Raw genomic sequence first — 55,627 nt, forward strand, 5'->3', positions numbered from 1 at the left:
GTTATTGCCGGCAAGTCCGCGCTCGACGTCGAGCAGGCCGATTGGGATACCATCAAGGATCATCCCGTTGTGGTCGCTTGGATCAAAGCCGAACATCTCATCGTCACCGGTGAGGACGAAGATCCGAAGGTGTCGGAGCGCGACGACCTGAAGAAGCAAGCGGCCGAACTCGGGCTGGAATATCCGAAGAACATCAGCACCGAGAAGCTGAAAGAGCTGATCGACGCGAAGCTCGGTTCCTGACGACAACAGGCCCGGCGGGCAACTGCCGGGCCTTCCACTTCATCGGAGAATGACATGGCTGGATATGGTACCACTGCGGAGTTCACGACCTATGCGGCCGCAGCCGGCTATGAGTTCCCCGAAGGCACTACCGATCCCCAGAAGGACGCAGCGCGTCAACGCGGCTCTCTGGTGATCGATCGGTATGAGCGGTTTTTCTCCGGCAACCGAACCGGCGGTTATTCGCAGGAGAGGGCATGGGGCAGGACAGGGGCGTCCACCTACTATGGCGAGGCTATCCCGAACGGGGAAATCCCGGTCGCCATCGTCAACGCCAGCTATGAGGCGGCATTCCTCGAATTGACCAATCCCGGCAGCCTGTCACCGGTGGTCACAGGATCCGCAACAGTGAAGCGGGAGAAAATCGGGCAGCTTGAGGTCGAGTATGCGGCCTCGTCGACTACGAGCGTCGCCGATATGGTAGCGATGGCCACTCCGGTTGTGACGACGATCGAAGGGTTGCTGTGGCCGTTCCTCATCCCGATCCTGCCGGGCATTCTAGTAGTCTAGTCCCGCGGCAAGGGTAACTCATATACGAACCCGATCGCGAAGGCGATTAGCACTATCATCAAGACAACTCGTGCAAGCAAACCGGGCTTAGCTTTGAGGAGATCCGACCAAATCCACCCTCCAACCAAGATGCCCACAAACGCTACAAGAACGATGGGAATTAATTGGCCCAGGACGTCTGGTCTGCTTTCCACTGCGGCAACATAGCTCGCTGCAACAAGTAGGGCGGACGACGTGAACCACAACGTATCAATGGTAACCGTTGCCACCGTCCTCGCGAGATTGCTAACGAATTCGAACGGCAGCGCGAGGCTGATCGCCAATATGAGGCACAAGGCTGCGGCTAGCAAATACAACTGGGCGGTATCCGAAAGCGCGAGCATTCGGGGTATCATCAAGATGCCCGTGGACCGTTGTACGAGGAACGCGCAACCATAAAGCAACGCACATATGACCACGAGTACAGGAACGCTGCTTATGCGCGTCAGGCGAATAACTTCTCTCATTRCAATCCCCATGTTGGCGCTGTTCCTTACTGAGGGGATCGTTAAATAAAGGTGCGTTCGCATGGTGAATATTTACAACCGTCTGCAGGCGACTGCGGCCCACCTGATATCGAAATTCGGCCAGACGGGCACCGTGACGCGCCATTTGCCACCCGATCCGGTAAACGGCGGCGATCCGGTGGAAACCGCGTATCCGGCCACGCTGGTACCGATGGCATACGATGCCCGGAATATCGACGGGACCGTGATCAAGACCGGCGACGTGCAGATTTACATTTCAGCCGTTGGGCTTTCCATCGTGCCCCAGGTTGACGACATCGCGACGGTCGGCGGCAAGGGCTACCAATTCGTGAACATCGATCCATACATTTTCGACGGCGTTACCAGTGTGGTTTTCGTCTGCCAAGGACGGATTGCGGGTTAGTCCGCTGTCCATTCCAGCTTGAAAAGCATCTTCTGATCCCCCGATGGGAAGCTGCACACAGCATCGACCGTTGGCCCACCAGAACTGCCGGGTCTGATCATATAGGTGCCGCCATGGCCTTTGAGGCATTCGGACAGCCGTTCGAGGCTACGATAGGGCACGTCTCGGATAATCAATGGTCGCAACCGCGTCATTTGAGTTCCTGAAACGGAATTGATACAACAATTGAAGGGTTTAACTCCAATGAAGATCACCTTCATGAAGGCCTATAAAAAATACGAGGTCGGCGCGTCCGACACGTTCCCAACGACTGAGGCCAAGTCGCTGATCGCCATCGGTCTGGCTGTCGAGGTCAAGGAAGAAGCCCCGGCGCCGAAGAAGGGCAAAGAGCAGGTGACGGAATGAACCGGCGCGGTTTTCTCCGGGCTCTGGTCGCGGCTCCAATCGCGGCAGCTGTAGCGCCTATTGCTTTGGCGCGGCCTGTGCTTGCGACTGGTGGCTATCCAAAACCCAAGCGTTACCTCGTCGGTGAAATCGGCCCGGAACTGATCATCCCGACAGTGATGACGGCCGATAAAGTCCGTCGGTGGGGACTTATGCAGCTGATTGCCGATCGTGAGTGCGGACGGCGCGCGCGGCGCGCCTATCGTCACCAGTGGCACACAGTCTGGTGTCCATACCGCCATGTCTGTCCCGGCCGGCACCACGAAGTACTTCTACGGGATCGTCATGACCGCGCAGGAGAACGGCGGCGGCGCCAACACGGCACGACTGCTTTCCGGCAACATCGAAATCAATAGCCCGGTCATCACCGTGGCCCCGACAGGTGCATAATGGCCAATCAGAAAACGGAACACGACTTCATCGACCTGACGCTGCTGGACGAGAACCTCCAGCTTCAGGAAGAGGGCTTGGAGGTCCACATCGTAGGGCCGGACAACAAGCCTCTCGGCCTCATCATCACCGTCTACGGACCTGACAGCGCCGCAGCAGAGCGGGCCTTGAAGGAAATGCAGAAGGAAGAAGAAGCCGAGGCCGCCAAAGACGGTAGCCTCGAAGAGGACACGGCAACCGGCCAGCGCCGCCGGTCGATCGTGTACCTGTCCAAGCTCACCAAGGGCTGGAATAAGCCACCGCGCGTCGATGGTGAGGAGCTGAAGTTCTCGGAAGAGAACGCAAAGCGCCTTTACACCAAATACCCCATCATCAAGGGCCAAGTGGAGTTCAAGGCTGAACGCCGGAGTTCTTTTATCAAAAGCTGATCAACAAGCTCGACAGGGCTTTGCGTGATCGGCTTACCGGCAAGAAACCGCGCGTCCCGGTAGCGGGGCGGCACGTATGGGACTGGTTTTGGCGGCTGGACCGGACCCGAGAGGGCACCGGTTACGGCATCAACCCTTTACAGCCATCGCAAATCGAATCGTGGATGAGGCAGCGGAAAATCCACCCGCTGCCTTGGCACCTCGACGCGATCGATCGGCTCGATACCACTCGTATGCGCTTGTACTTCGAAAAGAAGGGCGACGAGGACCAGCCAGAACAGGCTGAAGTTTCATCCCGCCCTTTGAGTGCAAACCTCTTCGACGCACTTTTCCCCGCCAAAAGGAAGTAACCTATGACCGTTGCATCGCTTGGCTTTGCCATCGACAGCTCACCGGCCAGCAAGGCCGCTTCTGATCTTGGCACGCTGGTTTCTGCTGCCCAGCGGACAGAAAAGGCCGTCGATAGCATGGGTGAGAGCGCCAACCGCGCGATTACCAAGATCAGCGGCGCGGGCGCTCAGATCAATCAGAAGCTACGCCAGGTCGCCAATGATACTGAAAACCTTGCGGCTCGGATCAATCGCGCCCTGAACATCGGCGCGGGATACGGTTGCCGCATGGGGGCCGGCAGCGCAAGCGCACGGACAGGGACGATAGTTCGACGTTCTTGCCGAAACGGCGACCGATCTCTCTGCGATCCAGCTGCATTTGGTGCCCACACGCCTGGCAACGCGCAATCAAGACGTACCATTCCGGCAAGGCACTTAGCGTTTCGTAGTCGAAGTGAGTGCTGCTGCTCGGCGCCAGCTCTATGCTCCTGTCGTGTCGCATGGCGGTCAGTCCCGGTCATAGCTCGGCGTCCAGCCACGGGTGAAGCCGATACTCATCCCGATCTGGGTAATGGCAAGCTGTTCTCGCAGGTGCCTGATGTCTGCCAGCAGCGTTCCGATGGTGGCGCGAACGTCGCCGCCGTGAAAGGCGAGGGCGGCGGTAATCTCATCAACCGGGCCGGAATATTGAATGTCATACGCGGCGGCGCTGATCGTAGACATGGTTTCTCCTTTCCATTGCGGCCCAGCAATGGATCAAACGTGCATAGATTTTCAGATTGGCGTCCGCATTCGCCGTGAACGTTCTTATTATGTTCCGAATGAGGCGAGAGTCAAGACAGCGTCGTGAAGCCTGGACACCTTTGAAAAAAACATAATGATCGCTGAARATCCGGAACCGTCCAGAAATCGTTCGAGGTATTGAGAAGATTGAAGCGACGCGGACTGGCGGCGCTATTTCCGCCTTTCCGGTGCTAGGCGGAGGCCAGATCACCCCCATAAATTTCGAAACTTGCGAGTTTCAACTTTAAATGAGATATTGCTAATTTAAGCTTAGTTGACGCGGGGGGCTCCAATGTCGACCATAAGTAGCAATGTCAATCTTGTTTTTAACGGTACGACTCCATTTGTCATCGGAGGCGACCAGTATAACTGGGCAAACAATGGCTTCCTGCTGGCGGTCGATATTTATGCAGATCCGGCCGCTGCCGTTCGCACCGCCACCATAAAATTCGAAGGCAGTTCGTGGGGGATAGGAACCTTAAGATTCGTTGGCAACGCGAAAGCGGTGATCACCGACACAGCAACAGGGATCGACCGGTACATTCAGCACCTCTTTTTAGGGTCGCCCTCAGGCCATGTCGTAACGTTGTTAAACACCAATGTCGGCGCGATAGAGGGCGGCAGTGGTATTGAGAAGCTCACGTTGTCTTCGGACTATTTTGGCACCATTAGCCTCTATGGTGGCAACGACAACGTGACGGTGAATGGCAGCAGCATCGACTATTTGAACGTTGGTGATGGTACAAATACAGTCTCGATCTCAACCGGATATGTTGGCGCAATTGTCGGAACCAGCGGTGCCGACACTGTCGTTAGCTCGGGCGGCGAGATTGAGACGGTCAATCTTGGCGGCGGCAACAATCACCTGACAACCGGGGCGGGATATGTAAACAGCTTTGTTGCCTACTCCGGGAACGATACGGTTTCGATCGGCAGTGGCGGTGCGGAATCGATCGGCGCGGGTTCCGGAAACAACATCATCACCACGTCCTCGGGTGAGGTGGTATCGATCTTTGTTTATGGCGGATCCGACACCGTGAACCTGGGAAGCGGTGGCGCCATAAACGTATTTACCGGTAGTGGGAATGATGTCGTCAATCTGACGCCTTTGGCGAACATTGACTATCTCGCCATTGTTGATGGAGCCGCCGGTGTTGATACCGTCAGTTTTGCAAAATTCACCGAAAATCTCAGAGTTTCCCTCGATTCGCRTGATCTCACGGATATGAGCAAGGGCTATTTTTTGCTCACAGGCTTTGAAAAATTGACCGGCGGGTCCGGTGCAGATGTCCTTGTCGGATCCGGCAATAATCAAACGTATCTGCCCAACAACGTTTTGAACGGTGGTGCGGGCAACGACAAGCTCACCGGCCTTGCAGGCGCCGATAGCCTTTATGGCGGCGCGGGCGCGGATATCTTCATCTTTAACGCGACCAAGGATTCAACCGTCGCTGTTGGTGGGCGCGACACGATATTCGACTTTACCGCAAGCGATGATATCGATCTGCGGTCGATCGATGCCAAGACGACCGTGGCCGGCAACCAGGCGTTCAGCTTTATCGGGACAGCTGCGTTTCACGGAGTTGCCGGTGAACTGCGCTACACCAAAGATGTCTCCGACACCTACATCTATGGAGACGTCAACGGCGACAAGACGGCGGATTTTGCCATCCGTCTGGACGATGCAGTAACACTGCTGCCAGGCTATTTCCTGCTGTAGTAGCTACCGAGCGAACTGGAGGTGCTAGATAACTGTGACGACGGTTACAACTATCAGCGACATCACCATGGACGCCTCAATGAAGAAAAGTGTGACAGTATGGGCGGTTGGCAGGGCGGGTCTAAACATGTCCAGCTCCATCCTCGATTGAAGATGTGACTAGTTGAGTTTGTAAGGCCGCATCCGTCGCATCCGGGTCGCCGCACCATTTGTATACGGCAATTCCCGCACGGCGGAAGCCAAAAGAGCGCTGTTCGTTCTTGGATGGATCATCGCTACCTTCCCAGTCGCCAACAACGATATTTTCAACCCTGATGCCAGGTCGAAAGCGATTGGATAGGAAGACCGCCAGATCGGAACAGTGGTCAATATCTGGCTCCGTAGAAGGGTGTAGCACGTCCGGACTTGGAAGGGCGCGGTGAATTGTTCTCAGCTTCTGGGATTTTACGAATTTTTGCTGGATGGAAGACATGACGTCCTCCTTTGTTGAGGCTAGGGCACGATAACCCTCAAGCGGCAGCGCCTGCATAATAGGCTGCCGAAGGCGCGACCTTGCGCCTGACTGTGACCATTAGCAAGGAAATAAAAACTCAACCGCAACCCATGGTTTTGGCTGGCAAACAAGAATTGGGACATGCTGGTGACGGGACTGGGCGGTCAACCGATCAAACCGAGAATCGGCCCGATGAACGCCATCAGCGCCAGGCCGACGGCGAGGAAAATGATCGCGAGAACGATGCGGCCAAGATCGGGCGAACGGAGGTACCGTTTCCCAGTTTTGCCGCTAAAATATGCATTGCTTCCGAACTCTCGAAAACGGGCACGTACCTCACGCACACGGTCACATTTTCATCTTGTGCCCCTGCTACTTTAGGCTAAGGATGCATGTGCGGGAGGTCGCGAGGAGGCGGCTTCTCACAAAAAAAAGATGTCAATCCTTGGGAGGAAAATGATGCATATATCCGATATCGCAATACCCCCAAAAGACCTCGATTTGCTCCAGACGGTTCTTGACGCTTGGTGTACTCAGCATCGCATTCTTCGCAAGGACGCGACTGCAGAAGCAAAGATTTTGATCAACGAATATAAGCGCGGCAATCGCTCGCAGATCAAACTCATCGACGCACTCATCAACAGCACCACGCACTAGCGGGATGTAGTCCCGGTTACGTCGAGAACCCGGCCTCACCAGCCGGGTTTTTTAGTGCCTGAAGCTGCCGCGATACCCATAGCAGCGCCAGATGATAGCGAAGCTTTCAGCCGAGACTTGCCAACCCGGAGCCGTCCACACATGGCTCCGAGAGCTAATGTCTGCCCGGAAGTAGGCTGGCGACCGCTTTTGGCCCGAACCGCGAACAGACACGCAGTTCGCAGGTATTTCCGCCGGCGCGAAATACGTCCCAACGAAACGTCTGGGTGCAAAGTGGGAAGATGACATGACGACATTGTTCGTAAGGCACGAGGTTTCGGACTACGCGACTTGGCGCAGGGTCTACGACGCGTTTGCGCCAGTGCAAAAGGCAAATGGCGTTACGGCGGAGTATTAAGTCGCCGACAATCCCAATGACGTTATCGTCACTCATGAGTTTGCCACTTGAAGCAGCTCAAGCCTTCGGCAAGTTGGAAGAGCTGAAGTCGGCGATGCGCACAGGAAGACTGAACGCAAGCTCGGCTCGCTGCTTCTGGCCGTAAGCGGTTGTCCACAATACCGCTGGAAGGGTGGTACCGATCGGCCTATTTGTTCCGTTCCAGGAGAAGTGCGGTCAGCAAATCGATTTGTTGCTGCTGTTTTTCAACGAGAGACTTCAGTTCAGTGGTGCGCATTTGATCCAGCTTGTCGTGTAGCGCCATGATCTCAATCTCCGCCTTTAGATTGACCTCATTTGACTCATCATGATCACGGGTGCCTGAACGGCTGCGAGCATCGAAAGGATAAGATTGAGAAAAATGAAGGGATAAGGGTCGAACGCATGCGCTGTTGCAAATTGGTTCGATGCCACCCAGAGCGCCAGCAGCAGCGCAAAAAACATGATGAAGGCCCACGAGCCGCCGAACTCGGCGACCTTGTCCGCCAGACGTTGACCGAAAGTCAACGTCTCTTCGAAAGTGCGGTTCGAGTCCCGCGTTATCGCACGCCGGGCAACGTGGCGGCGAAGCACTGCGCGTTCCCGATCTGTTAACAGCTCAACAGGTCTTCCAAGATAGCGGCTCGCACCATCGGCAATTTCCCCCGCGGCGTCGCTGTTGTTTTCTATTTCTTTGGGCATTGGCTCCTCCATCCCATTGCGTGGGCGTTAGATTCTAAACGCGTTGTGAGGAGTTTGTTAGATCGCTATTAGGGCGGGCGCTGACGTGCGGGCAAGGAAAAAGAGAGGCGACCTACAAGGTGTTCGATTTGACTCGCAACACCGCGTGTAGCCTTCATACCGGCTTGCCAGTTTTTAGTCGTCTCCCTGGGTCGATGCGTCCCATTTGAGGGAAGAAAAAGCCACCTACAGCGCTGAGGTCAAATGACCGCAATTGGCGCAAAGCTGCCCCAGCCTCTTTCAGTTTGCAGTCACACAGTCAGCTTTTCCATGCGTTCTCGTACAGCTGAGTGCGCTGCCATTAGTATTCGGCCCGGTAGTCGGTACCAGGCAGAGATAGCGGCTGGAACATTTTCGAAAAGCATAATGATTACCGACGATGTGGATATGTCCAGAAAGTCGCCGAGGTGCCGGAAAGGTTCACTTTCTGCAGTCCGGCACGGGGCACCTTGAATTGCGTACAATCTTACGAAGATCAACCGAAAAGGGTATATGTCGGCATCGACTGCGAGATCGATTCGGGATGTTTGAGCCAGTCACATTCCATCACGGGGAGAGCGCAATGAAACTCGTAAAAGCCCAAATACTTGGCTTTCGATCCTTCTCCGACTCTGGCGAGATAGAGTTTTCTGATGGCATTAATCTGATTGTTGGCCAAAACAATGCCGGAAAGAGCGCGTTGCTCCGGGCTCTGCTACAACCACTAACGAATGATCGTCATCGCACGCCTGAAAGGTGGGAAGATTTTAGGTTGCCCTCTCCGGAAGTGAGGCTGTCAGTTGAAGTTAGCGGCCAGGAAATGTCGGTAGCGATGCTTCAACGAGATGTTTCATACATCCCGGCCCCTCCGAACACAGATACTGTCCAGTTTGGTCGTCGATTTCTTGAAATTCCTCAGCTCATCATAGCCGCAACCAATGGACCCCACAGTTCGATTTTTACCACATTATATCCCGGCCATGGACTGTTCCAACTCCCTCCCAACAATCACGTCTGCGTGAGTTTCACTCCCCTGGAGGGCGAGTTAGCCGAGCATCAACAGTTCCGGGGTGACGACAGCATAGGTGCATTGCTGACCGATGTCTGGAAGGCTAGGATGTTTTACTTTACGGCTGAAAGGATGACCATCGGAGAGTGCAGCCATGGTCACGCTCCTCGCCTTTCGCCTAATGCCAACAATCTCCCATCAGTGCTTCACACTCTCATCGGAGATAGAGGTGACAGATTCCGAAAGCTCATTGAACACGTCCGGGAAATATTCTCCACTGTTGGCAACTTAAGTGTGCGCCCCAAGCCAGACAATGCGAACCTCATAGAGGTTAGAGTTTGGCCAACGGAAGCGATGGAGCGAGTTGAACTAAGTTTCCCTTTKGATCATAGCGGAACAGGTGTATCTCAAGTTCTGGCTCTTCTGACAGCGATCATGACTGTGGAAAACGCCGTTGTAGTTGTTGATGAAATCAACAGCTTTCTGCATCCCTCGGCCGTCAAAGCACTGCTAAGGATTCTGCAAACGGATTACCCGCAGCATCAATATATAATTTCGACACATGCGCCGGAAGTGATTGGCTTTAGCAATCCTCAAACTTTGCACCTAGTGCGGCGGTCCGGATATGAATCTACGGTAAGCCGGTTGAACCTGCAAGAGGTTGAACAATTCCGTGAGGTTGCTGAGCATTTGGGTGTGGCGATGGCCGACGTGTTCGCTGYGGATCGTATAATTTGGGTTGAGGGGYCAACTGAAGAGTTGTGTTTCCCCCTCCTTTACCAACACGTAGTCGGGCACGCCCTACCTAAGGGTACTGTGATCACATCGGTGGCTTCCACCGGTGATTTCGCGGCAAAACGACGAGATCGAACCCTAGTCTACGAAATCTATAGGCGCTTAAGTACAGCGGCGACGCCGCTAGTCGTATCTGTTGCCTTTAGTTTTGACAGTGAACAGCTGACGCAAGGTGAAAAAGAACAAATGCATAGGGAATCCCAAGAGCAAATGTACTTTTTGCCGCGACGACACTTCGAATGCTATCTAATCGATCCTGCCGCCATCGCTGCCTTCATCTGCGAAAAGGACCCCGCTTCTGAAAACGTAGTGACGGAACGTGTCGTCGAAGAAAAATTGATTGAGCTTGCTGGGCAGCGAGAGTTACTTGTTCGGGAATGGCAACGTGACATATCCGATGAAGCCTGGCAGGCCCGCGTTGATGCTGCCCGTCTCATTTCTCAAGTTTGTGTCGATTTGTCCGAGGCCCGCGTGACATTTAACAAAAAGAATGAATCACTTTATCTACTTCAACATGTTCTAAGGCACCGGCCGGAGACGATCCGACCACTCTGCGACTATGTATGCAATCTGGTAGACTCAGTCCAAAACTAATCCCTTGCGCTTGCATTCGTAGCACCAGGAACGCTACTCATCAGCAAAGTCGCAACCCGCGCCCACCAACTAAGGGGTTGATGGTTGAAGTTTTGGCATCCTAGCCCATCCTGCATATTTATCGCCATCACGGTGCTTCAAATGGGCATATCGCTTGAGCGAGCTCCATGACCGATGGCCCGACACAGTGGCGACGTGAGGGATCGACCAGCCAAGCTCAAAAAGGCGCGATATGCYTTCATGGCGAAGATCGTGAAAATGGAGATCCTCGATCCCCAGAAGCGGGCAGGCACGTGTGAAGGAAGCGCTGACGGACTTCGCCTCATAGGGAAAGATGCGGTCGTCGCTGCGGGGAAGGGTCTGCAGCACCGCCAAGGCTTCCGGGACAAGGTCGCACCACACATGGTTGCCTTCCTTCTCTCCGGGGTTCTTCATATCGCGCACGAGAACGCGTTTGTTTGCTTCGTCGAGGTCTGACCAGGTAATCCGGCAAATTTCATCTTGGCGTCGCGTCGAGAACAAGGCGAACAGGATGATGGCCGACATCGGGATGACGTCGGGTACGCGGATCTGGCGGTCCTCGTAGTGACCAATGATCGTGTCCATCTCGTCGATTGTTGGGCGCCGATCGCGCTCTTTCGATCGTCCGGCCGTGCCGAGGCGCTTCAGCACTTTCTGCGCGTCCAACATGGCGGTGTAGTTAAGTTCGATAGCCCATGCCGGTCGCGCGATAGCGAACACGCTCGACAGGTGCGAAAGGTAGTTGGCCACGGTTTGGGGCTGACGACCGACACTCAATTGCTGCGCGAATTCGACGATATCAGCGCTCCCGATATCGCGGCACTTCATGGACGCAATCTGGAAATCCTTGATAGATTTCAGAACCTGTTTTTTCGTCTTCCCGTAGGACTTTTGGCTTTCGCGCTCATATCGATCAATCACGTCCGCCAGTGTAATGTTCGGGTTTTTACCGCTCGACAATGCACCTGGTGCACTGAGTTCCGTTTCGCGCTTCTTCAGCCATGCGTTTGCCGCCGGCCGGCGCTCAAAAGTCTGCGCCTCGGAATGCAGGATCTTGCCGTCTCGCTTTATCCTGATTTGCGCAGTATAAGCTTTCGACCCATTTGCGCGCTTTCGCTCCGTTATCGTTCCCATGGCCAGTGCTACAAGCCTCCCCTCAGTGCTACGGCGTAGCAATAGCACGCAGGAAACGACATCAAAAGAGCGCAGACGATAGAAAACGAGACGTGAACGAATTGAAAACGAATAGCGAAAACTCAGTAAAACAGGGGTACTTCCGCCCCCCTGTTTTTGCCGTTGCCCCGATGATCGACTGGACGGATCGGCACTACCGTTTTCTTGCCCGGCAGCTTTCCAGACATGCGCTGCTCTACACCGAGATGATCGTCAGCGAAGCAATCCTGCGCGGTGACCGGGACAGGTTGCTGGGGTTGGATGCGGTTGAGCAGCCGGTCGCGTTGCAGCTTGGCGGCAATGACCCGGGCAAGATGGCGCAAGCGGCGCGGATCGGCGAAGAGTTCGGCTATGCCGAGATCAACATGAATGTCGGCTGTCCTTCCGACCGGGTGCAGTCGGGCACATTCGGAGCCTGCCTGATGCGCGAGCCCGCGGTTGTCGCCGACTGCGTGGCGGCGATGAAGGCTGCAGTCTCCATTCCTGTGACGGTCAAGTGCCGGATCGGCGTCGACGACCAGGACCCTGAGGTGGCGCTGCGCGATCTGGTGTCGCGGGTGGCGCTGGCCGGCACCGATGCCGTCTGGGTGCATGCGCGAAAGGCCTGGCTGCAGGGGTTGTCGCCGAAGGAGAACCGGGATATTCCGCCGCTGGACTACGGGCTGGTTCATCGCCTCAAGGCGGAAAACCCCAATCTTTTCATTGGCATCAACGGCGGTCTTGGCAGTTTGAATCAGGCCGTTGAAGAGCTGAATCAGGAGGCTGCGCTTGATGGTGCCATGCTCGGGCGTGCCGCCTATCATGATAGCGCCATGCTGACCGCCGTGGACGGATATTTTTCACATCCGGTGACGGGGGCGGCTGCCGTCGATTTTGCCGGCGAGGCTTTTACCGCCAATGGGCACCGGCAGTCGCTGGAGTTCTGGGCCGGGGTGCGCGAGGCGATGATGGCCTATGCGGCCGGTCATATTGCTTCGGGCGGACGCCTCATCCATGTCACCCGCCATATGGTCGGGCTGTTCCAGGGCTGGCCGGGTGCGCGGCGGTTCCGGCAGATCCTGTCGGCCGATGCGACGCGGGCAGGGGCCGGGCCGCAGGTGATCGCGGCGGCCTTTGACGCGATCTTTGCCGCAGCCGAGGCGAAGCAGGCGGCGGAGTAGGAATTGGCAGTAGGGAATAGGGAGTAGGGATTATGGATTGATTCTATTGGCTATTTTGCCAATTTCTACTGCCCCCCCCCAGAAAAAAAACGGCGCCCCGAGGGACGCCGTTCGATTCAAGTCGTCGCAAGCTGTCAAATCGAGGCTTAGTCAGCCTGGATGTTGACGGCCTTCGGGCCCTTGCCCATGCGATCCGGCTCGGTGTCGAAGGTGACCTGCTGGCCGTCCTTCAGCGTCTGGAGACCAGCGGCCTGCAGCGCGGAGATGTGAACGAACACGTCCTTTGCGCCGCCTTCCGGCGTGATGAAACCAAAACCCTTGTCCTGGTTGAAGAATTTTACGGTGCCCTTGGTGGCCATGGGAGAAGTCCTTTTTCCCTTAATGATGTGTCCTCACCCCTGCCAGGGTGGAGACGTTTTTCTTTCCGGTTTTTGTCTTCATACCGGAAAGCCAGTCGGAGAAGTCGATAACGGGGAAAGAACGTCTACAGTGCCTCTCGGGCACGCCCGGATTACTCCGAGACCATACAGCCAGTCCAGTCTCCGGGATGCAAACGCCCGAACGCCGAAATATTTGCAGCAAAAAAAGAAAATAGCAAGCGTTTAATCCTTTTTACTCAACCGCATGTCGGTATCGGTGGCGGATTGCACCACAACGGTCCATTGCCCGTATGGCGGGTTTTTGCCCGGCTGCCGTTGCGGCCTGAAAGAAACCCGCCGGGGAAAACCGGCTGCCGCCCGGATCTCGCCCCAATTTGGTCCCGGCGGTGGCCGAAGAAGGGGCCGCCGGCCGGTTGCCGCCTCGGGCCTGATTGCGGGGTTGATGCGAGTTGGACGGCGGGTTAGGTCAGGAGCGGAATGACGAATGCTGGACTGCGAGGTGGCTTGGTGATCGACCCCTATGAAACGCTTGGAATTGACCGCGGCGCCGACGAGCAGGCGATCAAGGCGGCCTGGCGCCGGACCGCAAAGACCGCCCATCCCGACAGCGGCGGCGATACCGAGGCTTTTGGGCGGCTGCAGGCCTGCTACGACCTGTTGAAGGATCCGGTGCGCCGCAAGGTCTACGACAATACCGGCTACGACCCGCAGCTGGCCGACCCGCGCGACCTGCAGGGCATCCTGAAGCTGGAAACGCTGGTCAACGACTTCATCCTCGACGAACGCGAGCCCGGCAGTTTCGACCCGGTCGCCGCCATGCGCCGCAAACTGTCCGACGACATCGTCAAGAGCCGGTTCCACATCCTCGAACTGGAGCGCCATCGCACCCGGGTGCGCCAGCACATCGACCGGCTCGGCCGCCGCCCCGCCGCCGACATCCTCGGCTCGATGCTGCGCACCCGCTCGCAATCGATCGCCGACGCCATCCGCAGCGCCGAGGCGCAGATCGAGGCGATCGAGCAGGCCTACACGATGCTGGAGGGGTATTCCTACGAGTGGGAGCTGCTGCCGGAGGTGAAGGCGGCGGAGTAGGGCGGGCTGAAGGCTGCGCGTCATGCGGCCGCTCGTTGTTTCTCTGTCGGAACGCCAGCTTCCGTCATGCCTGTTCTCGGGCTTGACCCGAGGGATGTCACAGGAATCCGGTGCGCCGTGTCCACGGCGCGTAGGACTCGTTGAGCGACCCGGCAGGCTCACGGGGCGGACGCGCCGTGGCTGGATCCCCGCCACAAGGGCTGACATGACGGAGGGTGGGGAGGCATCGACCATGCTGCCAGTGCACGCCGCTAGTACCGCCGGGCGGGGGCTTGCGCCGCCGCCCGCAGCGAGACCGGCGCGCGCCCGGGTTTGCCGGTGGTCATCCTGTACCAGGTGGGCAGGGCCGCATGCAGCCAGTGGCCACGCGGCTGGGTGCGGCGGACGATCTCGCCGACCATCATCAGGAAGGGATCATCGGCCGCGCGGATATAATGCGTCAGGAAATGGATCTTGTCGTTGTCGGCCCATTGGCAATGGTCCAGCAAGCGCGCGTAGAATGTCCGGCCGCTGAGATCGAGATGGTGCAGGCAGTCCGGCCCTTGCGGTGCGGAACTGCGGCAGCGCCCCTGCCGCCGGCAGGCCGGATCGGCGCAGCGATCGCCCGGCAGGCCGAACATCTCGATGGTGCGCTGCCGCAGCGCTGTCTGGTGCCGCTCGGACGGGGTCATGGCTTCTCTCCGGCTGGTGATTGAGGGGCGCGCCATCGCCTTCACGCGACCGGCTGGCCCGCGGTTTGCCGCATAATCATGTCCGCCGCCTTTCCGGCTTTGGACGGGACGCTCGCAAGAGCCTCGTTGGGTGGTGGGAAAGTGGCTCTTGCCAGCGCCCCGTTCGGCGGTTTTTGCCCGCGCACGCATTCCGCTACGGCCTTTCGGCCCTCTGTGCATCGCACGCCCGCAGCAGCATCAGCCTGCGGAGGGGAATTTTCGCACGAGCCCCGGGATTGAGAACTTCCGTCCTTTCCTCAAACCCGGCACCGGCCCCGCCTCGCTGCCACGGCTGGCAGTGTATCCGTGGCGGAACGGGAGAAGTATGGCATGGGTTTTGGGGGCGGGGATTTTGGGGGAAACTGGGGAGGGGGGCGGCGACGAGATTGAGCACGTAGCCTTTGGTTAAGATGTTGATTTTATGTCATCTACCGCAAGGGGAGAGGTTGGGTTTACGCACCCCTCGCGGCAGGTTGTCATCCCCGCCGCGGTTCATGACGTGGCGCAGTCCTCTCCTCCGTCTTCCTCGGCCTCGTGCCGGGGATCTGGCCACCGGGCGTCCACGCGGTGATAGAGCTCTTCKGGGGAAAAAGAGTTCTGCGCGCGGTGGACACGGCGCACTGGATTCCTGTGACGGGCACAGGAATGGCGAAGGAATGTGGGTATCCGGGACTCCACCAACGGGTCTTGTGGGGGCGCGAGGGGACCTCTTACCCTACCCGTAGGCAGTATTGTCTCCGTCTAGCGACGTGCGATTGGAAAAAACTCCCGTTTGTGGCGCGGTGCTGCCTTTGCACAGATTGGCGTTCGCTTTGGGTCTAGAACGACGTCCGTGATTTCATTGTGTCAACGAAGTATGGACATTGTCTCGTCGCCATAGTCATCCATTTGCAATATCGGGTTGGGATTGCCGTTTATTCGGGCGCTATAAGTCAGCCAGCCATTTCCGAGAAGGTTGACGAAAGTACGCAAGCTTTCATTGACCTCTTCATCTCGGTAAAGCGGATACCAACCAGCAAACTCCATTCCGTCTGCCACCACTTTCGTCGGAGTGTTTGGATTTAGATAGACAAATCCATCTGGGTGCGTATCGGCGTAGTTTTCGCTCATCAATTTTGCGAGATGAAACAGCATGTTGCCATGCCCTAACAACGGCGTCTGATCCATGGCAAATAGGATGAGGGTAAATGTTTCGGCGTTGCCGAACATATCCTTAGATCGTTTAAGCTGTTTGCGAGCGGCTTTGACCCGATCTTCTAGTCTTCGACGTATCCGAGTTCGAACGACCGACTGTACGCTGTCCGGGATCGGCTTGCCTCGGAACACCACATCCATCATTTCCTTACCAGTATGGCCGGTATCAGAGAAAGCTTGAAATAGGGACGCAGTTGCATCGCTTCCAGCAAAAACCCCCTCAAGGGTTTTCAGTTCAGCGATGACATTATGATCCGCAAAAATGTAATCCGCGTTTAGCGGCATCTGATCTTTTTTCTCGATGCGATCAGAGATTTTCTCTCCGCCAAACTCTTTGACAAAAGCGTCGAAAGACTCCTCTACCGGGAGTGGCTCGGGGCGTTCAATGGGTTCTTCCGTTCGATATAGTTTCTCATATTCTGCGATCCTGCTGTTTCCTTTGTATCCATTTCGCATAGCCCGCAGCCAAGCTAGAAATCCCACAATGCTCTCCATCACATCAGGCTGATAACATGTTACCCAAACACGTAGTTCGAACGCGCTTTCGCAACAAATACATTGTTGGGCAAACTAAATGCCGATTTCCCCAAGACGCCGAATAGTTGGGTTTGCGGCTGTTAGGCTTTGCGAAGGCCGGCCTGTATTCACACCGAGGTAATCGGGCAAACAAAAAACAGTGGCTGCTCGTGAATGTTCAATCAAAACTGACAAAACTCCAAAATCGTATCGTTGGCTGCTGCCTTCAGTCTCATCACGCTATTCTACCTACCGCGCCCCATCAAACAGCCCACTCAAGCTCCACGGGTACTCCCCCTGCTGGTTGGCGATGTCGTCGACGTTCCAGCCGCCGTGTTCCTTGACCAGCGTGTAGTAGAGCGTCACCGGCTCGGAATTGGTGAAGGTCACTTCCAGCTCGGCGGTATCCTCGGTGACGATCGGCTGGCCGACGTCGACATCGGTGGCCTCGCCGTCATTGCCTGATATGACCGGGTCGAAATCGATGGTGCCGGCGTCGCCCGGTTCGGTGTTGTCGAGATCGGCCTGGAAGCGGGCGTTCAGCTGGTCGGAGAAGAACGGGGAATAAAGCGAGGGGGCATCCGCGCCGGTCTCGGTGGTGTCGTAGCTGTAGAGGGCTTCGAGCAGCGCCYGCGGCGTCTTGAAGGTTTCGGCGGCGGCGGGCAGGGCGAAGAGGGCGGACAGCAAGAGGGCGGACAGGGCGGGCAGGCGCATGGCGGGTCCTTTGGCAGCGGGGTTAGCGAGGACTAACCGATAGGCGGCGGTCTGGCCATGGTGCATTTTTGGGGATGTGGCGTGTTTGCGGTKCTCGGATGCGATGAAGTTCTTCGCTGGCTTGCCCCTCACCCTAGCCCTCTCCCCGCACACGGGGAGAGGGGATGACGGAGGGTGCCGCTTCTCCATCGTTTTCAGGCTGAGGGAACAAGAGTTTGCCGCTGGTTCCTTCTCCCCGTTTGGACGGGGAGAAGGTGCCCGATAGGGCGGATGAGGGGCGTTCTGGCTGCGCGGGGACTATTGGCCCGGCCGCCCGGTCTTGCCCTTGGTTTTCTTCTGGCGCTTGAGGTCGCCTGCGTCCTCGTAGGAGCCGGCGCCGGGCTTGGCGCGGATGAGGGGTTTGGCGTCGTCAGAGCTGGATCCCCGGGTCAGGCCCGGGGACGAGGATGACGGAGAGACCTCGCGTTTCTCCGGCTGGCCCTGCAGCAGCGGTTTTTCCGGCAGCTTGCCGCTGGTGTTGAGCGGCTTTTCGGTGCGGCCGACGGTCATTTCGTCGAGGTCGTTCTTGCGGAACAGCGAACGGGCGGGCGTTGTGACGTCGCGGCCCATCTCGTCGAGATCGGGTTTGGCGAAGAGAGAACGGCCGGGTTGATCTCCCCCCTTGTGGGGGAGATGGCCCCCCCGGGATTTGCCTTCGGCAAACCCGAGGACAGGCTGCGCGTCAGAGGGGGCGGCGGATTCGGAGTTTGAGGTGGGCTTACCCCCCTCTGTCAGCTTTGCTGACATCTCCCCCACAAGGGGGGAGATTGGGACCGCGTTTGCCGTCCCCTTTTTCTTCGCGCTATTACCTTCCATTGCCCGCGCCTCTTGCCGGGCCATCGGGTCGTCCATGACGGCGAGTTCGGCGGCTTTGAGGCGTTTGATTTCGTCGCGCAGGCGGGCGGCTGTTTCGAAGTCGAGGTCGGCGGCGGCGTTGCGCATCTGCTTTTCGAGCGCTTCGAGATGGGCGGCGAGATTGTTGCCGACCATGTCGGTGAGACTGCCCTTGACGCCCTTGATGCCGATATCGGCGCGGACATGGTCCTTCTCGTAGACACTGTCGAGGATGTCGGAGATCCTCGCCTTGACCGATTCCGGGGTGATGCCGTTGGCGGTGTTATAGGCCATCTGCTTTTCGCGGCGGCGGCTGGTTTCCTCCATGGCGCGCTTCATCGAGCCGGTGACGGTGTCGGCATAGAGGATGACCTTGCCGTCGACGTTGCGCGCCGCGCGGCCGATGGTCTGGACCAGCGAGGTTTCCGAGCGCAGAAAACCTTCCTTGTCGGCATCGAGAATGGCGACGAAGCCGCATTCGGGGATGTCGAGGCCTTCGCGCAGAAGGTTGATGCCGACGAGAACGTCGAAGGCGCCGAGACGAAGATCGCGGATGATCTCGATGCGCTCCAGCGTGTCGATGTCCGAATGCATGTAGCGGACGCGCACACCCTGTTCGTGCAGATATTCGGTGAGGTCCTCGGCCATGCGCTTGGTGAGCACCGTGACCAGCGTGCGGTAGCCGGCGGCCGCCGTCTCGCGGATTTCGCCGAGCACGTCGTCGACCTGGGTTTTTGCCGAGCGGACCTCGACCGGCGGGTCGATCAGGCCGGTCGGGCGAATAACCTGTTCGGCGAAGACGCCGCCGGACTGTTCGAGTTCCCAGGCGGCCGGCGTCGCCGACACCGCGATGGTGTCCGGGCGCATGGCGTCCCATTCCTCGAAGCGTAAGGGACGGTTGTCCATGCAGGACGGCAGGCGGAAACCGTATTCGGCCAGTGTCGCCTTGCGGCGGAAGTCGCCCCGGTACATGCCGCCGATCTGGCTGACCGAGACGTGGCTTTCGTCGATGAACAACAGGGCGTTGTCGGGGATGTATTCGAACAGGGTCGGCGGCGGCTCGCCGGGTTGGCGGCCGGTGAGGTAGCGCGAATAGTTCTCGATGCCGGCGCACGAGCCCGTCGCCTCCAGCATCTCGACATCGTAGCGGGTGCGCTGCTCCAGCCGCTGGGCTTCGAGCAGGCGGCCGCCCTTTTCCAGTTCGGCAAGCCGCAGTTTCAGCTCCTCCTTGATCGACTTGATTGCCTGGTTGAGCGTCGGGCGCGGCGTGACATAGTGGGAATTGGCGTAGATTTTCACCGACTTCAGGTCGTCGGTCTTCTGGCCGGTGAGCGGGTCGAACTCGGTGATCGCATCGATCTCGTCGCCGAACATCGAGATGCGCCAGGCTGCGTCTTCCAGATGGGCCGGGAAGATTTCGATCGTGTCGCCCCGGACCCGGAACGAGCCGCGCTGAAAATCCATGTCGCGGCGCTTGTATTGCTGGGCGACGAGATCGGCGAGCAGCTGCCGCTGGTCGAGCGTGTCGCCGACCGTCATCTGGAAGGTCATGGCGGTGTAGGTCTCGACCGAGCCGATACCGTAGATGCACGAGACCGAGGCGACGATGATGACGTCGTCGCGCTCGATCAGCGAGCGGGTGGCCGAGTGGCGCATGCGGTCGATCTGCTCGTTGATCGAGGATTCCTTCTCGATGAAGGTATCGGAGCGCGGCACGTAGGCTTCGGGCTGGTAATAATCGTAGTAGGAGACGAAGTACTCGACGGCGTTGTCGGGAAAGAAGTTCTTGAACTCGGAATAGAGCTGCGCCGCCAGCGTCTTGTTGGGCGCCAGGATGACGGCGGGGCGCTGGGTGGCCTCGATCACCTTGGCCATGGTGAAGGTTTTGCCCGAGCCGGTGACGCCGAGCAGGACCTGGGAACGGTCGCCATTGGAAAGGCCTTCGACGAGATCCTTGATGGCGGTCGGCTGGTCGCCGGCGGGCTCGAAATCGGCCTTCATGACGATCTGGATGCCGCCTTCGGACTTTTCCGGCCGGGCGGGCCGGTGCGGCGTCCACAGCTTGCCGTCCTTGAACAGCGGATTGCCGCTCTCGATCAGCGCGGAGAGGGCCTCGACGGTGGCGGTGACGGCGGACGGGGCGAGCGCATCCTCGAGCGCGGTGTCCATGCCGGCCACGGGATTGAGGCCCGCAGCCGCGCGGGCCCTGGGGTCGGACGTGCCGCCCATCGAGGTACCGCGTGCCGAGCGGCTGGCGCTGACCCCGTCCTTGCCGGCCTTTTCCTGTTTGGCCTTCTGGGCTGATATCTCCACCTTCTTGCGGTGCTTGCCGGCCTTGGAGGCGACGTCGTGGCGGGTCTCGATGGTTTCGGCCTCGGCCATCCGCTGCAGCTCTTCGGCCCAGTCGGCGACGTTCGACGACAAGGCGCCGGAGGAAAGGGGAGCCCCCTCGAAGGAAGCCTGCGGAGCTTCCTCGAAGCCGGTGGGTTTTTTCGGTGCTTTCGACATGCCGGGGAATATGGAGAGAGTCCGGCGAAATGTGAAGGGGGCAATGAGTACAAAAAGGCAACGGAACGATGGGCTGCTGCCAGTTTCTGACACTGTGGCAGGGGACGGGTTTTCAGGGTGTCTTCAGAGCGCCCAAGGAGGATTATCGATCCTGCTGCAGGACGGTACAACCAACAATCCGGTCATAATAGGTTTGGCCGCGCCAGAATAGAAAAGGCAGCAGCCACCAGAGCAATTGCCCGATCCCGAAAACGATGACGATAACAATGGAAAGCGGCCAATTCGTCGTGCTCATGTCACGTGCTTGCGCAATCAGATTTCCAAAAGAATCGGGACTGAGAAAGGCACGCACGGTCGTGAGAATACTGATGATGCTGCCGAGAATCCAAGGCGCAAATTTCAGCAGTTCCCGCCGCGTGGCGCGATGCAGACCGGGCGAAATGCCATAGGGCGTGAGCACCCTTAGAGCGAAGAGCCGCTTGCCGGGGGAGCGTCGGCCGCTGGCGGAAAAATAGATGAAGAGGCCAATCCCAGCGGAAAGCAGCAGCCCGGATGCCAAGATTTGGACAAGCAGCGCGGATCGCATTTCGGCAGGCCCGAGGGCGGCGCCGTTGACGTCAGATTCAATAGCTACCCATTTGGACCAAGTATAGAGTCCCTTCGTCTTGGCGGTTGTGGACTTGAATACATACCGCGTGCCATCGAACAGAGCCGTCTTGCTGCAGAGAGTGTTGGTTCGCTCCAGCCCGAATTCCAGTGGCCAATCCCTGTCCACCTGCGTCACCAATGGGCTCGGCGGGGCAATGCGGCATTCGGTATAGTCGATGGCGCCAAAGCCGATGTTCCATGGGCTGAGCATCGTGACAGCCAGCAAAACGGCATAGACTGCAATGTTGAACAGAAAGATATCGACAGCGAATGCGAACACTCGACGCCAGAAAAGGCGCGGCGGACCGTCTGCATAGCGCGGCACTGAATAGGCTGTCATGAAATCCCCAATTGCATTACCGCAATAGCTAAGCAACGGGGCGGGTGTCGTCAACGCCTGATTGCATATGTGGCATATCCCCCGAGGGCGTTGACGAACGACCAGACCTAGGAAAAATCGACAAACGGTCAGGCCGGAATAGTTCCGCTTGTTTGCCGGTTTCGTGGTTTTGCGGTCTCGGAGGGAAACTCACGTCGTTTCCGGCTTGAACGGAGATGGACTGGCGGTAAAAGCTTTGCGTCTTGCCAATCTGTCTTCCCAAGGATTCGATTATGCCTTTTTCGCTCAATGCGGCCGCCGTGCTGCCGATCGTGCTGCTGGTCCTGTCGAACGTCTTCATGACCTTCGCCTGGTACGGGCATCTGAAGTATACGTCTTCGCCGCTCTATATGGCCGTCATCGCCAGTTGGGGCATCGCCTTCTTCGAGTATTGCCTGGCGGTTCCGGCCAACCGGATCGGCCATGAGGTCTATTCGGCGGCACAGCTGAAAACCATGCAGGAAGTCATCACGCTGCTGGTCTTTGCCGGTTTCTCGGTGTTCTGGCTGAAGGAATCGCTGACCTGGAACCACGCCATCGGCTTCTGCATGATCGCCGGCGGTGCTGCCTTCGTGTTCAAAGGGTAGCGCCCTGCGGCTGCATGCGCTACCGCAAGCCGCGGGTATCTGCAGACATGAATGAACGGGACCGGCATGATTTTCCTTAAACTGACCCTGGTTCCGTTCTTTCTGTTTGCCGTTTCGATGGCGGCGGTGCGATGGGGGCCGGCGGTTGCGGGCTGGCTCGCCGCGTTGCCGATCGTGACCGGGCCTATCCTCTACTTGCTGGTACTTGAACAGGGCGCCGTGTTCGGCGTTGGCGCTGCGGCTGCGGCCTTGTCGGCGATTTTTGCATCGGAGGCCTTCAATCTGGCCTATGCATGGACATGCCGCTGGTATCATTATTGCATCGCGGCGCTGATGGGGCTTGCCGCATGGTTCGCTGCGGCTACCGGCTTGACGAATATGCCGGGAACGCCGCCCTTTGCGCTCGGCGCTGCGCTCCTCGGCGTTACCCTGGCGCAAACTTTTCTGCCGCGGACCCACGCCGCCAGCAAGGTCATATCGATCACCCGGACCGATCTGCTCTTGCGCATGGCCGCCGGTGCCGTTCTGACGCTGGCCGTGACGATGCTGTCGGTTTCCCTCGGTGCGCAATGGAGCGGCGTGCTGAGCGTTTTTCCGTTGCTGGGGCTGATCCTGTCGGTGTCTTCACAACGGGCATACGGGCCCGATTTCGTTGTCCGGCTGCTGCGCGGCATGGTGCTGGGGCGGTTCTCGTTTGCAGCCTTCTGCCTCTGCCTGATCTGGATGCTCCCCAGGCTGAATGTCGAGATTGCGTTTTTGCTCTCTTCGGTTGCCGCCGTTTGTGTCCAGTGGGCAAGCCGGCAAGCGGCCGCCGTCATGCGCTGATCCCGTCACGCGCTGATTTTGGCCGGGGCAGCAATCAAACCGCGCTGCCAAACAGCGTGTCGAGGATCTGGCCCTCCAGCCGTGCCAGTTCCGGCGAGCCGTGGCGGCGGGGGCGTTCCAGCGGAATGTCGAGATCCAGCGCTATACGACCGTGGTCGATGACGATGACCCGGTCGGCGAGCGCCACGGCTTCCGAGACATCGTGGGTGACCAGCACGGCGGTGAATGCCTGCTGCAGCCAGATGCGTTCGAGCAATTGCTGCATTTCGATGCGGGTCAGCGCATCGAGCGCACCAAGCGGTTCGTCCAGCGCCAGAATATAGGGATGGGCGACAAGCGCCCGGGCAAGTGCCACGCGCTGCCGCTGGCCGCCGGACAGAACGGACGGCCATTCTCCGGCACGGTCGGCCAGGCCGACTTCCCGGAGGATGGCGAGCGATTTTTCATGGGCTTGCGTGCCTTTGGCGATGCCGGTCAGGCCGACTTCGACGTTTTTGGATATCTTTGCCCAAGGCAGAAGGCGGGGTTCCTGGAACATGATGCGGGTGCGGTTTTCGCCTTCCGCTCCCTTGTTGACCGTCAACGTACCGGATGTCGGCCTGTCGAGGCCGGTCAGGAGCCGCAAAAGCGTGCTCTTGCCGCAACCGCTCTTGCCGATGACGGCGATGAACTGGCCGGCCGGGACATCGAGATCGATGTTGTCGAGGACAGTCTTGTCGCCGAACTTGCGGCTGATGCCGCGAAAGGAAAAGGCGTTCTCGCGGACATCGCGGCCGCGTGCGTGCGGTGCCGCATAGGGAAACCACTGCGTCGGCGTTGTTTCGCGCAGGGCGCGGGCTTCGGCCGTTTCTCTGGCCGGGCGGGCGTCCTTGGTTTTTTTATCGAGGGCGATGACGGACATTTTCGGCACTCCGTGTTTCGGGTTGCTTTTGGTCAGGCGGTCTGGAAGGCCGGATGCCATTGCAGCGTCAGGCGCTCGAGCAGCCGGGCAAAGCTGTCGGCGAGCTTGCCGAGCAGGGCGTAGATCAGGATCGACAGGACGACGACATCGATCAAAAGGAACTCGCGCGCCTGCATGGCCATGTAGCCGAGACCGGAGGAGGCGGCGATGGTTTCGGCGACGATCAGCGTCAGCCACATGATACCAAGCGCATAGCGCAGGCCGACGAAGATGGCGGGAAGGGCGCCGGGCAGGATGACGCGGAAAAACAGGGTGGTACGCGACATGCCGTAGACGCGGCCCATCTCGACCAGCTGCGGATCGACGCTCTGGATGCCGAGCAGGGTATTGACGTAGATCGGGAAGAACACGCCGAGCGCCACAAGAAAGAGCTTTGCCTCCTCATCGATGCCGAACCAGAGGATGACCAGCGGGATCAACGCCAAGTGCGGGATGTTGCGGATCATCTGCAGCGTCGTGTCGGTCAAATTGCGCGACAGGCCGGAAAGGCCATTGGCAAGGCCAAAGACGAGGCCGATCGAACCGCCGATGACGAAGCCGGACAAAGCGCGTGCCGTGCTGACGCCGATATTGCGGACGAGTTCGCCCGACAGCAGCAGGCGCCAGAAGGCTTCGGCAACGGCCGAAGGGGCGGCCATGACGTTCGGCGAGATCAGACCGGTGCGGGCAGCAATTTCCCAGGCGAGCACGATCAGAGCGGGCAGCAGCCAGCCGGTGCCGTTGCGCAGGATCGCCGCGCCGCTGCGCAGGAGCGATTGACCGGTGTATTTCATCATCTGCCCTTTGCTCTCTCGTACTCCCTCGCGTGCCGGTCCGGATCGACCGGGACCGGCACGCTGCCGCATTTCCTGGGAGGAAATCAGTTTGACGGTGCCGTCCAGACGGCGTCCGAAATGGTGATCTGCTTGGGGATCAGGCCGAGCTTGAAGAACCGGTCGGCGGTCTGCTGCTGGCTGGCGACGATTTCCGGCGTGATCGGCTCGATGCCGAACGTGCTGCGGTTGGCGGCAATCGTCTGGGCTTCCAAAGGCACGCCCGTGACTTCATGCAGAGCTTCGGCGACCTTGTCGCGGTTGGCATCGGCCCAGCCGGCTGCGTCCTTCAGGGCGGCGATAGTGGCCGTTACCGTTTCAGGATGGTCCTTTGCGAAGTCGCGATTGGCAAGGAAATAGGTCTTGACCTTCAGGGTCTCAGCCGAGGTGGTGAGGATACGCGGCTTGTAGCGGGTTTCGGCGATGGCGAAGAACGGGTCCCAGACGGCCCAGGCATCGATCTTGTCGCTGGCAAAGGCCGCAGCCGCGTCGGCCGGGCTCAGATAGATCGGGGTGATGTCCTTGAAGTCGATGCCGGCTTTTTCCAGCGCTGCAACGACGAGGTTGTGGGCTGAGGTGCCCTTGCCGACGCCGATCTTCTTACCCTTGAGATCGGCCAGCGACTGGATCGGCGATTCCGGCTTGACGAAGATGGCCTCGCCGGCGCCGTTGGAGGGAAGGGCTGCGGCATAGGTGATGGCAGAGCCTGCGGCCTGGCCGAAGATCGGCGGCGCGTCGCCCGTCCAGCCGACATTGATCGAGCCGACATTCAGCGCTTCGACCAAAGGCGGGCCGGCGGTGAACTCGACCCAGGAGACGGCGATGCCCTTCGGCTCCAGCGCCTTTTCGATGATCCGCTGCTGGCGGGCGATGACCGGCAGGCCGGTTTTCTGGTAGCCGATCTTGAATTCCGTCAGCTCGGCGGCGAACAGACCGGAGGCGGAAAACAGGCTGGTGGCCAGCAGGCCAGCGCCGAACAGGCGTCTTGTCAGTGTAAACATCGATCCCTCTTATGGTTGGCGGAGGCTCCCCGCTTGAATGAGGATCATGTTAAATAAATCTATCAAGCTTATAGAGTTTATTTATTTTGTAGATTTACCATGCGGGGAAACGCTTTTCCGCGATGGAAGGGCATTCGACGGGATTTTTCCGTCACTGCCTCGCGTCACTTTGAAAAGTGCAATCGGCGCCGGACTGCATAATTCCCAAGATCGAAGTTGATTTAAGGAATTATGCAGTAAATTTGAAAGTGCTACAGCGACCTTTGCGCATCATGAATGACGCGCTGCGCTGTAGTGTCCCACTCGATGAAACGGGATGGCAAAGCGAGGGCAGCGTAATGAATCCAACGGAACATATCGACCAGCTGATCGCCGGGCTTGCGGACTGGCGTGGCCAGACGCTTGCGGTGATCCGCAAGGACATCCTTGAGGCCGATCCGGACATCATCGAGGAATGGAAGTGGATGGGAAGTCCGGTCTGGTCTTGCGACGGGATCATTTTGGTTGGCAACGCCCACAAGGAGAAGGTGAAGCTGACATTTTCCCACGGCGCCAGCCTTGCGGACCCGGACAAGCTTTTCAACGCGGGGCTCGGAGGCAAGGTCTGGCGGGCGATCGATGTTTTCGAGGGCGGTACGATCGATGGGCGCGCACTCAAGGACCTCATCCGCGCCGCCGTTGAATTCAATCGGGCCAAAAAGAAGAAGAAGGCGCCTGCCGGTTCGCGTGCGAAGGCACCCAAAAGCGAGAAGGCATGATGTGCCGCCTTGCCTGAGGGCGTCCGGATATGCCGGTGTCGTGTTGGTCCGGGGGCAGGGCTATTCGGGCAATCCGACGATGCGTGCGCCTTCGGCGAACCTGTCGGCGAGATGCTGCACCAATCCGACTTCGAAGATCATACGGAGCCGAAATCCCGGTTCCAGTTCAAGCAATCGCTGCACGATCGCCTGCGCTTCTTCCTTGCGTCCGGCCAGTCCCAGCGAAGCGGCCTCGAAGAAATAAAGCGTGCTGAAACGGGGATTGTCCTGAACGGCCCTGGCGAAGTGCGGTAACGCCTCGTCGTAGCGTGTCTCCAGCAGGTCCGCCGTGCCGAGTGCCAGATGCGCGCCGTAGGCCATCGGGTCGAAGGGGCTGAGCCGCAGCGCGCGGTTGGCGCTGGAGGCGGCCTCGGCGGCGTGGCCAGCAAAGGCGTGGATGACAGAGCCGAAATAGAGCGCCGTAGCGCACGAGGCGTTCAGCGACAGGGCGCGCCCAACGGCGGTCAAACCAGCTTCGTGGTCCTTGCCCAGCATGAAGATCGCAAATCCGGCAATGGCCAGCGCCGTCGCGTCATCGGTGCCGCTGGCGATCACGGCGCGCGCATGCTCGACCCCGGCGGCCTTGTCGGCTGCGCCGAACCCGGCGCGCGAGAAGAAAATCTCATGGCACCAGGCAAGACGGGCGTGGGCGGCAGCGTAATTCGGGTCCAGCCGGAGCGCCTCCTCCAGGAGTTCTGCTGCGATCCTGGCGTCCGCGGGCATCACCGTTGCCATGTGGGGAACAGCCCGCAGATAGAGGTCGTAGGCGTCGAGATTTTCCGGACGCTTTTGCCGGGCGCGCTCGATCTCCGACCGTTGCAGGCTCGGCTCGACAATGCCGACCACCTTGTCGGTGATCTGGTCCTGCAGATCGAAAACATCCTCCAGCGCGCCATCATACCTGTCTGCCCACAGATGCGCGCCGGTCTCGGCTTCGATGAGCTGGGCGCTGATGCGCAGCCGATCGCCCGCCTTGCGCACGCCCCCTTCCAACACATAGCGCACGCCGAGTTCGCGCCGACCTGCCGGATATCGACCGCCTTGCCTTTGTAAACGAAGCTCGAATTGCGCGCGATCACGAACAGCCATTTGATCCGCGACAGCCCGGTGATGATGTCCTCGACCATGCCGTCGGCGAAATATTCCTGCTCGGCGTCGCCGCTCATGTTCTGGAACGGCAAGACCGCAATCGAGGGTTTGTCGGGTAGCGCGAGCCGCGGAAGAGGCTCTTCCCGCCGCACGGAGTCCGCCGGTGCCGCGGGCTGCGGCGGGGGACGGACGCCGACTTGCAGCGAATAGACGTGGACCGGATCGGTGATGTTCTTCAGGTGCACTGCGCCGCGGTCGTTGATCGCGAGATCGAGCCTTGCCTTGACCTGCCAGTACGCCTGCTCCGAGAGACAGATGCTGCCGGGCTCGCAGATCCCTTCGAGCCGCGCGGCGATATTGACGCCGTCCCCCATCAGATCGCCGTCGTTCTCCTCGACGACGTCGCCCAGATGGATGCCGACGCGGAACTCTATGCGACGCTCGGCCGGCAGGCCGGCATTGCGCTCGACCATGGCATTCTGCACCTCGATGGCGCAACGCACGGCGTCCACCACGCTGCGGAACTCGACGAGGCTCCCATCGCCGGTGCGCTTGACCACGCGGCCATTGTGGACGGCAATCGTTGGATCGATCAGATCGCTGCGGAGCGCCCGCAGCCGCGCCAGGATGCGGTCTTCGTCGGCACCGGCAAGCCGGCTGTAGCCGACCACATCCGAGACCAGGATCGCCGCTATTTTGCGGGTCTCGCTCATGTCCGTCCTCCCCGGTCCAGACTACCATAACAGCCGGGCCGGAGCTATGTTGTATCACGCCGAGCGACGCGACTCTGTGAACAGCGCTCTCGGTCTTCTTGTGGCGAACGCCCGCCTTGCGGCCAGGGTAGACATTGCTATTTGGCGGTTTTCAGTGATCTTTACATGAACAGCACAGACCACAGTCAGACCGGAGCGCCCAGGAGGTGGTTCACATGTCCTCCGTCGATTCTCTTGCGGCGAGGCTGCTGTCGGCGACGTTGATGTTCGATCGGGCGTCGTCGGTGGCGCTCGAGGCCTTGGCAGCCGAATCCGACCGCCGGGTCTTGCGACGTGGCGAGGTTCTGGTTCGCGAAGGCGATCCATCCGACAGGTTCTTCATCGTCATGTCGGGTCGCTTTACGGTGCACAAGGGAGATTCGGCGGTCCCGGTCGCCGGGATCGGACAGGGCGAACTCGTCGGCGAGGTCGGTTTCTTCGCAGGACTGCCGCGCACGGCAACCGTCCTTGCCGCGCGCGATTCGATCGTCCTTGAAATCCGCGGCAGCGACTTCGAGAAGGCGGCCGAGGCCTTGCCGAGCCTGCGGCAGGCGGTCACGACATTTCTGGCGCGCCGGTTTGCGGTGCAATCTCCAAGTTCGGTGCTCCTCAAGCAATCTGCCAGGATCCGGACGCTTGCGATCATACCCGCCGGCGGAAGCCGCATTTCACCCGCCTTCATCCGGCGCCTGCAGGAGGCGTTCGACGCCGATACGCTCTCCCGGTTCGTCGCCCGGGCTGACATTCACGCACGGTTCGCCGGTCTTCCGGTCGACGACCAGCCGGTTTTGAACTGGTTGAATGAGTTGGAGGCGGAAACCGAAATCATCGTCTATGTTGCCGATGAAGAGGCGAATGACTGGACACGCGTCTGCATTCGCCAGGCCGATGCCTTCCTCTTGCTTGCCGACGCATCCTGTTCACCTCGGCTGAATCCCTCCGAGGCACTGGCGCTATCGGTTCATTCACCATCGGCCGGGCGGCTCGTCCTCATTCATGATACGCGCTCGACGGCGGTCTCCGGTACGTCCGCTTGGCTTGATGAGCGTCCTCATATTGGCCAGCATCATCATGTGGCGCTGGAGGACGGGGCTGACATGGAGCGGCTGGTCCGATTTATCTCCGGCAAGGCACGGGGCTTCGTGGCGGCGGGTGGCGGGTCCCTCGGCAGCGTGCATCTGGGCGTCTACAAGGCTTTCGTCGAGGCGGGTGCTCGCTTCGACTATCTCGGCGGCACGAGTTCCGGAGCGGCGATGATGGCCGGCTTCGCCAGCGGATTGGATGCAGAGCAGATCGACCGGGGCACGCACGACATCTTTATCAAGAGCCGGGCGTTTCGCCGCCTCACCGTGCCGCATTTCGCACTTCTGGATCATAAGGTTTTCGATCAGGCGCTTCGGTCGGAATACAGCGATGTTCTGATCGAGGATCTCTGGCTACCGTTCTTTGCCCTTTCGACCAATCTGAGCAGCCGTCAACCCCATGTCCACCGTCGTGGAAAACTCTGGCAGGCCGTTCGGGCATCGGGCTCGATCCCGGGTATTCTGCCGCCGTTCTTTACGGCCGATGGCGATATGCTGGTGGACGGCGCCATTATGAACAATCTGCCGTTGGACCAGATGAAAGAACTCAAGACCGGCCCCAATGTCGTCGTGAGCCTGGGGTCGAATGCACCGCAGAAATACCACATCGATTATGACCGCATCCCCGGCGCTACCGAACTGGCCGTCGCCTGGCTGAACCCTTTCGGTCGCGACCGCTTGCCGAAGATCCCCAGCATGCTTCAGGTTATCGCGGCGAGCATGCTGGCACACCGGCCGCAGGACATCGCGCTTGGCGACGAGGATGTCTCGGTCTGCCCACAGGTTTCCAACATGATCGGCTTCATGGACTGGAGCCGGCATTCCGAGCTGTTTTCGGACGCCTACGACTGGACCAGCCGATGGATCGAAGAGCGTCTCCGCGAGAATGATCCGGGGCTGCGAGCGGTGCTGGGGTCCGCGCGTTGATGGCTGCGTCATTCCTCAAGGCGGCATTCCGGCCGCATGGCGTTTTTCCCGCCGCTCAATCCAGCAGATCAAAGGCGCGAAAAATCCAGACGACCTGGTAGGTCAGGCCGGCAATCAGGAAGACGGCGTGGAAACGGCGGTTGGCGGTGACGGCGGCGGCGATGCAAAGGGCGATATAGATTGCGTTTCGCAGCGGATATTCCACACCATAGGAGAGGAAGTAGTCCTTGCCCTTGACGGCGGTATCGACGAGATCGACGGCATAGGCGAGCGCCAGGAAGCCGAAGAACCAGGCGCGGCGCGAGATGAAATACTGCTCATAGCCGCTGTAGTCCTCCATCGAGGTGGGAAACAGGAGGACGCAGAGGAAGTAGAAGATGCAGCAATAGGAGATGACGAAGAGGTAGACGCTGAAATCGATCACCGGCACCGAATGCAGCCGGTACTCCCACCACCAGAAATAGATCAGGAACAGGAACATGAACAGCACCCAGCCGAGGTGCAGCCAGTAGATCCTGGTCTTGCCGGGGTGCTGGACGAACAGCGCCAGCCCCGTCAGCAGGCGGGCCATCGAGAGGCTGACGACCATGCCCATGACGACGCGAATGTGAGAGAAAATCTGCGGATCGACGGGCTGGTCCACGGCTTCTGCCCCCTTGGATGTCAGGCTTCAGGCGGCACCGGTTTCGGATGGCCGGCCTCGTCCAGCGCCACCATGACGAAGAGGGCATCGGTGACCTTGTCCATCCGGTCCGACAGGTAGCGTTGCGCCCACGCCTCGACCTTGAGCGTCATCGAGGTGCGGCCAACCTTGATGACGTCAGTATAGATGCACAGCGTGTCGCCGATCTTCACCGGCATTTCGAAGGCCATTTCCTTGACGGCGGCGGTGACGACGCGGCCGCGGGCCCGCTCGGCGGCGCGGATGCCGCAGGACAGGTCCATCTGCGCCATGACCCAGCCGCCGAAAATATCGCCGGCGGCATTGGCGTCGGCCGGCATGGCCAGGGTGCGCAAGGTGAGGTCGCCGTTCGGTTTCGCCATGATCCATAATCTCCGTTTATCCGATGTAACCCAAGGACACGGGATCGGAAAAGACCCCTTCGGGAAATATCCCCGGGCATGGCGCTCCGGCGCAAGCGCGGTGAGCGACGGGCGAATTCAGTGTTTTTAGCTTCACTTGTTAAGAAAATAGAAATCTACCGTAATCATCGTGTGATTGTAGAAACAACAGGGGACTGGTTGCATGAAACATTTTCGTATTTCCGTGCGTCTCTATGCGCTGGTGGCACTGGTGCTGCTGACGATGGCTGCCATGATGACGCTGAGCCTGTTTCAGGAGCAGGACAAGCTGGTGACGCAGCGCAAGGCCATGCTGGCGGCGATGAACGAGAACGCGGTGAGCGTGCTCGATACCTATTACAAGCAGCAGCAGGCCGGCACGCTGTCGCAGAAGGATGCGCAGGCGCGCGCCATCGAGGTGATCCGGGCGATGCGCTATCAGGACAATGGCTATTTCCTTATCACCGATATGAAGAGCGCGATGATCATGCATCCGATCAAGCCGGAGCTTGATGGCACCGACCAGAGCGAGAACAAGGATATAACCGGCAAGCACATGTACGTCGAGTTTGTCAAAACAGTTCGAGCCGAAGGCAAGGGGTTCGTCGATTATTACTGGCCGAAGCCGGGCGCCGAGGAGCCGGTGCTGAAATATTCGCATGTGGCCGGTTTTGCGCCCTGGGGCTGGATTGTCGCCACTGGCGTCTATGCCGACGACCTGGCCGCGATGTTCACAGAAGGCCTGATCGAGGTTGCGGTGGTCTGCGGTCTTGCGGCGCTGGTCATTCTGCTTGCAGCCCTTGCGATCGTCCGCAGCGTCGTTGGGCCGGTCGAGCGGCTGAAGACCGCGATGCGGGCGATTGCCGATGAGGATGTCTCGTCCGCCATTCCCGAAACCGACCGCAAGGACGAAATCGGCCAGATGGCCAACGTGCTGGCGGTGCTGCGCGATTCCGTCAAGGAGCGCATTGACCTGCGGGTCCGCGAAGCCGACCAACAGCGCCAGCTCGATGACGAGCGGCGCAGCAACGAACAGCGTGCGCAACTGGACGCGCAGACCCAGGCCGAGGCCATGAGCACGGTCGGCAGCGCGCTGGAAAAACTCGCCAGCGGCGACCTGACGGCAGAAATCGAAAGGATCGCTCCGGAATATTCCAAGCTGCGCGAGGATTTCAATACGGCTGTCACGGCACTGCGCGGCGTTGTCCAGTCGATCACCCAGTCGACCGAAGTGGTTTATGGAAGTGCCGGCGATATTTCGCAAGCCGCCAACAACCTGTCGCGCCGCACCGAACAGCAGGCGGCAGCGCTGGAAGAAACGGCGGCGGCACTCGACCAGATCACGTCGACAGTCAAGAGCTCCTCCGAGCGGGCAGCAGAGGCCCGTGAAATGGTCACCGAGACCAAGGAAAGCGCTGCCAAGTCCGGCGATATCGTTCGCAATGCCATTGGGGCCATGAGCCGGATCGAAGGCTCTTCGACCAAAATCAGCCAGATCATCGGCGTCATCGACGAGATCGCCTTCCAGACCAACCTCCTGGCGCTGAATGCCGGCGTCGAGGCGGCGCGGGCGGGGGACGCCGGACGCGGATTTGCCGTCGTCGCGCAGGAAGTGCGCGAACTGGCGCAGCGCTCGGCCGGTGCCGCCAAGGAGATCAAGGAGCTGATCCGCACCTCCGCCACCGAAGTCGAGACCGGGGTGACACTGGTGCGCTCGACCGGCGACGCGCTGATGGAAATCGAAGGTCTGGTCAACCGGGTGAACGAGCATGTGGCCTCGATCGCCACGGCTGCCCGCGAACAGGCAACCGGGCTTGCGGAGGTTAACACGGCGGTCAACAGCATGGATCAGATGACCCAGCAGAATGCGGCGATGGTCGAGGAGACGACCGCGGCCAGCCAGACGCTGGCGCAGGAGAGCCGCGAGCTGAAAAGCCTGCTGCAGACCTTCCGCCTTTCCGCCGACAGCCACCAGACCAGCTACAGCCGAGCCGCCTGACCTCTCCACAGGTGGAACGGCCGATTGCCCGCGTTCGACGATGAACTGCCCCCCGAAAGTTGGACACCAACTTCGGTCGGCAGCTCAAGGGGACGCGGGCTTTTTCCTGTGTCTGGTTCTGTGGATGGATGGTTGCAAACCGCGCAAAAATACTATCTGAAGATTTGAATGCTCCTTGCCGGACATGTGCGCAGTGCGCTTGACCGTGGCGGCTTTCGCTCCAGAATGGAGCCGTGATTCAAGGTGTTACAGCGTTTTCTCGTGCCGATGGCTGGAAGATGCGCAATGGGGAGGACTGAATGAGGCCGTTTCAACGCGTTATGATCCGGATTGCCGCACTGGCGGCACTGTCGCTGGGGGCCTTGACGGCCTGCACCGTCGTCGTCGATGAGCCCGGCGGGCGGCCAAGGCCGCGGCCGGAACCTTCGTTCCCGCAAATGTGCACGATGGAATATAATCCGGTCTGCGCGCAGCGCGGCGGCAATCGCCGAACCTTCGGGAATGCCTGCCAGGCCCGCGCCGACGGATACCGCATCACCGGCCGTGGCGAATGCCGTCCGGAGCGGCCCGATTTCGGCGGCGACCGGCCGCAGGTCTGCACCCGTGAATATGCACCGGTGTGCGCCCGTCAGGGGCGGCGCGAGCAGACGTTTGCGAACGGCTGCATGGCAGAGGCTCGGGGGTTCCGGGTGATCGGCCGCGGCGAATGCAGGCGCGGCAACGACAGGCCCGACGATGGCATGCGTCCGCCGCGCGATCCGGATCGCCGGCCGCAGGCCTGCACCCGCGAATTCGCGCCGGTCTGTGCCCGCCAGGGACGCCGCGAACAGACATTCCCGAATGCCTGCACGGCGCAGGCCCAGGGGTTTCGCGTTGTTGGCAACGGCAGTTGCCAGTGATCTGAGCTCAACCGCCAAACGAACCGCTGCCAAGGGAGCGGTTCGTTTTCTTGCATTCAAAGTAAACCTCCACCTCCGGTGGAGGACTGGACGAGTTCTACACTGTAGTTGAGAGACCTCCCTGCTTGAACCTGCTCAATAACTACAGACGCGGCCCATCATCAAATCTGCCCCCGGTCGAAGAACAGCTTCGGGATAAGGACTTTTTTGCAGCGTAGATATTCCGCAACATTTTTTCCGAGCGCATCGTACGCTCCGGTACTCGAAACGCCTTTGCCTAGCAGCCCACGATTCAGGAAATGAACCGCTCGGATGCGAGGAAACTCAACCCGCTCGATCACCCCGTTGATATCGTCATCCGCAAGAAGTTCACGCATGCGACCGATGGTCATGAACGACCGCAGCCATTCCCATTCGTCGTCGTGGCGCACGAACAGCCCGACGTTCGAGTTCGTAAATTTGTCTCCCGATCGACCAAAAACGATACTCCCCAGCGGAGCCTCGACAAGTTCCCCGTACTTCAACTCGTCATACTCAACGTCTGGGTCGTGCGATTCCTGTTGCACACTTGCGGTTTCAAAGGCCGGGAGAATCTCGATCATCTCGCCGTCCTGCAAATGAACCCGATGAGAAACCTTTCTGGTGTCGAGCAAAGTCGGCCAGTATTCGATAAATTCCCTGGGATAACCGAGGCGGAAGTCATAGTTGCATGTCGCCCCTGGATACGACTGCATCGTGTTGTTGATTAGCACACGCAGGAAGTTGTTCGGTGACAACGTTTCCTCGTCCTTCGCCTGAGCGAAAACCCGAACGTGGACCGTCGCCTCCCGCTGACTTTTAGGATTATCCGGCACCGATCCGTACGCGTCAAAACGCAGTTGCAAGAATTTCGTCGGGTCGAGGATCCTCTCCGCCTGCAACCGGATCATCTCTAGCTTCTGTTGGATGTCGAGGCCGACCAAGAACCAGTGTACTTCCGCAGCGTATCCGCCCTTGCAACTGACGCCGACCTTGGCGGTTGCGGGGGGAGCAATGCCGGTAATGCTTGATACCTTAACGCGATTCTTTGCGATGTTCGAAATCTCGATCTTCGCGAGATCGGCGGTAACGTCAGGGTTCACGTAAAATCGTCCCTGAAGCTCATAAAGCAATTGCGTGGTGACGGTCTCGCTGGTTACGACACCATCGCTCTCGTCACCTTTCGTGATCACCGAAGTGCCGTCGGCGCTGATTTCAGCTATCGGGTAACCGAGCGACGCCAGGTTCCCTATGTGCTTGAATCCGGGAAAGTTTCCGCCGGTGACGTAGCAACTACACTCAATCAGATGGCCGGCGACAAGGGCTCCGGCAAGGGCGTCATAGTCCTGCCGCTCCCAACCATGCCACCACGCTGATGCCCCAATGACTGGCGCTGCGTCAGTTACTCGTCCAGTGATTACGATGTCCGCGCCGCGCTTCAGCGCCTCTGCGATACCCCAACCGCCGAGATACGCATTTGCAGCGACAGGTTCGAGATGTGTGGGAAAGAGCGCACCAGTATCAAGATTGCGAAATTCCTTGCCCTCAGTGCGCAGATCCGCGAAGCTTGCCTGAAGATTGTCACCGTCTATGTATGCAATCTGTAAATTATAACCCCGTTCCTCAACCAGCCGCGAAATCAAAGTGCACAGAGCGCTAGGATTGAGGCCACCTGCATTCGATACAACCCGCACTTTCCCCTTCACGACCTCGTCGAGGGCAAGAGCCAGGCAGTCATAGAATGCTCTCTCATATCCGAGAGATGGATCGGCCTGCATCTCAAGCGCGAGCGTTGCGAGATTTATCTCGGAAAGCCAGTCCCCGGTGATCACATCGGCCTTTGTCTCCGAGAGAAGCATTTTCATGCTACCTATACGGTCGAAAATTGACCCTGAGATGTTTGCGATTTTGACGGCACTCTTGCTCATGTTGCTTCCTCCTTCGGGCATGTCGGCTGAAAAGCTTGTCCTTCTCCCGAAAGGTCAGCCCTCATCCAATCCAGCGTTGACGCGGCCGCACGCACGTCTGGCGTGAGGTCCACATAGAGGGCGGCAATCTCGCTCTACTGCGTCTTGCGCCCATGCGCTGACCTTGCGGTTTTCACAGGCCATATGTAAAATACTATTATGCGCTATGCATGATACTTACAGAATATCAAGGATTGGGTAATGGACGTTCGTCAGCTTCGCCAGTTCATCGCGGTAGCAGAGGAACTTAATTTCCGAAAAGCAGCGGAACGGCTCGGCATCGCGCAGCCGCCTCTGACAGCGGCAATCAAGAAGATCGAAAATGAAATAGGTGTGCGCCTACTTGATCGCACCAATCGCATTTCCGGTCTCACCGATGCTGGCGAAGTCTTCCTTGAGGAATCGCGCCGTACACTTGAACAACTGTCCAAGGCCATTCAACTGGCCCGCGAAGCTGAACATGGAAAGATGACCGTGTTCCGCCTCTCTTTCGTCGATAGCGCGGCAGGACACATACTTCCAAAAATCGTTCACACGCTACGTTTGATTTTTCCGAGGGTCGACCTTGATCTGACGGAGGCAGCGACAATCGAACAGCTTCGAGACTTGAAAGAAGGGCGGATCGATGCCGGCATAGTCGCGCTTCCAATTACTCAGTCGGGCAAGGTGAGACTGTCTAAAATCTTCATCGATAAGATGGTTATTGCCCTTCCGTCGACGCATCGCCTCGCCACTCTGCAAGAGATACGACTTTCTGATCTCGAGGCAGATGAATGGATCATATTTTCGATCCATCAGGCATTGCACGACCTGATCGTAAAGGCATGTATGAAAGCGGGTTTTGTTCCCCGGATTGCCCAGCGGGCGAGGCAGATCCAGACTGCACTTGGTTTAGTCGCTGCAGGTGTAGGGGTCGCCCTGATCCCGCGATCATCGGCTAGGGCACTCCCCGGTGTGGTGTTTGCGGAACTCAAAGGCGCAAAGGTGAACTACGAAATCGCGCTCGCCTATAATAATAGCAGCCCCATTATCGATGGTATCCTCGCCATCCGGCATCACGATCTTGGCGCCACCCCGGAGAGCACAGGGAACGGCCTCGCTTCGCCCACCAGGGCCCCGCGTTCGCGTCGGACCCCGCCTCAACGGTGATACTCTTCACGGGGGCGCAGATTGCGGTCGATTTTGACAACTGCTGGAGAGAACTGATCGTGCTGCGTATTGTTTCGCTGAATGTCTGGGGCGGGCGGGTCCACGCGCCGCTGATGCGCTATCTTGTTGAGGTGAATGCGGATGTGATCTGCCTGCAGGAGGTGGCGCGCACGCCTGCAACCCCCTGCGACTGGCTGATCTATCGCGACCATGACGTCGAGTTGCCGCAACGGGCCAATCTGTTCGAGGAAATCCGTGCAGCCCTGCCGGGGCACGATGGTTTCTTTGCGCCGACGGCGCGGGGGGATCTGTTTGATGGCGACAGGGCCGTGCCGTCCGAATTCGGGCTGGCGACCTTCGTGCGCAAGTCCCTGACCGTCATCGCCCAGGCGCAGGATTTCGTCCATGGCGTCTTTTCACCCAAAGGCTGGGGCCCGCATCCGCGTGCCCGCAACGCCCATTGCCTGCGCATCTTCAATCATGATGGCGGGCATGGTGACGGGTACCCGGTCAGCATCGCACAGATGCATGGTCTAAGGGATATTGCCGGCAAGGGCGATACGCCGGCGCGGGACGTGCAGACGAAGGCGTTGATCGAACTGATCGGGCGTGTCTGGCATGGTGGCGAGCGGCTGGTCGTCTGCGGCGATTTCAACGTTCTGCCTGAGAACCGCATGTTTGCGGCCTTGGCCGGACTTGGATTGACGGATCTGATCACGTCGCGCGGGCATACCGACACCAGAACCTCCTACTATGAAAAGCCGGGGCGTTTTGCCGACTACATGCTGGTGACGCCGGATGTCGAGGTTCTCCGCTTCGATGCGGCCGCAGAGCCGGAAGTCTCCGACCATCGGGCGCTGCTTTTGGAGATGCGCTAGGGGCGGTCCGCATAAGGGACGGCAGCCGCATATCTCCAAACGGAAATATCTTCCGATGCCGGCATTTTTTTTCGCCCTGCGTGTCGATTGCCGCCTGGATCGTTCGTCGTAGAGGTACGGGCTTGAGCCCGTGTCACGAATGGACCTTCAAGGAGACGCAATGCCCAAGATGATTTTCATCAACCTGCCGGTGACCGATCTGGCGGCTGCCACCCGCTTCTATCAGGCGATCGGATGCGAGAAGAACGACCAGTTCAGCGATCACCGCTCGGCCAGCATGGTCTGGTCGGAGACGATCACGTTCCAGCTGGCGACATCCGATTATTTTGCCACCTACACACCAAAGCCGGTTGCCGACGCGCACAGGACGACGGAGGTGCTGCTTGCCTTGTCGATCGACAGCCGCGAAGGCGTGGACAGACTGGCTGAAGCGGGTGCTGCCGCTGGCGGCAAGGCCGATATTCGCAAGCCTGAGGACAGCGGTTTCATGTATAACCGTGCCGTCGAAGACCCCGACGGCCATGTGTTCGAACTGATGTGGATGGACATGGGCGCTGCCTGAGGCGACAGGCAGGCTGCGAGGGGATGGGAGCTGCTGCGGATGCAAATCGATGTCACCACGATCGGGTTTACCCAAAGCACCGCGGCGGACTTTTTTGGCCGTATCCGGCAGGCCGGCGTGAAGCGGGTTGTCGATATCCGCCTTCACAACACCTCGCAGCTTGCCGGTTTCGCCAAAGCCGCGGACTTGCCGTATTTCCTGAAGGAGCTCTGCGGAGCCGATTATATGCATCAGCCCTTGCTGGCACCGACGGAGGATATCCTGACGTCCTTCAAGAAGGAGAAGGGCGACTGGAACACGCTGCGCCATGGGTTCATGAACCTGATGGCGCAGCGGCAGATCGAGAGCCGTCTTGAGCCTCAATCCTTTGCCGGCAGCTGCCTGCTTTGCTCCGAAGCGCTGCCGCACCAATGCCACCGCCAGCTGGTGTGCGAGTATCTCAACGGAAAATGGGGCGGCAAGCTCTCCGTCCGGCATCTCTGACGGGGCGGTTTTCCCGCCTTGCGCACGGGTAACACCGATAACCGGTCATGCTTTCGAAAGCCTTCGTTTACCCTGTTTGCATAAAATCCTCTTCAGTTGCGGTCTTTTTGGATCTGCGCCCGCCTTTCGACACAGGCGGCCCGCAGGTTTTGCGTGGGGACCGGGCGAATGCGGGTGATGCGTTTTGATGCATCGCCATCGGTAGAGGCGGCAATTGAGTATGGCGTATGTTTCCCTTTTCCGGCGGCCGGCGGCAGTCTTCGTGCTGTCTGTGTCGCTCGCAGCCTGCTCGACAGACGATCTGAGCCCGCCGGGCCGGATCGATTCCTCGGCCCGGGTGAGCGCCATCGAACCGGTGAGCCGCCACGCCCGCGGCTCGCGGGAAAACCCCTATCCTGCGGCGGCCACCCCGGTCAGCACCTTTTCCGAAAATTCCGACCCTGAAAACTCTGGCGATGCAATTCCGGCCGATCCGCGCCTGCAGGCAACGCGTGAGCGCCTGCCGATGATCGACAGCGAACCGGCAGCGCAGCCGCTCGCCATTGCCAGCGCCCAGCCGATGGCCGTGCCCGCGGAAGGCGTCAACATGGATGCGATGCTGGGCGTCGAAACCGGATCGACGCCCGTTGTCGGCCTTGCCGAAGAACAGAACCGTGAGATTGCCGAGGGCAATGCCAGCCAGCCGGTGGTCGGCGGCATCGGCGGCGACAGCGTGCAGCAGCTTGGCGGGCCGCAGGAGATGCCGGTGGCAGAGGCCGACCCAGGCTATGATCCCGACCTGCCGCCATTGAGCGCGGAAAAACGCGCCGCCGAGGAGGCGCGCAAGGCGCAGTTTCTCGATCAGCAGCAGCGCGTGATGTTGCGCAAGAGCCAGGCGCAGCAGGAGCAGCAGGTGGCTTTCCTGCCGCGTGCCGGAAATCCGCTGTCTGAAACCGATGCCGAGCCTGATTTCACCGGGCGGATGCCCGCATCCGAAGTGGCCTGCCGCCAGCGGCTGAAGACGCTTAGGGTCGAATTCACCGACATCCCGCGCATCTCCAACGGCCGGGCCTGCGGCATCGACTATCCGATCGAGCTGACGGGGCTTTCCGGCGGCATCGACATCAAACCGGCGGTCAAGCTCAACTGCGAGGTGACGGAAGCCTTTGCCAAATGGGTGAAGAACGAGCTCGCGCCGTCGGCCCGCTACCGCTATCTCTCCGGCGTCAAGACCATCAAGCCGCTCGGCGGCTATTCCTGCCGGACGATGAATTCCAAGCGCGGCAACCCGATGTCGGAGCATGCGCATGGCAATGCCATCGATGTCGGCAAGTTCGTTTTGAAGTCCGGCAAGGAGATCGATGTGCGCAAGCCGGGCTTCTTCGCCTTCCGCGAAAAGGGCCTGCTGAAGGCGGTGCGCAGCGACAGCTGCAAATATTTCAACACCGTGCTCGGCCCCGGCAGCGATCCGCAGCACAAGGACCATTTCCATTTTGATCTGAGAGACCGCAAGTCCGGTTACCGGCATTGCGACTGAGAAACGGCGCCGCGCTGTAAAGGCAGGGCGGCGTACCGGCTGCGCGCAAAAAAATGGCCGGCAAGAGCCGGCCTAAAATGAACCTCACCGAAGGGGACTGCGGGCGGGTTCTTGCAAATCACGAGCGACATATGTGCCCCACGGCGCGAAAATGGCTGATGACCATCACCATTTCATGACAGCACGGGGAAAACGTCCGAGACCTTGCCGCCTGTGCGGGCAGGCCTGATTTGCAGATACGGTTTGCCAGCTACGGTTTGCCAGCTGTACCGGCACTTCCGCCCTCCGGCGTCACGCTTCGCCGTTCGAGTGCGGTCTTGCGGATGATCTCGGCGATCTCGGGGCTGCTGCTGGAAAGCATCTGGAAATCCACCGAATAGAGCGACAGCAGCGACACCTCGGTCGCGGCGCTGACGGTGGCCGAGCGGGGCGAGCCGCTGATCAGCGCCATCTCGCCGAAGAAGCTGCCGGAACCAAGCTCTATCGGGTTCGGTGTCTGGACGATCACGCGGCCTTCGACGATGAAATACATCTGGTCGCCCCTGTCGCCCTTGCGGCAGATGACGGCGCCGGCCGGCACGGTCCGCGGCCGCAGCGACCGGACGACTTCGACGAGTGCGGCCGGGGCGAGTTTCTGGAACAGCGGCACTGCGGTGACGAGCTGCCAGTTGCGGACAAAATCCTGGCGGCGGACTTCCTCGTAAAACCCGGTGGCGAGGATGCCGGCCCAGAGCGCAAAAATGCCGATGCCGCACATCATCACCAGCCCGCCAAGGACGCGGCCTGCAAAACTTTGCGGAATTTCATCGCCATAGCCGGTGGTCGACAATGTTGTCACCGCCCACCACATGGCCTGGGGCATGCTGCCGAACCTGTCGGGCTGGATATCGCGCTCGATCAGGTAGGCTGCGAGCGACGCGCCGAACAAAATGATGCCGAAGACCGAGGTGACGCCGGCCAGGTTGCGCCTCTCGTTGGAGATAACCCGGGCCATCAGCCGGAAGAATGTCGATTCGCGCAGAGGCTTCAAAAGCCAGATCGCGCAGTAGAGGCTCTGGTCGCGGCGACCAATGAACAGGAAGGCGGCGAGCGGAACCACGACAGCCAGCACGTCGATGGCGACTGCCGGTATCCTGTCGCGGGTTGACCGCCGGATGACCAGGGTTCCAATCAGTTGCAGGCCGTAGATCGTCCAGATCCCGGCAAGCAGCATCTCCAGCGCGAACCTGACCGGTTCAGCGATGTCCGGCGTGGTGAGCGCTGCAACTGCCACGAGCCCCATGATGGCCAAGAGCACGTTGAGCGGCGCGGATATTCTCGAGAAAGGCATTGCCGGCATTCAATCCCCCAGGCCCCAGCGCCGTCACTCCGTTGCGACAATAGAATGCCTTTGGTACAAGCGCAAAGGGGTGGTGCAAGACCAAGTCTCGATTCGCTTTCATGCACCAGTTGAGGGGTGGTTCGACCGGTTGACGGTCTGTTTTCGTCTTTTTGCGATTTTGCAGCTGAAATTTTCGGCAGAACACCCCATATAGGGCATCTCTTTCCGCATCCTGTCCTTCCGGAACACATTTCATGGCGCCCATCGTTTCCGTTTCCAATCTTGTGAAGACCTATGCTTCCGGCTTTCAGGCGCTGAAAGACGTCAGCCTCGATATCGAGGAGGGTGAAATCCTCGCCCTTTTGGGGCCGAACGGCGCCGGCAAGACGACGCTGATCTCGATCATCTGCGGCATCGTCAATCCGACCGGCGGCACGGTGCTGGTCGGTGGACATGACGTCGTCAAGGATTTTCGCGCCACCCGCTCGATCATCGGGCTGGTGCCGCAGGAACTGACGACCGACCAATTCGAGACGGTGTGGAACACCGTGTCCTTTTCGCGCGGGCTGCACGGCAAGAAGCCGGACCCGGCCCATATCGAGAAGGTGCTGAAGGATCTGTCGCTCTACGACAAGAAGGACAACATGCTGCGCGAGCTTTCCGGCGGCATGAAGCGGCGGGTGCTGATCGCCAAGGCGCTTTCGCATGAGCCGCGCGTGCTCTTTCTCGACGAGCCGACGGCCGGCGTCGATGTCAATCTGCGCAAGGACATGTGGCAGGTGGTCGAGAAGCTCAGGGAAACCGGCGTGACGATCATTCTGACGACGCACTATATCGAAGAGGCCGAGGAGATCGCCGACCGGGTCGGCGTCATCAACGGCGGCAAGATCCTTTTGATCGAAGACAAGAAGGACCTGATGAAGAAGCTCGGACGCAAGGAGTTGCGGGTCGATCTTCAGGAGCCGATCTCGGCCATCCCCGAAACGCTGTCCGGCTATGAGCTGACGATCGAGGATGACGGTCATTCGCTGATCTACGACTACGACACATCCGGCGAGCGCACCGGTATCACGACACTCCTGACGGCGCTTGCTGAAGCCGGGATCAGGCTGAAGGACATCTCGACGCGGCAGAGTTCGCTTGAGGACATTTTCGTCGAACTGGTGGGAGCACGCGCATGAATTTCGAAGCGATCAAGTCGATCTATTTCTTCGAAATGGCCCGCACGCGCCGCACGCTGCTGCAGAGCGTCGTCTCGCCGGTCATTTCGACATCGCTCTATTTCATCGTCTTCGGCGCCGCCGTCGGATCGCGCATCCAGGAGATTGACGGGGTTTCCTATGGCGCCTTCATCACGCCGGGTCTGATCATGCTGACATTGCTGACGCAGTGCATCGGCAACGGCTCGTTCGGCATCTATTTCCCAAAGTTCACCGGCACGATCTACGAGCTTCTGTCCTCGCCGGTGTCGATGACGGAGATTGTGCTCGGCTATGTCGGGGCGGCGGCGACCAAGGGCATGATGATCGGCATCATCATCTTGGGGACAGCCTCGCTGTTCGTCGATCTTTCGATCGCCCATCCCCTCGTGATGCTTTTGTTCTTCGTGCTGACGGCCGTCACCTTCAGCCTGTTCGGCTTCATCATCGGCATCTGGGCCAAGGATTTTGAACAGCTGAACCTGATCCCGATGCTGGTGATCCCGCCGCTGGTCTTCCTTGGCGGCAGCTTCTACTCGGTCAACATGCTGCCGCCCTTCTGGCAGGCCGTCAGCCATTTCAACCCGGTGCTCTACCTGATCAGCGGCTTCCGCTGGAGCTTCTTCGAGATCGCCGACGTCAATCCGGTGATCAGCCTCGTCATCATCATCGGGTTCCTGGCGGTGCTGATGGGATTGCTGACCTGGATATTCAAGACGGGGTATCGGCTGCGGAACTAGTCGGGGAGACAATAGGCAATAGGCGTTAGCCAATAGGCAGTAGGGTTGGGGAGGCCGTCGTAACCGCATTTCCGACTGCCTACTGGCTACTGGCTATTGGCTAACGCCATTCTACTGCGTCACCTCTTCCAGTTCGCATGCCTTCGTGTCGATCGTCATGGCGTTGCCGCGCCAGACGAAGGCGCCGCTGCCCCAGCTTCTGATCCAGACCAGCGGCAGCATGATGTCGCGAACGAGGATGGCGGGCAGGAAGAGGAGTGATACGCGCCAGCCCTTGGCAAGGCCAAGTGCCAGTTCCGGCAGATAGATTGCAGCGACGACGGCTAAGGCGATCTCAGGCGCATTGACGCCTGCGAGAACGGCGGCGGCGACCGCGAAGAGCAGCGGCGGCATGGCGCCCAGCAAAATTTCCGGTGCGAAATACATCGGAAAGGTGACGCGGCGCAGGCGTGCCCATCGTGCCTGGCGCGACCACACGTCGTGGCGGGTGCGGCTGCCGAGCGGCTGGTCGAAGGGAGAGGAAACGAGATGGACCTTGTATCCCAGGCGATTGACCAGCTTGGTTGCGGCGGCATCCTCGGCGATCTCGGCGGCGAGCGCTTCGATGCCACCATTGCAGTCGAGTAGCGGCCGGAACCATAGCATGCTCTTTCCCTGCGCGAATCCGAACCCCAATGCTTCGCCAGCATATTGCCAGCGGGCCTGCAGCGTGTTCAGGAACATGCATTCGACCTCGGCCCAGAAACCTTCCGGCCGCGCGCCGATCGGCGTCGAGCACACGAGACCTGTGTTCTCGTGCCAGCCCGCCATAAGGTGAGCCACGTAGTCCTTCGGCATCAGCACGTTGGAATCGGCGAGGATCACCCAGTCGTGCCGGGCGGCCTTCCAGCCCTTCACGCAGTTGTTGAGCTTCGGATTGGCGCTGATCCGGTCGTCGCCGGTCAGGATGCGCGTGGGAATGCCGGGATTTGCGGCCATCGCCTTGCGCATCTCGGCAACAACCGGATCGCGCGGATCGACGACGCAAAAGATCAGCTCGTAGTCGGGCCAGTCGAGCGCGAAGGCGTGCGCGAGCGTCTCGACGGCGAACGGTTCGATGCCGCGGGCGGGCACGACGATCGAGACCGGCGGCCGTTCCTTGACCAACGGAGCCGGTTTCCCGCTTCGCACCATTCGCCAGCCGGCGATGATGATGCTGAGAAGATTGACCAAGACGAGGATTGCGGCCGCAGCGGCAAACGCGATGATCATGCACTGTTCCTTGCTCGCATCGCCGCTTCACGACGAATCCGCCGCAGCAGCTTTGCGATCCAGCAACATCATTGTCATATGACACGCGGATGACAGGCGGGCGCCCTAGCGAGGTTCGCCGGGGTGCGAGAGGTTTGAAAAGCCGGCCCTCGACACTGGCGGCCAGCCTCTTCGTTTGTCGATTTCGGGCATGGGACGGCTGAAAACGGCCCTGATTGCATTGGTCGACCCGTCATTCGATTTGACCATCATCAGCATATGGAGCTGTTCGTCTTTGCGGACAAATCCGAGGTCGAAGGGGGCGTTGCTGTAGACGGCGGATGTTTTGTCTCGCCATTGGCCAGCTCCGGCAGCAAGCAGCATATGTCCGCGGCGATCGGCCTGCATGACGGCCGACCAGCCGTTGTTGGCCGTTACCGTCAGAATCTCCCCGTGCCTGACGATGGCGATGAGGCAGGCTTCACATCGGCCGGCATTTGAATCCACCTGCTGCCACCGCCCGTGAAATACGGGCTCGTCAGCATATGCGGTGACGGCGGGTAGCGTTGCAGCCGCAACGATCAGCACCGATTGCAACAGCCGGTTCATGCACGCCCTCCGTTTTTCCTGTTAATCCCTCAATCTCAACTCATCCGTCTGCATCTGCAGGAAATCCAGCGTCGACAGGAAGCTCATGCCGAGCAGGCTTTGGTCGAGCTTGCCCTCTTCAGCGACCATGGCCTTGATGTCGTTGCGGACGATCGGGCCGATCGATACTTCTGCGAGGGTAACGGGCGCCGCGCGGGATTCGCCGTTGGCGGTCGAGACCATCTGGGTATAGGCGAGGCTGGCTGGGTTGAGGCCAAGCGTTTCGGCATCCTCAAAGGACAGCGCAATGCGGCTGGCACCCGTGTCGACCAGCATCCGGACGGTGGCGCCGTTGACGGTGACCGGCGTTTCGAAATGGCCGTTCAAAACCTTGTGCAGCACGACTTCCTGAATGCCTTCATTGTCGGTGAAAACGGCAGCGCGGCCGGGGACGAGGCCTGCGGCCAGCCGGTTGCCGAAGGACTGCAGGTCGGTGCGATAGAGATAGCCCGACACGAGAACGAGAATGATCAGCACCCAGATGCCGAACTGGCGCAGGCTCTGGCCGATGTGACGGCGGCTGTGCACGATGCCGCTGGCGAACATCGCAGCGATGGCGCCCAGCATGACGAGGCGGCCGAAATCGTCATTGACGATGCCGAGGGTGCGGCCGCTGTCGTGATTGAGGATAAGAAAGACAAGGCCGGCGGCAAGGATGCCCAGAAGAATGGTCAGCCTGGTCATTCGCCGCCCACTCTTTCGCGCGCCATGCGGGTGCGGCGCGTTTCGCGGCGCGGTTTACGCTCGACTGTTTCCAGCCGCGCCGGCAGGCTATCCATGATGTCGCGGCGCTCCTCCGACGTGTAGAGCGTCCAGGCGCCGATCTCGTCGCGCGTGCGGCCGCAGCCGAAGCAATATCCGGTTTTCATGTCGATCGAACAGACGAGAATACAGGGTGTTTCCATAGAGGCGCGACAATCCGGCAAGCAGTGGTTCAGACTTATATCGTCGTTTCAAATAGCTAGCGCAAGGGCGGCGAAAACGGCGATTTCGGTCAACTGTTGTGTGGCGCCGATTGTGTCGCCGGTATGGCCGCCGATCTTGCCGTTGACGATTGCGCTGAAGGTCGGGACCGTTGCTGCAAAGGCTGAGATTGCCAAAACGGCGGCAAGCAGCGATGCGCCTGACCAAAGCAGCAGAAGGGCTGCCGACACGACTCCGAAAACAAGCGCAAAGGTGACTGCCGAGGCCTGCGGTTCGCCGGCAGACGCGGCGACGCCATCCTGGCGGGCAGGGGGCAGCTTCGACCAGTGCCAGACCATTGCCGTGCGGCTGAGCGTGGCTGCCGCAAGCACCAGCAATCCAGCGCCCGTCGGCGACACCAGCGGCAGGACGGCTGCAAGTGCGGAAACCCTGAGGCCGAAAGACAGAATGAGGGCAACTGCGCCATAGGAGCCGATGCGGCTGTCCTTCATGATAACAAGCGCCTTTTCCTTGGTCTTGCCGCCACCCAGCCCGTCCGCGGTGTCGCTGAGACCGTCTTCGTGCAAGGCGCCGGTGAGCAGCGCCTGGACCGCCACGGCGACGAACGCAGTGAACAGCGGTGAGACCTGAAGGGCGGTGAACACCGAGACGATGGCGCCGGCCGGTAGCACGATCAACAGCCCGGCTAGCGGAAAGGCACGCACGGCGCGGCTGAGACGGCCGTCGAAATTGACGAAATGGCGCTGTGGCATGTGGATGCGGCTGAGGAACGCGACCGAGCGTGCCACGTCATCGATGAAATCGCGGATGTCGAACATCTGGTGTATCCCCCATGCCGATCCGCCCCCGCGAATCAGTGTTTTCATGGCGATCATGCGACGGCGACACGAACCGGCGCAAATGCCGTTGCCGGATTTGTCGCCGCGCTTTATGAGGAAGCACCCTTGCGAGGCCTGGCTTCGCTGGCGACGATACAAAAGAGACGACACAAGGATTTGCACTATGAGCGCCAGCGGCCTGCCGTTCGACGATTTCCGTGAATTGCTGCGTAACCTGCCGGGCCCCGACAGCGCCGCTTTGGTGGCAGCGCGCGAGCGCGACGCACAACTGACGAAGCCGCCGGGCGCGCTTGGCCGCCTTGAGGAGATCGCCTTCTGGCTGGCGGCCTGGACGGGCAGGGCGCCCGCCGTCAACCGGCCGCTGGTGGCGATCTTTGCCGGCAATCACGGCGTCACCAAACAGGGTGTCACGCCGTTTCCGCCATCGGTGACGGCGCAGATGGTCGAGAATTTCGCAGCCGGCGGCGCCGCCATCAACCAAATCTGCGTCAGCCATGATCTTGGCCTGAAAGTATTCGATCTGGCGCTCGACTATCCGACCGCCGATATCACCGAAGAGGCGGCCCTGTCGGAGCGCGATTGTGCCGCCACCATGGCCTTCGGCATGGAGGCGGTTGCCGGCGGCACGGATCTTTTGTGCATCGGCGAAATGGGCATCGGCAACACGACGATCGCCGCCGCAATCAACCTGGCGCTCTATGGCGGAACTGCGCAAGACTGGGTCGGTCCCGGCACCGGATCGCAGGGCGAGGTTCTGGCCCGCAAGATCGCTGCCGTCGAAAAGGCAGTGACGCTGCATAGCGACCATCTCTCCGATCCTTTCGAGGTTCTGCGCCGCCTCGGCGGCCGCGAGATCGCCGCGATGGCGGGTGCGATCCTGGCAGCGCGCATGCAAAAAATCCCCGTGATCATCGATGGCTACGTTGCGACAACGGCCGCCGCGATCCTCAAGGCCGCCAATCCGGCAGCGCTCGATCATTGCCTGATCGGTCATGTCTCGGCAGAGCCCGGCCACATGAAGGCGATCGAGATGCTCGGCAAGACGCCGCTTTTGGCACTCGGCATGCGACTTGGCGAAGGCACGGGGGCAGCACTCGCCGCCGGTATCGTCAAGGCGGCGGCGGCGTGCCATACGGGCATGGCGACGTTCGCGCAGGCCGGCGTCAGCAACAAGAGCTGACCGCCGTCCTCTTGCTGTCGGGCTAGCAAGGCGCGTGCATTCCAGTCTCGCAAAGATGCGTGCCCAAAAGGCGATCTTTTGCCGATACCGTTATACCAAGTCTCGATGATAGGAACCTATAGGATGGCTTATGGCCGATCTCCGGCTAGGCGCGATGCGCAGGGCGATGCTTGCGCATCGGACAAGTATCGCAACAACGCCGGAGACCGGCCATAAGCCACCTTCGGCCGGCTTCTCGGGCTTTCTGGCGTCGTCGAGGTCCTTGACCGATGCGCAAGCATCGCTCTGCGGACCTCTCCTAGCCAGTAAGCCCGATCGAGCCGGTCCTATAGGTTCCTATCATCGAGACTTGGTATCAGTTGCGGGCCTTGCCAGCCTCAGAGCGTAATGCCGGGGCTTGATAGGCCGTGGCTTCTCCCCTATTGCGAAGCGGCGATCCATTTGATGATTGCGCGCCCGTGTTCACGGCGCATTCAGGCTGATGTCAGTATCGCGTGTTCCTTGCGGCATTTTGCAGAGTACGGAGCGAGCATGTATCTGAACGGGGACTATCGTCGAATGACCAGCGGGAAGCCGGTGAAAAAGCTGACGGGGATCCGGCATTTCTTTGCGGCCGCGACCTATTCTTTTGGCGGCGCCAAGCGGCTGCTTGGCGAAGCGGCTTTTCGCCATGAACTCGGCGCGTTTGTTGTTGCGATGATCGCGTTTGCCATTACTGGCGCAACCTTCTTCCAATATGTAGCGGCGTTCGTGCTGTTTCTGTTGATGATCGCATTCGAGGCGCTGAACACGGCGATCGAGGAAATTGTCGATCGCGTTTCGCCGGAAATTTCCGAGATGGGCAAGAATGCCAAGGATCTCGGCTCGCTCGCCTGCCTGTGCATGATCCTCGCCAATGGCGGCTATGTCGCCTATGTCGTGATTTTCTCGCATTTTTTCAGCGTTTGACGCCTGAAGCCGACAGGCTGCAACTATAATCCCTCCGGGTTCGTCAAATTTATGTGAGCGGATTCCGGTTGTCCCGGCGTCATTAAAACTTGACGCGAAACATCATGATTATATACCGGGTCCGCCGGACAGGATGGTCCGCAGACAATTCGGAGAGGTTTCCATGACAATTTCCTTCACAGGTTCAGCAGGCGCTCTGGCGTTCGCTGCCCTTTTCGCCAGCACAGGTGCGACCGTTGCCCTGGCTCAGGAAGATATCGGCATCGTCGTCTATAACGCCCAGCACGAGAGCCTCGGCGTCGCCTGGGCCGAAGCCTTCACCAAGGAAACCGGCATCAAGGTGACGCTGCGCAAGGGCAGCGACATGGAATTCGCCAACCAGATCGTCCAGGAAGGGGCCGCCTCGCCGGCCGATGTGTTCCTGACGGAAAATTCACCGGCCATGTCGCTGGTCGATGGCGCCGGGCTGTTCGAACCGGTCGCCGCCGATACGCTGGCACAGGTGCCCGAAAATTTCCGCCCGTCGAACGGGCATTGGATCGGCGTTGCCGCGCGCTCGACCGTGTTTGCCTATGACAAGACCAAGCTGACCGGGGACAAGCTGCCGAAGTCGATGCTCGATCTGGCCGATCCGAGCTGGAAGGGCCGCTGGGCCGCTTCGCCGTCGGGCGCCGACTTCCAGGCGATCGTCAGCGCACTCCTCTCTCTGAAGGGGGAAGAGGCGACGGCATCCTGGCTGAAGTCGATGAAGGAAAATTTCACCGCCTACAAGGGCAACTCGACCGCGATGAAGGCCGTCAATGCCGGTGAAGTCGAAGGTGCGGTGATCTATCACTACTACTATTTCGGCGATCAGGCGAAGACCGGCGAGAACAGCAAGAATGTCGCGCTGCACTTCTTCAAGAACGAAGATCCGGGCGCGTTCGTCAGCATTTCCGGTGGCGGCGTGCTTGCTTCCAGCCAGCACAAGGAAAATGCCCAGAAGTTCCTGGCCTGGCTGACCGGCAAGGGCGGACAGGCTGTCCTGCGTGATGGCACCTCGTTCGAATATGCCGTCGGCAACGGAGAGGCTTCCAACAAAGCCCTTCCGGCGTTGAGCGACCTGCAATATCCGAAGGTCGATCCGGCAACACTCAACAGCGCAAAAGTCACAGACCTGATGACGGCAGCCGGTCTGCTGTGATAGGCAGAGTTTAAACCTGAACGGAACGCTCCGGTTAGGTACCGTAATTCCGGACTACCGGTGACATTCGCAGCCGCTCGATTTGAGCTGTTGCGAATGTCGTTTTGGTTTGAAAGCAGAGATTTTGAACGCCACCGCGTTTACAGCCCAATCCGCTTCCGCGCTGCAGCGGTTGATTGCCGCCGCCAGAGGACGCTCCAGGGTTCCTTATCTCTGGGTCACGATCACTGCTGCTTTCGTGTCGCTCGTCAGCCTGATGCCGCTTGGTTTCATTGCCTGGATCACGGTCCAGACCGGCTGGGAAACCGCCTCGAAGCTGATCTTCCGTGGCCGCGTCGGCGAACTGCTGATCAATACCGCACTTTTGGAACTCTGCACGCTGCCGCTGACGATCGCGCTGTCCGTCGCGCTCGCGTGGCTGACGGAACGTACCGATCTGCCCGGCGCGCGGCTCTGGTCCTTGCTGGCCGTGGCGCCGCTGGCCGTTCCGGCCTTCGTGCACAGCTATGCCTGGATCAGCCTGGTTCCCGGGCTGCATGGTCTTTCCGGCGGCGTTCTGGTGTCCGTGCTGGCCTATTTTCCGTTTCTCTACCTGCCCGTGGCGGCACAGTTGCGCCGTCTCGATCCGGCGATCGAGGATGCGGCGGCCTCGCTTGGCCTTGATCCGTGGCAGGTGTTCTTCCGCGCCGTGCTGCCACAGTTGCGGCTGGCGATCTGTGGCGGTTCGCTCCTGGTCGGGCTGCATCTGCTCGCCGAATACGGGCTCTATGTGATGATCCGTTTCGACACGTTCTCGACGGCGATCGTCGACCAGTTCCAGTCGGCGTTCAATGGTCCGGCGGCGAACATGCTGGCCGGCGTGCTGGTTTCATGCTGCCTGCTGCTGTTGCTCATCGAAGCGGTCTTGCGCGGTGGCGAGCGCTATGCCCGGGTGGGCTCTGGCGCGGCGCGCCCGGCCGAGCGCCGCAGGCTCGGTAGGATGCTTTTCCCGGCGCTGGCGCTCAATGCCGTGACGGTGGCACTGGCGATCGGCGTGCCGTTCGTCACCCTGACGCGCTGGCTTTATATCGGCGGCACGGACATCTGGCGGATCGATGTAGTCGGCGGCGCGTTCGGCCAGACGATCCTCCTCGCACTCGCCGGTGGCGTCCTGGCGACGATTGCGGCGGCACCGATGGCCTGGCTGTCGGTGCGCGCGCCCGGCCGGCTGCAAAGGGTTCTCGAAGCCTGCCACTATTATGTCGGTTCGCTGCCCGGCGTGGTGGTGGCACTGGCGCTGGTGACGGTCACCGTGCGGCTGGTGCTGCCGCTCTACCAGACCTTCGCGACGCTGTTCCTCGCCTACATCATGCTGTTTCTGCCCCGCGCCATGGTGGGCTTGCGCACCAGCATCGCGCAGGCGCCGGTCGAACTCGAGCGTGCCGCCATGGCGCTTGGCCGCACACCGTTCCAGGCGGTGCGCCAGACGACGATGCGGCTGGCGGCGCCGGGCATTGCGGCAAGCACGGCGCTGGTGGCGCTTGGCATTACCAACGAATTGACGGCGACCTTGATGCTGTCTCCGACCGGCGTCGACACGCTGGCGACAAAATTCTGGGCGCTGACCAGCGAGATCGATTATGTCGCGGCAGCACCCTATGCGGTGATGATGGTGCTCTTGTCGCTGCCGCTCACCTTTCTTCTCTACGTGCAATCCAGACGGGCAACCGGACAATGACGTTTCTGACACTCGATGCCATCAGCAAATCCTACGGCCCGACCGTGGCGCTCGACGCCATCGGCATGAGCATAGAGGCGGGCGGGCGCACGGCGATCGTCGGGCCTTCCGGGTCCGGCAAAACCACGCTGTTGCGTATTATCGCCGGTTTCGAGACGCCGGACAGCGGTTCGCTGGTGCTCGGCGATAGGACGCTTGCGAGCAACGATGTGCTTGTTCCGGCACATCGGCGCGGCATCGGCATCGTTTCGCAGGACGGCGCGTTGTTTCCGCACCTAACCGTCGCCGACAATATCGGCTTCGGATTGGCCAAGCACGCTCCCGGTCGCGATCAGCGGATCGCCGAACTGATGGAGATGGTCGAACTTGACGGGGTCATGGCGGCGCGGCGGCCCCACCAGCTCTCCGGCGGCCAGCAGCAGCGCGTGGCGCTGGCCCGTGCTCTGGCTCTCAAGCCACGGCTGATGCTCCTCGACGAACCGTTTTCGGCGCTGGACACCGGCTTGCGCGACACCTTGCGGCGGTCGGTTGCCCGTGTTCTGCGTGCCGCCGGCACCACCGCGATCCTGGTGACGCACGATCAGGCGGAGGCTCTGTCGTTCGCCGACCAGCTGGCTGTGCTGCGCCAAGGCCGGCTGGTCCAGTTCGGACCGCCGCGCACGCTCTACGGAAAGCCCAGGGATCGCGAGACGGCGACTTTCCTCGGGGAAGCCATCCTGCTCGATGCCGATATCGCTTCAGGCCGGGCGCAATGCGCTTTGGGGTCGCTGACGGTCGACGCCGGTCTGAAGGCCGGGCAGGCGACCGTCATGCTGCGCCCCGAGCAGATACGGCTGAAAACGGCGGCTGCCGGGACCAGGATCGAGGGACCGTTCGGACGCGTCGATGATGTGGAATTCGGCGGCGGCAACTGCATGGTTCTTGTGAGGCTCGATCGCAGCGACCGGGCGATGCCGGATTTCCTGTCGATCAAATGTGTCGGCGCCGACATTCCCGAGCCGGGCGATCTGGTGGGGATCAGCGTTTACGGCACGGCACATGTGCTGCCCGACTAATACCAAGGATTAGAACCCATAGGATCGGCTCCTGACATCGTCCCTTGGTGCAAGGCGGTTAAGCAAAACTCTTTCGGCGGCGCTCGACCGCAGGGGCATCTTCGACGGCGGGAATGCTTTGCAGCACGCGCTTTGACGGCAGGATGGCGATGGCTTCGGTTCCCTCGCGCAATTTCGAACGCAGGATGAACTCGCCATTGTGCTTGGCCAGGATCGCCTGAACGATGGGCAGCCCGAGCCCGGTTCCCTGTTCGGCACTCTTGATGGCGATCGAGCCCTGACCGAACGCGGAAAGGACAACTGGAATTTCCTCTTCAGGAATGCCCGGTCCGTTGTCCTTGATGGAAAGATACTGACCACCGCCGGCGGTCCAGCCGACCTTGACCGAAACCTCGCCGCCGGACGGCGTGAATTTTACCGCGTTCGACAACAGATTCAGGATCACCTGCCGCATCGACTTTTCATCCACCCACACCGACGGCATGCCGTATTCGAACTGTTCGGTGATGCTGATATTCTTGGTGCGGGCCCGTAGCTGCACCATACCGATGCAATCCTCGGTGATCTCGACCAGATGGATGGCTTCTTCATTCAGATCATACTTGCCGGCCTCGATGCGCGAGAGATCGAGGATTTCGTTAATCAGATCAAGCAGGTGCTGACCGGAACGATGGATATCGCCGGTATATTCCTTGTAGATCGGATTGTTGAGCGGCCCGAGCACTTCCGTCGACATGACCTCGGAGAAGCCGAGAATGGCGTTCAGCGGCGTGCGCAACTCGTGCGACATCGAGGCGAGGAAGCGGGATTTTGCCATGTTGGCTTCCTCGGCGCGGCGGCGCGCTTCGTCGGACATCGATTTTGCCACCTCGAGCTCGGCGATCAGATCGTCCTTTTCCGATTGGACCGAGAGGATATGCACGCTGCTGCGGTGCATGCGATTGGTCATGAAGACGAGGAAAATCAAAGACGTCGAGACGATTACGGTCAGCGCGAGATAACCGGAACTTCCGGATTTCATCGTCAGGGCGCTCAGGGCAACAACCACCGGGACGAAGGTGAAGAGCAGTGCATTGCGCAGCAGGAACGTGCTCATCGCCGTGGCCGCAAGCGCGATCAGAAGCACCGCGCCCTTGTAGTAGCCGAAGTCGATTTCGCGGCAGCTGTTGCAATCCTGAACGATGAAGGCCGCCCAGCAAAAGCCGATGACGACATGGACGATCAAAAAGCGGCGGCACCAGTCGTTCACCTTGTCGGTGGGGATATCCAGCGCCTTCGCCCTGCGCGCCAGGAGAATGCCGATCGCATTGACGCACAGGGTGGTCATGCCCCAGGCGACAAGATCGATCTCTTGCGACAGGTAGACGCCGACCGCGGTGACCAGAATGATGAACAGCGGCATGGCGATTG

54 protein-coding genes and 3 pseudogenes (1 of these 57 cut by a window edge) are annotated in these 55,627 nt (G+C 59.9%); 32 read left to right on the plus strand and 25 right to left on the minus strand.

Annotated features, from left to right (window positions below; genetic code table 11):
* From AC1D17_RS07285 to AC1D17_RS07315, 7 genes and pseudogenes are all read left to right on the plus strand, one after another.
* The coding region (locus AC1D17_RS07285) for a hypothetical protein (RefSeq protein ID WP_477564747.1) at positions 1-243 on the plus strand (243 nt) is incomplete at its 5' end.
* Between the two features lie 54 nt (positions 244-297).
* On the plus strand, positions 298-792 hold the full coding sequence (locus AC1D17_RS07290) for a DnaT-like ssDNA-binding protein (protein ID WP_477564748.1): 495 nt from the start codon (positions 298-300) through the stop codon (positions 790-792).
* 567 nt (positions 793-1,359) lie between these two features.
* Positions 1,360-1,722, plus strand: a complete 363-nt coding sequence (locus AC1D17_RS07295; protein ID WP_477564749.1) for a hypothetical protein — start codon at positions 1,360-1,362, stop codon at positions 1,720-1,722.
* Positions 1,723-1,965: 243 nt separating this feature from the next.
* A complete protein-coding gene (locus AC1D17_RS07300) occupies positions 1,966-2,127 on the plus strand; it encodes a hypothetical protein (protein WP_477564750.1) in 162 nt (53 codons plus the stop codon).
* A 231-nt stretch (positions 2,128-2,358) separates the two neighbouring features.
* A pseudogene (locus AC1D17_RS07305) lies at positions 2,359-2,556 on the plus strand (hypothetical protein); the annotation flags it as partial.
* Positions 2,556-2,984: a hypothetical protein gene (locus AC1D17_RS07310; protein ID WP_477564751.1), complete on the plus strand. Its 429-nt coding sequence runs from the start codon at positions 2,556-2,558 to the stop codon at positions 2,982-2,984. The pseudogene AC1D17_RS07305 and the gene AC1D17_RS07310, both read left to right, overlap by 1 nt.
* Before the next feature lie 20 nt (positions 2,985-3,004).
* Positions 3,005-3,334: a phage tail assembly chaperone gene (locus tag AC1D17_RS07315; RefSeq protein WP_477564752.1), complete on the plus strand. Its 330-nt coding sequence runs from the start codon at positions 3,005-3,007 to the stop codon at positions 3,332-3,334.
* A gap of 486 nt (positions 3,335-3,820) precedes the next feature.
* Here AC1D17_RS07315 and AC1D17_RS07320 read toward each other — a convergent pair whose 3' ends face one another.
* Positions 3,821-4,036, minus strand: coding sequence for a hypothetical protein (locus AC1D17_RS07320; RefSeq protein WP_477564753.1), 216 nt, complete (start codon positions 4,034-4,036; stop codon positions 3,821-3,823).
* Positions 4,037-4,388: 352 nt separating this feature from the next.
* On the opposite strand from AC1D17_RS07320, the gene AC1D17_RS07325 reads away from it, so the two are divergent.
* Entirely contained in the window at positions 4,389-5,816 is a 1,428-nt protein-coding gene (locus AC1D17_RS07325; RefSeq protein WP_477564754.1) for a M10 family metallopeptidase C-terminal domain-containing protein, read from the plus strand.
* A 121-nt stretch (positions 5,817-5,937) separates the two neighbouring features.
* Here AC1D17_RS07325 and AC1D17_RS07330 read toward each other — a convergent pair whose 3' ends face one another.
* A complete protein-coding gene (locus AC1D17_RS07330) occupies positions 5,938-6,288 on the minus strand; it encodes a hypothetical protein (protein WP_477564755.1) in 351 nt (116 codons plus the stop codon).
* An 80-nt stretch (positions 6,289-6,368) separates the two neighbouring features.
* Here AC1D17_RS07330 and AC1D17_RS07335 point away from each other — a divergent pair, with 80 nt between their 5' ends.
* From AC1D17_RS07335 to AC1D17_RS07345, 3 genes and pseudogenes are all read left to right on the plus strand, one after another.
* Positions 6,369-6,695: a hypothetical protein gene (locus AC1D17_RS07335; RefSeq protein WP_477564756.1), complete on the plus strand. Its 327-nt coding sequence runs from the start codon at positions 6,369-6,371 to the stop codon at positions 6,693-6,695.
* Between the two features lie 73 nt (positions 6,696-6,768).
* Positions 6,769-6,966, plus strand: coding sequence for a hypothetical protein (locus AC1D17_RS07340; protein ID WP_477564757.1), 198 nt, complete (start codon positions 6,769-6,771; stop codon positions 6,964-6,966).
* Positions 6,967-7,252: 286 nt separating this feature from the next.
* Positions 7,253-7,508: pseudogene (locus AC1D17_RS07345) on the plus strand (cyclase).
* A 42-nt stretch (positions 7,509-7,550) separates the two neighbouring features.
* Here AC1D17_RS07345 and AC1D17_RS07350 read toward each other — a convergent pair.
* A pseudogene (locus AC1D17_RS07350) lies at positions 7,551-8,083 on the minus strand (DUF1003 domain-containing protein).
* A 601-nt stretch (positions 8,084-8,684) separates the two neighbouring features.
* On the opposite strand from AC1D17_RS07350, the gene AC1D17_RS07355 reads away from it, so the two are divergent.
* Positions 8,685-10,499, plus strand: coding sequence for an ATP-dependent nuclease (locus AC1D17_RS07355; protein ID WP_477564758.1), 1,815 nt, complete (start codon positions 8,685-8,687; stop codon positions 10,497-10,499).
* A 69-nt stretch (positions 10,500-10,568) separates the two neighbouring features.
* Here AC1D17_RS07355 and AC1D17_RS07360 read toward each other — a convergent pair whose 3' ends face one another.
* Positions 10,569-11,654: a tyrosine-type recombinase/integrase gene (locus AC1D17_RS07360; RefSeq protein ID WP_477564759.1), complete on the minus strand. Its 1,086-nt coding sequence runs from the start codon at positions 11,652-11,654 to the stop codon at positions 10,569-10,571.
* A gap of 170 nt (positions 11,655-11,824) precedes the next feature.
* Between AC1D17_RS07360 and dusA the strand changes: the two genes are divergently transcribed.
* On the plus strand, positions 11,825-12,853 hold the full coding sequence (gene dusA, locus AC1D17_RS07365) for a tRNA dihydrouridine(20/20a) synthase DusA (RefSeq protein WP_477564975.1): 1,029 nt from the start codon (positions 11,825-11,827) through the stop codon (positions 12,851-12,853).
* Positions 12,854-12,999: 146 nt separating this feature from the next.
* On the opposite strand, the gene AC1D17_RS07370 is transcribed toward dusA, so the two are convergent.
* A complete protein-coding gene (locus AC1D17_RS07370) occupies positions 13,000-13,212 on the minus strand; it encodes a cold-shock protein (protein WP_037095903.1) in 213 nt (70 codons plus the stop codon).
* A 498-nt stretch (positions 13,213-13,710) separates the two neighbouring features.
* Between AC1D17_RS07370 and AC1D17_RS07375 the strand changes: the two genes are divergently transcribed.
* Complete coding sequence (locus AC1D17_RS07375; protein WP_264218522.1) at positions 13,711-14,325, plus strand: J domain-containing protein; 615 nt, start codon at positions 13,711-13,713, stop codon at positions 14,323-14,325.
* Between the two features lie 251 nt (positions 14,326-14,576).
* Here the strand turns inward: AC1D17_RS07375 and AC1D17_RS07380 are convergent, their stop codons facing one another.
* From AC1D17_RS07380 to AC1D17_RS07400, 5 genes are all read right to left on the minus strand, one after another.
* Positions 14,577-14,996 (minus strand): hypothetical protein, encoded by a 420-nt coding sequence (locus tag AC1D17_RS07380; RefSeq protein WP_477564760.1) that lies wholly within the window; start codon positions 14,994-14,996, stop codon positions 14,577-14,579.
* 885 nt (positions 14,997-15,881) lie between these two features.
* Entirely contained in the window at positions 15,882-16,712 is an 831-nt protein-coding gene (locus tag AC1D17_RS07385; protein WP_477564761.1) for a hypothetical protein, read from the minus strand.
* Between the two features lie 282 nt (positions 16,713-16,994).
* Complete coding sequence (locus AC1D17_RS07390; protein WP_477564762.1) at positions 16,995-17,459, minus strand: DUF3828 domain-containing protein; 465 nt, start codon at positions 17,457-17,459, stop codon at positions 16,995-16,997.
* Positions 17,460-17,756: 297 nt separating this feature from the next.
* Positions 17,757-20,840, minus strand: coding sequence for an excinuclease ABC subunit UvrB (uvrB, locus tag AC1D17_RS07395; RefSeq protein ID WP_477564763.1), 3,084 nt, complete (start codon positions 20,838-20,840; stop codon positions 17,757-17,759).
* 142 nt (positions 20,841-20,982) lie between these two features.
* Entirely contained in the window at positions 20,983-21,828 is an 846-nt protein-coding gene (locus AC1D17_RS07400; protein WP_477564764.1) for an RDD family protein, read from the minus strand.
* Positions 21,829-22,100: 272 nt separating this feature from the next.
* Here AC1D17_RS07400 and AC1D17_RS07405 point away from each other — a divergent pair, with 272 nt between their 5' ends.
* The gene (locus AC1D17_RS07405) at positions 22,101-22,454 is read left to right on the plus strand and encodes a DMT family protein (protein WP_477564765.1); all 354 of its coding nucleotides are present in this window, start codon (positions 22,101-22,103) and stop codon (positions 22,452-22,454) included.
* Between the two features lie 66 nt (positions 22,455-22,520).
* The gene (locus AC1D17_RS07410) at positions 22,521-23,279 is read left to right on the plus strand and encodes a hypothetical protein (RefSeq protein WP_477564766.1); all 759 of its coding nucleotides are present in this window, start codon (positions 22,521-22,523) and stop codon (positions 23,277-23,279) included.
* Positions 23,280-23,313: 34 nt separating this feature from the next.
* Here the strand turns inward: AC1D17_RS07410 and AC1D17_RS07415 are convergent, their stop codons facing one another.
* The 3 genes from AC1D17_RS07415 to AC1D17_RS07425 form a co-directional block, all read right to left on the minus strand.
* Positions 23,314-24,180 carry an ATP-binding cassette domain-containing protein gene (locus tag AC1D17_RS07415; protein ID WP_477564767.1) on the minus strand — a complete coding sequence of 289 codons (867 nt, stop codon included), beginning with the start codon at positions 24,178-24,180 and terminating at the stop codon, positions 23,314-23,316.
* 32 nt (positions 24,181-24,212) lie between these two features.
* Positions 24,213-25,013, minus strand: coding sequence for an ABC transporter permease subunit (locus AC1D17_RS07420; protein WP_477564976.1), 801 nt, complete (start codon positions 25,011-25,013; stop codon positions 24,213-24,215).
* Between the two features lie 86 nt (positions 25,014-25,099).
* Positions 25,100-26,053: an aliphatic sulfonate ABC transporter substrate-binding protein gene (locus tag AC1D17_RS07425; RefSeq protein WP_477564768.1), complete on the minus strand. Its 954-nt coding sequence runs from the start codon at positions 26,051-26,053 to the stop codon at positions 25,100-25,102.
* Between the two features lie 338 nt (positions 26,054-26,391).
* Between AC1D17_RS07425 and AC1D17_RS07430 the strand changes: the two genes are divergently transcribed.
* The gene (locus tag AC1D17_RS07430) at positions 26,392-26,811 is read left to right on the plus strand and encodes a DUF1801 domain-containing protein (protein ID WP_477564769.1); all 420 of its coding nucleotides are present in this window, start codon (positions 26,392-26,394) and stop codon (positions 26,809-26,811) included.
* Positions 26,812-26,871: 60 nt separating this feature from the next.
* Here AC1D17_RS07430 and AC1D17_RS07435 read toward each other — a convergent pair whose 3' ends face one another.
* Both AC1D17_RS07435 and AC1D17_RS07440 read right to left on the minus strand, forming a co-directional pair.
* Positions 26,872-27,573 (minus strand): tetratricopeptide repeat protein, encoded by a 702-nt coding sequence (locus AC1D17_RS07435; RefSeq protein ID WP_477564770.1) that lies wholly within the window; start codon positions 27,571-27,573, stop codon positions 26,872-26,874.
* Positions 27,573-28,652, minus strand: coding sequence for an adenylate/guanylate cyclase domain-containing protein (locus tag AC1D17_RS07440; protein WP_477564771.1), 1,080 nt, complete (start codon positions 28,650-28,652; stop codon positions 27,573-27,575). Before AC1D17_RS07440 ends, AC1D17_RS07435 begins: the two co-directional genes overlap by 1 nt.
* 215 nt (positions 28,653-28,867) lie before the next feature.
* Between AC1D17_RS07440 and AC1D17_RS07445 the strand changes: the two genes are divergently transcribed.
* Positions 28,868-30,700, plus strand: a complete 1,833-nt coding sequence (locus AC1D17_RS07445) for a patatin-like phospholipase family protein (protein ID WP_477564772.1) — start codon at positions 28,868-28,870, stop codon at positions 30,698-30,700.
* A gap of 55 nt (positions 30,701-30,755) precedes the next feature.
* Here the strand turns inward: AC1D17_RS07445 and AC1D17_RS07450 are convergent, their stop codons facing one another.
* Positions 30,756-31,289, minus strand: a complete 534-nt coding sequence (locus AC1D17_RS07450; RefSeq protein WP_477564977.1) for a hypothetical protein — start codon at positions 31,287-31,289, stop codon at positions 30,756-30,758.
* A 74-nt stretch (positions 31,290-31,363) separates the two neighbouring features.
* On the minus strand, positions 31,364-31,744 hold the full coding sequence (locus tag AC1D17_RS07455) for an acyl-CoA thioesterase (RefSeq protein WP_477564773.1): 381 nt from the start codon (positions 31,742-31,744) through the stop codon (positions 31,364-31,366).
* Between the two features lie 202 nt (positions 31,745-31,946).
* On the opposite strand from AC1D17_RS07455, the gene AC1D17_RS07460 reads away from it, so the two are divergent.
* Together AC1D17_RS07460 and AC1D17_RS07465 are read left to right on the plus strand one after the other, a co-directional pair.
* On the plus strand, positions 31,947-33,761 hold the full coding sequence (locus AC1D17_RS07460) for a methyl-accepting chemotaxis protein (RefSeq protein ID WP_477564774.1): 1,815 nt from the start codon (positions 31,947-31,949) through the stop codon (positions 33,759-33,761).
* A gap of 299 nt (positions 33,762-34,060) precedes the next feature.
* The gene (locus AC1D17_RS07465; RefSeq protein WP_477564775.1) at positions 34,061-34,660 is read left to right on the plus strand and encodes a Kazal-type serine protease inhibitor domain-containing protein; all 600 of its coding nucleotides are present in this window, start codon (positions 34,061-34,063) and stop codon (positions 34,658-34,660) included.
* Positions 34,661-34,821: 161 nt separating this feature from the next.
* Here AC1D17_RS07465 and AC1D17_RS07470 read toward each other — a convergent pair whose 3' ends face one another.
* A complete protein-coding gene (locus tag AC1D17_RS07470; RefSeq protein ID WP_477564776.1) occupies positions 34,822-36,606 on the minus strand; it encodes an acyclic terpene utilization AtuA family protein in 1,785 nt (594 codons plus the stop codon).
* Positions 36,607-36,846: 240 nt separating this feature from the next.
* Here AC1D17_RS07470 and AC1D17_RS07475 point away from each other — a divergent pair, with 240 nt between their 5' ends.
* The 5 genes from AC1D17_RS07475 to AC1D17_RS07495 all read left to right on the plus strand — a co-directional run bounded on the left by AC1D17_RS07475 (position 36,847) and on the right by AC1D17_RS07495 (position 41,233).
* Entirely contained in the window at positions 36,847-37,794 is a 948-nt protein-coding gene (locus tag AC1D17_RS07475) for a LysR family transcriptional regulator (RefSeq protein WP_477564777.1), read from the plus strand.
* Between the two features lie 62 nt (positions 37,795-37,856).
* On the plus strand, positions 37,857-38,672 hold the full coding sequence (locus tag AC1D17_RS07480) for an endonuclease/exonuclease/phosphatase family protein (protein ID WP_477564978.1): 816 nt from the start codon (positions 37,857-37,859) through the stop codon (positions 38,670-38,672).
* Between the two features lie 160 nt (positions 38,673-38,832).
* Entirely contained in the window at positions 38,833-39,234 is a 402-nt protein-coding gene (locus tag AC1D17_RS07485) for a VOC family protein (RefSeq protein ID WP_477564778.1), read from the plus strand.
* A gap of 39 nt (positions 39,235-39,273) precedes the next feature.
* Positions 39,274-39,717 carry a DUF488 domain-containing protein gene (locus AC1D17_RS07490; protein ID WP_477564779.1) on the plus strand — a complete coding sequence of 148 codons (444 nt, stop codon included), beginning with the start codon at positions 39,274-39,276 and terminating at the stop codon, positions 39,715-39,717.
* Positions 39,718-39,937: 220 nt separating this feature from the next.
* Positions 39,938-41,233, plus strand: a complete 1,296-nt coding sequence (locus AC1D17_RS07495; protein WP_477564780.1) for an extensin-like domain-containing protein — start codon at positions 39,938-39,940, stop codon at positions 41,231-41,233.
* 250 nt (positions 41,234-41,483) lie between these two features.
* On the opposite strand, the gene AC1D17_RS07500 is transcribed toward AC1D17_RS07495, so the two are convergent.
* Positions 41,484-42,572, minus strand: coding sequence for a cyclic nucleotide-gated ion channel (locus tag AC1D17_RS07500; RefSeq protein WP_477564781.1), 1,089 nt, complete (start codon positions 42,570-42,572; stop codon positions 41,484-41,486).
* 236 nt (positions 42,573-42,808) lie between these two features.
* On the opposite strand from AC1D17_RS07500, the gene AC1D17_RS07505 reads away from it, so the two are divergent.
* On the plus strand, positions 42,809-43,735 hold the full coding sequence (locus AC1D17_RS07505; protein WP_477564782.1) for an ABC transporter ATP-binding protein: 927 nt from the start codon (positions 42,809-42,811) through the stop codon (positions 43,733-43,735).
* Positions 43,732-44,493, plus strand: a complete 762-nt coding sequence (locus tag AC1D17_RS07510; RefSeq protein WP_477564783.1) for an ABC transporter permease — start codon at positions 43,732-43,734, stop codon at positions 44,491-44,493. The genes AC1D17_RS07505 and AC1D17_RS07510 overlap by 4 nt, the downstream gene beginning before the upstream one ends.
* A gap of 111 nt (positions 44,494-44,604) precedes the next feature.
* On the opposite strand, the gene AC1D17_RS07515 is transcribed toward AC1D17_RS07510, so the two are convergent.
* The 5 genes from AC1D17_RS07515 to AC1D17_RS07535 all read right to left on the minus strand — a co-directional run bounded on the left by AC1D17_RS07515 (position 44,605) and on the right by AC1D17_RS07535 (position 48,113).
* Entirely contained in the window at positions 44,605-45,744 is a 1,140-nt protein-coding gene (locus AC1D17_RS07515) for a glycosyltransferase (RefSeq protein ID WP_477564784.1), read from the minus strand.
* Between the two features lie 105 nt (positions 45,745-45,849).
* Positions 45,850-46,332: a hypothetical protein gene (locus AC1D17_RS07520; protein ID WP_477564785.1), complete on the minus strand. Its 483-nt coding sequence runs from the start codon at positions 46,330-46,332 to the stop codon at positions 45,850-45,852.
* Positions 46,333-46,353: 21 nt separating this feature from the next.
* Positions 46,354-47,055 carry a TIGR02281 family clan AA aspartic protease gene (locus AC1D17_RS07525; RefSeq protein ID WP_477564786.1) on the minus strand — a complete coding sequence of 234 codons (702 nt, stop codon included), beginning with the start codon at positions 47,053-47,055 and terminating at the stop codon, positions 46,354-46,356.
* A complete protein-coding gene (locus AC1D17_RS07530; protein ID WP_477564787.1) occupies positions 47,052-47,276 on the minus strand; it encodes a DUF1289 domain-containing protein in 225 nt (74 codons plus the stop codon). Before AC1D17_RS07530 ends, AC1D17_RS07525 begins: the two co-directional genes overlap by 4 nt.
* A gap of 48 nt (positions 47,277-47,324) precedes the next feature.
* The gene (locus AC1D17_RS07535) at positions 47,325-48,113 is read right to left on the minus strand and encodes an adenosylcobinamide-GDP ribazoletransferase (RefSeq protein ID WP_477564788.1); all 789 of its coding nucleotides are present in this window, start codon (positions 48,111-48,113) and stop codon (positions 47,325-47,327) included.
* 184 nt (positions 48,114-48,297) lie between these two features.
* Between AC1D17_RS07535 and cobT the strand changes: the two genes are divergently transcribed.
* The 5 genes from cobT (at position 48,298) to AC1D17_RS07560 (ending at position 54,217) form a co-directional block, all read left to right on the plus strand.
* Positions 48,298-49,314, plus strand: a complete 1,017-nt coding sequence (gene cobT / locus AC1D17_RS07540) for a nicotinate-nucleotide--dimethylbenzimidazole phosphoribosyltransferase (protein WP_477564789.1) — start codon at positions 48,298-48,300, stop codon at positions 49,312-49,314.
* Between the two features lie 558 nt (positions 49,315-49,872).
* The gene (locus AC1D17_RS07545; protein WP_477564790.1) at positions 49,873-50,262 is read left to right on the plus strand and encodes a diacylglycerol kinase; all 390 of its coding nucleotides are present in this window, start codon (positions 49,873-49,875) and stop codon (positions 50,260-50,262) included.
* A gap of 163 nt (positions 50,263-50,425) precedes the next feature.
* The gene (locus AC1D17_RS07550) at positions 50,426-51,445 is read left to right on the plus strand and encodes an iron ABC transporter substrate-binding protein (protein WP_477564791.1); all 1,020 of its coding nucleotides are present in this window, start codon (positions 50,426-50,428) and stop codon (positions 51,443-51,445) included.
* Positions 51,446-51,668: 223 nt separating this feature from the next.
* Positions 51,669-53,162 (plus strand): ABC transporter permease, encoded by a 1,494-nt coding sequence (locus AC1D17_RS07555; RefSeq protein ID WP_477564979.1) that lies wholly within the window; start codon positions 51,669-51,671, stop codon positions 53,160-53,162.
* Positions 53,159-54,217 (plus strand): ABC transporter ATP-binding protein, encoded by a 1,059-nt coding sequence (locus AC1D17_RS07560; protein ID WP_477564792.1) that lies wholly within the window; start codon positions 53,159-53,161, stop codon positions 54,215-54,217. Before AC1D17_RS07555 ends, AC1D17_RS07560 begins: the two co-directional genes overlap by 4 nt.
* Positions 54,218-54,275: 58 nt before the next feature.
* On the opposite strand, the gene AC1D17_RS07565 is transcribed toward AC1D17_RS07560, so the two are convergent.
* A protein-coding gene (locus tag AC1D17_RS07565; RefSeq protein WP_477564793.1) for a sensor histidine kinase crosses the window boundary here: on the minus strand, positions 54,276-55,627 show its 3' portion. 184 nt of this gene lie beyond the right edge of the window; only the last 1,352 of its 1,536 coding nucleotides appear in the window; the start codon falls outside the window, past its right edge; it ends in the stop codon at positions 54,276-54,278.

Source organism: Pararhizobium sp. P1_E7, from assembly GCF_056405855.1.

Coding starts and splice junctions, on each gene's coding strand:
- AC1D17_RS07290 (WP_477564748.1), top strand. CDS start 298: ATGGCTGGATATGGTACCACTGCGGAGTTCACGACCTATGCGGCCGCA.
- AC1D17_RS07295 (WP_477564749.1), top strand. CDS start 1,360: ATGGTGAATATTTACAACCGTCTGCAGGCGACTGCGGCCCACCTGATA.
- AC1D17_RS07300 (WP_477564750.1), top strand. CDS start 1,966: ATGAAGATCACCTTCATGAAGGCCTATAAAAAATACGAGGTCGGCGCG.
- AC1D17_RS07310 (WP_477564751.1), top strand. CDS start 2,556: ATGGCCAATCAGAAAACGGAACACGACTTCATCGACCTGACGCTGCTG.
- AC1D17_RS07320 (WP_477564753.1), bottom strand. CDS start 4,036: ATGTCTACGATCAGCGCCGCCGCGTATGACATTCAATATTCCGGCCCG.
- AC1D17_RS07330 (WP_477564755.1), bottom strand. CDS start 6,288: ATGTCTTCCATCCAGCAAAAATTCGTAAAATCCCAGAAGCTGAGAACA.
- AC1D17_RS07340 (WP_477564757.1), top strand. CDS start 6,769: ATGCATATATCCGATATCGCAATACCCCCAAAAGACCTCGATTTGCTC.
- dusA (WP_477564975.1), top strand. CDS start 11,825: ATGATCGACTGGACGGATCGGCACTACCGTTTTCTTGCCCGGCAGCTT.
- AC1D17_RS07370 (WP_037095903.1), bottom strand. CDS start 13,212: ATGGCCACCAAGGGCACCGTAAAATTCTTCAACCAGGACAAGGGTTTT.
- AC1D17_RS07375 (WP_264218522.1), top strand. CDS start 13,711: ATGACGAATGCTGGACTGCGAGGTGGCTTGGTGATCGACCCCTATGAA.
- AC1D17_RS07380 (WP_477564760.1), bottom strand. CDS start 14,996: ATGACCCCGTCCGAGCGGCACCAGACAGCGCTGCGGCAGCGCACCATC.
- uvrB (WP_477564763.1), bottom strand. CDS start 20,840: ATGTCGAAAGCACCGAAAAAACCCACCGGCTTCGAGGAAGCTCCGCAG.
- AC1D17_RS07400 (WP_477564764.1), bottom strand. CDS start 21,828: ATGACAGCCTATTCAGTGCCGCGCTATGCAGACGGTCCGCCGCGCCTT.
- AC1D17_RS07405 (WP_477564765.1), top strand. CDS start 22,101: ATGCCTTTTTCGCTCAATGCGGCCGCCGTGCTGCCGATCGTGCTGCTG.
- AC1D17_RS07410 (WP_477564766.1), top strand. CDS start 22,521: ATGATTTTCCTTAAACTGACCCTGGTTCCGTTCTTTCTGTTTGCCGTT.
- AC1D17_RS07415 (WP_477564767.1), bottom strand. CDS start 24,180: ATGTCCGTCATCGCCCTCGATAAAAAAACCAAGGACGCCCGCCCGGCC.
- AC1D17_RS07420 (WP_477564976.1), bottom strand. CDS start 25,013: ATGAAATACACCGGTCAATCGCTCCTGCGCAGCGGCGCGGCGATCCTG.
- AC1D17_RS07425 (WP_477564768.1), bottom strand. CDS start 26,053: ATGTTTACACTGACAAGACGCCTGTTCGGCGCTGGCCTGCTGGCCACC.
- AC1D17_RS07430 (WP_477564769.1), top strand. CDS start 26,392: ATGAATCCAACGGAACATATCGACCAGCTGATCGCCGGGCTTGCGGAC.
- AC1D17_RS07435 (WP_477564770.1), bottom strand. CDS start 27,573: ATGCCCGCGGACGCCAGGATCGCAGCAGAACTCCTGGAGGAGGCGCTC.
- AC1D17_RS07440 (WP_477564771.1), bottom strand. CDS start 28,652: ATGAGCGAGACCCGCAAAATAGCGGCGATCCTGGTCTCGGATGTGGTC.
- AC1D17_RS07445 (WP_477564772.1), top strand. CDS start 28,868: ATGTCCTCCGTCGATTCTCTTGCGGCGAGGCTGCTGTCGGCGACGTTG.
- AC1D17_RS07450 (WP_477564977.1), bottom strand. CDS start 31,289: ATGGTCGTCAGCCTCTCGATGGCCCGCCTGCTGACGGGGCTGGCGCTG.
- AC1D17_RS07455 (WP_477564773.1), bottom strand. CDS start 31,744: ATGGCGAAACCGAACGGCGACCTCACCTTGCGCACCCTGGCCATGCCG.
- AC1D17_RS07460 (WP_477564774.1), top strand. CDS start 31,947: ATGAAACATTTTCGTATTTCCGTGCGTCTCTATGCGCTGGTGGCACTG.
- AC1D17_RS07465 (WP_477564775.1), top strand. CDS start 34,061: ATGAGGCCGTTTCAACGCGTTATGATCCGGATTGCCGCACTGGCGGCA.
- AC1D17_RS07470 (WP_477564776.1), bottom strand. CDS start 36,606: ATGAGCAAGAGTGCCGTCAAAATCGCAAACATCTCAGGGTCAATTTTC.
- AC1D17_RS07475 (WP_477564777.1), top strand. CDS start 36,847: ATGGACGTTCGTCAGCTTCGCCAGTTCATCGCGGTAGCAGAGGAACTT.
- AC1D17_RS07485 (WP_477564778.1), top strand. CDS start 38,833: ATGCCCAAGATGATTTTCATCAACCTGCCGGTGACCGATCTGGCGGCT.
- AC1D17_RS07490 (WP_477564779.1), top strand. CDS start 39,274: ATGCAAATCGATGTCACCACGATCGGGTTTACCCAAAGCACCGCGGCG.
- AC1D17_RS07495 (WP_477564780.1), top strand. CDS start 39,938: ATGGCGTATGTTTCCCTTTTCCGGCGGCCGGCGGCAGTCTTCGTGCTG.
- AC1D17_RS07500 (WP_477564781.1), bottom strand. CDS start 42,572: ATGCCGGCAATGCCTTTCTCGAGAATATCCGCGCCGCTCAACGTGCTC.
- AC1D17_RS07505 (WP_477564782.1), top strand. CDS start 42,809: ATGGCGCCCATCGTTTCCGTTTCCAATCTTGTGAAGACCTATGCTTCC.
- AC1D17_RS07510 (WP_477564783.1), top strand. CDS start 43,732: ATGAATTTCGAAGCGATCAAGTCGATCTATTTCTTCGAAATGGCCCGC.
- AC1D17_RS07515 (WP_477564784.1), bottom strand. CDS start 45,744: ATGATCATCGCGTTTGCCGCTGCGGCCGCAATCCTCGTCTTGGTCAAT.
- AC1D17_RS07520 (WP_477564785.1), bottom strand. CDS start 46,332: ATGAACCGGCTGTTGCAATCGGTGCTGATCGTTGCGGCTGCAACGCTA.
- AC1D17_RS07525 (WP_477564786.1), bottom strand. CDS start 47,055: ATGACCAGGCTGACCATTCTTCTGGGCATCCTTGCCGCCGGCCTTGTC.
- AC1D17_RS07530 (WP_477564787.1), bottom strand. CDS start 47,276: ATGGAAACACCCTGTATTCTCGTCTGTTCGATCGACATGAAAACCGGA.
- AC1D17_RS07535 (WP_477564788.1), bottom strand. CDS start 48,113: ATGTTCGACATCCGCGATTTCATCGATGACGTGGCACGCTCGGTCGCG.
- cobT (WP_477564789.1), top strand. CDS start 48,298: ATGAGCGCCAGCGGCCTGCCGTTCGACGATTTCCGTGAATTGCTGCGT.
- AC1D17_RS07545 (WP_477564790.1), top strand. CDS start 49,873: ATGACCAGCGGGAAGCCGGTGAAAAAGCTGACGGGGATCCGGCATTTC.
- AC1D17_RS07550 (WP_477564791.1), top strand. CDS start 50,426: ATGACAATTTCCTTCACAGGTTCAGCAGGCGCTCTGGCGTTCGCTGCC.
- AC1D17_RS07560 (WP_477564792.1), top strand. CDS start 53,159: ATGACGTTTCTGACACTCGATGCCATCAGCAAATCCTACGGCCCGACC.